Origin of the sequence: Streptomyces sp. NPDC048420 (genome assembly GCF_040651535.1) — a bacterium.
Classification (GTDB): Bacteria; Actinomycetota; Actinomycetes; order Streptomycetales; family Streptomycetaceae; genus Streptomyces.
Genome location: NZ_JBEZKG010000002.1, coordinates 404836 through 462028, shown reverse-complemented (window position 1 = coordinate 462028; position 57193 = coordinate 404836). Strand labels below are relative to the sequence as shown.

48 protein-coding genes, 2 tRNA genes, 1 other RNA gene and 1 pseudogene (1 of these 52 cut by a window edge) are annotated in these 57193 nt (G+C 71.2%); 25 read left to right on the top strand and 27 right to left on the bottom strand.

The genetic code is table 11. From position 1 onward, the window contains the following. From AB0D34_RS04830 to ffs, 4 genes are all read right to left on the bottom strand, one after another. Positions 1-1775, bottom strand: the 5' portion of a protein-coding gene (locus AB0D34_RS04830) for a hypothetical protein (RefSeq protein ID WP_362656440.1). Its footprint begins 592 nt before the window's first position; only the first 1775 of its 2367 coding nucleotides appear in the window; its start codon is at positions 1773-1775; its stop codon lies off the left edge, out of view. A gap of 321 nt (positions 1776-2096) precedes the next feature. Further along, complete coding sequence (gene purD / locus AB0D34_RS04825; protein ID WP_362656437.1) at positions 2097-3350, bottom strand: phosphoribosylamine--glycine ligase; 1254 nt, start codon at positions 3348-3350, stop codon at positions 2097-2099. 112 nt (positions 3351-3462) lie between these two features. Continuing rightward, the gene (locus AB0D34_RS04820) at positions 3463-5883 is read right to left on the bottom strand and encodes a DNA polymerase III subunit gamma and tau (protein ID WP_362656434.1); all 2421 of its coding nucleotides are present in this window, start codon (positions 5881-5883) and stop codon (positions 3463-3465) included. Positions 5884-5954: 71 nt separating this feature from the next. After that, an RNA gene (gene ffs / locus AB0D34_RS04815) (signal recognition particle sRNA small type) lies at positions 5955-6053 on the bottom strand. A gap of 72 nt (positions 6054-6125) precedes the next feature. Between ffs and AB0D34_RS04810 the strand changes: the two genes are divergently transcribed. Next, a tRNA-Ser gene (locus AB0D34_RS04810) sits at positions 6126-6210 on the top strand. Positions 6211-6648: 438 nt separating this feature from the next. Here AB0D34_RS04810 and AB0D34_RS04805 read toward each other — a convergent pair. From AB0D34_RS04805 to AB0D34_RS04795, 3 genes are all read right to left on the bottom strand, one after another. Next, positions 6649-7050, bottom strand: a complete 402-nt coding sequence (locus AB0D34_RS04805) for a PIN domain-containing protein (RefSeq protein WP_362656431.1) — start codon at positions 7048-7050, stop codon at positions 6649-6651. After that, on the bottom strand, positions 7047-7295 hold the full coding sequence (locus AB0D34_RS04800; protein WP_058850160.1) for a hypothetical protein: 249 nt from the start codon (positions 7293-7295) through the stop codon (positions 7047-7049). Before AB0D34_RS04800 ends, AB0D34_RS04805 begins: the two co-directional genes overlap by 4 nt. Before the next feature lie 128 nt (positions 7296-7423). Continuing rightward, positions 7424-7735, bottom strand: a complete 312-nt coding sequence (locus AB0D34_RS04795) for a hypothetical protein (protein WP_362656428.1) — start codon at positions 7733-7735, stop codon at positions 7424-7426. Between the two features lie 266 nt (positions 7736-8001). Here AB0D34_RS04795 and AB0D34_RS04790 point away from each other — a divergent pair, with 266 nt between their 5' ends. Both AB0D34_RS04790 and AB0D34_RS04785 read left to right on the top strand, forming a co-directional pair. After that, on the top strand, positions 8002-10809 hold the full coding sequence (locus AB0D34_RS04790; RefSeq protein WP_362656425.1) for a DEAD/DEAH box helicase: 2808 nt from the start codon (positions 8002-8004) through the stop codon (positions 10807-10809). After that, positions 10806-12041, top strand: coding sequence for an SWIM zinc finger family protein (locus AB0D34_RS04785; RefSeq protein WP_362656422.1), 1236 nt, complete (start codon positions 10806-10808; stop codon positions 12039-12041). Before AB0D34_RS04790 ends, AB0D34_RS04785 begins: the two co-directional genes overlap by 4 nt. 389 nt (positions 12042-12430) lie before the next feature. On the opposite strand, the gene AB0D34_RS04780 is transcribed toward AB0D34_RS04785, so the two are convergent. Continuing rightward, a complete protein-coding gene (locus AB0D34_RS04780) occupies positions 12431-12637 on the bottom strand; it encodes a hypothetical protein (protein ID WP_362656419.1) in 207 nt (68 codons plus the stop codon). Positions 12638-13388: 751 nt separating this feature from the next. On the opposite strand from AB0D34_RS04780, the gene AB0D34_RS04775 reads away from it, so the two are divergent. Continuing rightward, the gene (locus tag AB0D34_RS04775) at positions 13389-15659 is read left to right on the top strand and encodes a hypothetical protein (RefSeq protein WP_362656417.1); all 2271 of its coding nucleotides are present in this window, start codon (positions 13389-13391) and stop codon (positions 15657-15659) included. Positions 15660-15757: 98 nt separating this feature from the next. On the opposite strand, the gene AB0D34_RS04770 is transcribed toward AB0D34_RS04775, so the two are convergent. Then, complete coding sequence (locus AB0D34_RS04770) at positions 15758-19099, bottom strand: S8 family serine peptidase (RefSeq protein ID WP_362656414.1); 3342 nt, start codon at positions 19097-19099, stop codon at positions 15758-15760. 96 nt (positions 19100-19195) lie between these two features. Here AB0D34_RS04770 and AB0D34_RS04765 point away from each other — a divergent pair, with 96 nt between their 5' ends. Beyond that, entirely contained in the window at positions 19196-20158 is a 963-nt protein-coding gene (locus tag AB0D34_RS04765; protein WP_362656412.1) for a LysR family transcriptional regulator, read from the top strand. A gap of 330 nt (positions 20159-20488) precedes the next feature. On the opposite strand, the gene AB0D34_RS04760 is transcribed toward AB0D34_RS04765, so the two are convergent. The 3 genes from AB0D34_RS04760 to AB0D34_RS04750 all read right to left on the bottom strand — a co-directional run bounded on the left by AB0D34_RS04760 (position 20489) and on the right by AB0D34_RS04750 (position 24637). Next, positions 20489-21031 (bottom strand): hypothetical protein, encoded by a 543-nt coding sequence (locus AB0D34_RS04760; RefSeq protein ID WP_362656409.1) that lies wholly within the window; start codon positions 21029-21031, stop codon positions 20489-20491. Positions 21032-21149: 118 nt separating this feature from the next. After that, complete coding sequence (locus AB0D34_RS04755) at positions 21150-22805, bottom strand: VCBS repeat-containing protein (protein ID WP_362656408.1); 1656 nt, start codon at positions 22803-22805, stop codon at positions 21150-21152. Between the two features lie 14 nt (positions 22806-22819). After that, a complete protein-coding gene (locus tag AB0D34_RS04750; protein ID WP_362656405.1) occupies positions 22820-24637 on the bottom strand; it encodes an alkaline phosphatase D family protein in 1818 nt (605 codons plus the stop codon). Between the two features lie 135 nt (positions 24638-24772). On the opposite strand from AB0D34_RS04750, the gene AB0D34_RS04745 reads away from it, so the two are divergent. Then, positions 24773-25498, top strand: coding sequence for a DUF4232 domain-containing protein (locus AB0D34_RS04745; protein WP_362656402.1), 726 nt, complete (start codon positions 24773-24775; stop codon positions 25496-25498). Positions 25499-25552: 54 nt separating this feature from the next. On the opposite strand, the gene AB0D34_RS04740 is transcribed toward AB0D34_RS04745, so the two are convergent. Next, the gene (locus tag AB0D34_RS04740; RefSeq protein ID WP_362656399.1) at positions 25553-26332 is read right to left on the bottom strand and encodes an SDR family oxidoreductase; all 780 of its coding nucleotides are present in this window, start codon (positions 26330-26332) and stop codon (positions 25553-25555) included. A 30-nt stretch (positions 26333-26362) separates the two neighbouring features. Between AB0D34_RS04740 and AB0D34_RS04735 the strand changes: the two genes are divergently transcribed. Further along, complete coding sequence (locus AB0D34_RS04735) at positions 26363-27193, top strand: DUF72 domain-containing protein (RefSeq protein ID WP_362656396.1); 831 nt, start codon at positions 26363-26365, stop codon at positions 27191-27193. Here the strand turns inward: AB0D34_RS04735 and AB0D34_RS04730 are convergent. The 5 genes from AB0D34_RS04730 to AB0D34_RS04710 form a co-directional block, all read right to left on the bottom strand. After that, positions 27159-28922 (bottom strand): copper resistance protein CopC, encoded by a 1764-nt coding sequence (locus AB0D34_RS04730; RefSeq protein ID WP_362656393.1) that lies wholly within the window; start codon positions 28920-28922, stop codon positions 27159-27161. The genes AB0D34_RS04735 and AB0D34_RS04730 overlap by 35 nt on opposite strands. A gap of 123 nt (positions 28923-29045) precedes the next feature. Beyond that, positions 29046-29813, bottom strand: coding sequence for a glucose 1-dehydrogenase (locus tag AB0D34_RS04725; protein ID WP_362656390.1), 768 nt, complete (start codon positions 29811-29813; stop codon positions 29046-29048). After that, positions 29810-30277, bottom strand: a complete 468-nt coding sequence (locus AB0D34_RS04720) for a cupin domain-containing protein (RefSeq protein ID WP_362656387.1) — start codon at positions 30275-30277, stop codon at positions 29810-29812. Before AB0D34_RS04720 ends, AB0D34_RS04725 begins: the two co-directional genes overlap by 4 nt. Next, positions 30274-30879, bottom strand: coding sequence for a GNAT family N-acetyltransferase (locus AB0D34_RS04715; RefSeq protein WP_362656384.1), 606 nt, complete (start codon positions 30877-30879; stop codon positions 30274-30276). The genes AB0D34_RS04720 and AB0D34_RS04715 overlap by 4 nt, the downstream gene beginning before the upstream one ends. Before the next feature lie 8 nt (positions 30880-30887). Further along, positions 30888-33455 (bottom strand): penicillin acylase family protein, encoded by a 2568-nt coding sequence (locus AB0D34_RS04710; RefSeq protein ID WP_362656381.1) that lies wholly within the window; start codon positions 33453-33455, stop codon positions 30888-30890. 79 nt (positions 33456-33534) lie between these two features. On the opposite strand from AB0D34_RS04710, the gene AB0D34_RS04705 reads away from it, so the two are divergent. The 3 genes from AB0D34_RS04705 (at position 33535) to AB0D34_RS04695 (ending at position 35291) form a co-directional block, all read left to right on the top strand. Further along, a complete protein-coding gene (locus tag AB0D34_RS04705) occupies positions 33535-34272 on the top strand; it encodes a siderophore-interacting protein (RefSeq protein ID WP_362656379.1) in 738 nt (245 codons plus the stop codon). A gap of 33 nt (positions 34273-34305) precedes the next feature. Continuing rightward, positions 34306-34893 (top strand): HhH-GPD-type base excision DNA repair protein, encoded by a 588-nt coding sequence (locus tag AB0D34_RS04700; RefSeq protein WP_362656376.1) that lies wholly within the window; start codon positions 34306-34308, stop codon positions 34891-34893. 89 nt (positions 34894-34982) lie between these two features. Further along, the gene (locus tag AB0D34_RS04695; protein WP_362656373.1) at positions 34983-35291 is read left to right on the top strand and encodes a hypothetical protein; all 309 of its coding nucleotides are present in this window, start codon (positions 34983-34985) and stop codon (positions 35289-35291) included. A gap of 217 nt (positions 35292-35508) precedes the next feature. Here the strand turns inward: AB0D34_RS04695 and AB0D34_RS04690 are convergent. Then, positions 35509-35684: pseudogene (locus AB0D34_RS04690) on the bottom strand (ATP-binding protein); the annotation flags it as partial. Positions 35685-35938: 254 nt separating this feature from the next. Between AB0D34_RS04690 and AB0D34_RS04685 the strand changes: the two are divergent. Next, the gene (locus AB0D34_RS04685; protein ID WP_003999914.1) at positions 35939-36235 is read left to right on the top strand and encodes a type II toxin-antitoxin system VapB family antitoxin; all 297 of its coding nucleotides are present in this window, start codon (positions 35939-35941) and stop codon (positions 36233-36235) included. A 99-nt stretch (positions 36236-36334) separates the two neighbouring features. Then, a complete protein-coding gene (locus AB0D34_RS04680; protein ID WP_362656370.1) occupies positions 36335-36973 on the top strand; it encodes a LytR C-terminal domain-containing protein in 639 nt (212 codons plus the stop codon). Between the two features lie 189 nt (positions 36974-37162). On the opposite strand, the gene upp is transcribed toward AB0D34_RS04680, so the two are convergent. Beyond that, positions 37163-37798 carry a uracil phosphoribosyltransferase gene (gene upp, locus AB0D34_RS04675; protein WP_362656367.1) on the bottom strand — a complete coding sequence of 212 codons (636 nt, stop codon included), beginning with the start codon at positions 37796-37798 and terminating at the stop codon, positions 37163-37165. Between the two features lie 96 nt (positions 37799-37894). Here upp and AB0D34_RS04670 point away from each other — a divergent pair, with 96 nt between their 5' ends. The 8 genes from AB0D34_RS04670 to AB0D34_RS04635 all read left to right on the top strand — a co-directional run bounded on the left by AB0D34_RS04670 (position 37895) and on the right by AB0D34_RS04635 (position 42411). Then, complete coding sequence (locus AB0D34_RS04670; RefSeq protein WP_362656364.1) at positions 37895-38122, top strand: hypothetical protein; 228 nt, start codon at positions 37895-37897, stop codon at positions 38120-38122. Positions 38123-38447: 325 nt separating this feature from the next. Next, positions 38448-38987, top strand: coding sequence for a hypothetical protein (locus AB0D34_RS04665; protein WP_362656651.1), 540 nt, complete (start codon positions 38448-38450; stop codon positions 38985-38987). Between the two features lie 68 nt (positions 38988-39055). Then, on the top strand, positions 39056-39481 hold the full coding sequence (tadA, locus tag AB0D34_RS04660; protein WP_362656361.1) for a tRNA adenosine(34) deaminase TadA: 426 nt from the start codon (positions 39056-39058) through the stop codon (positions 39479-39481). Positions 39482-39526: 45 nt separating this feature from the next. After that, positions 39527-39611: transfer RNA gene (locus AB0D34_RS04655), tRNA-Ser, on the top strand. 83 nt (positions 39612-39694) lie between these two features. Then, positions 39695-39871, top strand: coding sequence for a hypothetical protein (locus AB0D34_RS04650; RefSeq protein ID WP_362656358.1), 177 nt, complete (start codon positions 39695-39697; stop codon positions 39869-39871). Positions 39872-39883: 12 nt separating this feature from the next. After that, positions 39884-40177 (top strand): Dabb family protein, encoded by a 294-nt coding sequence (locus AB0D34_RS04645; RefSeq protein WP_362656356.1) that lies wholly within the window; start codon positions 39884-39886, stop codon positions 40175-40177. Positions 40178-40334: 157 nt separating this feature from the next. After that, complete coding sequence (locus AB0D34_RS04640) at positions 40335-41198, top strand: RNA polymerase sigma factor SigF (protein WP_362656353.1); 864 nt, start codon at positions 40335-40337, stop codon at positions 41196-41198. Positions 41199-41526: 328 nt separating this feature from the next. Next, complete coding sequence (locus AB0D34_RS04635; RefSeq protein WP_362656350.1) at positions 41527-42411, top strand: RNA polymerase sigma factor SigF; 885 nt, start codon at positions 41527-41529, stop codon at positions 42409-42411. A gap of 625 nt (positions 42412-43036) precedes the next feature. Here the strand turns inward: AB0D34_RS04635 and AB0D34_RS04630 are convergent. Continuing rightward, positions 43037-43243 (bottom strand): hypothetical protein, encoded by a 207-nt coding sequence (locus tag AB0D34_RS04630; protein ID WP_362656347.1) that lies wholly within the window; start codon positions 43241-43243, stop codon positions 43037-43039. 194 nt (positions 43244-43437) lie between these two features. Between AB0D34_RS04630 and AB0D34_RS04625 the strand changes: the two genes are divergently transcribed. The 5 genes from AB0D34_RS04625 to AB0D34_RS04605 all read left to right on the top strand — a co-directional run bounded on the left by AB0D34_RS04625 (position 43438) and on the right by AB0D34_RS04605 (position 48526). Next, on the top strand, positions 43438-43956 hold the full coding sequence (locus AB0D34_RS04625; RefSeq protein WP_362656344.1) for a MarR family transcriptional regulator: 519 nt from the start codon (positions 43438-43440) through the stop codon (positions 43954-43956). A 13-nt stretch (positions 43957-43969) separates the two neighbouring features. After that, on the top strand, positions 43970-46501 hold the full coding sequence (locus tag AB0D34_RS04620; protein ID WP_362656341.1) for an MFS transporter: 2532 nt from the start codon (positions 43970-43972) through the stop codon (positions 46499-46501). A 90-nt stretch (positions 46502-46591) separates the two neighbouring features. After that, complete coding sequence (locus AB0D34_RS04615) at positions 46592-47413, top strand: YceI family protein (protein WP_362656338.1); 822 nt, start codon at positions 46592-46594, stop codon at positions 47411-47413. A gap of 35 nt (positions 47414-47448) precedes the next feature. Further along, a complete protein-coding gene (locus tag AB0D34_RS04610) occupies positions 47449-48048 on the top strand; it encodes a class I SAM-dependent methyltransferase (protein ID WP_362656335.1) in 600 nt (199 codons plus the stop codon). Between the two features lie 4 nt (positions 48049-48052). Continuing rightward, positions 48053-48526 carry a PPOX class F420-dependent oxidoreductase gene (locus AB0D34_RS04605; RefSeq protein ID WP_362656331.1) on the top strand — a complete coding sequence of 158 codons (474 nt, stop codon included), beginning with the start codon at positions 48053-48055 and terminating at the stop codon, positions 48524-48526. 18 nt (positions 48527-48544) lie between these two features. On the opposite strand, the gene AB0D34_RS04600 is transcribed toward AB0D34_RS04605, so the two are convergent. From AB0D34_RS04600 to AB0D34_RS04575, 6 genes are all read right to left on the bottom strand, one after another. Next, entirely contained in the window at positions 48545-49306 is a 762-nt protein-coding gene (locus tag AB0D34_RS04600; protein ID WP_362656328.1) for a TetR/AcrR family transcriptional regulator C-terminal domain-containing protein, read from the bottom strand. 85 nt (positions 49307-49391) lie between these two features. After that, a complete protein-coding gene (locus AB0D34_RS04595; protein WP_362656325.1) occupies positions 49392-50873 on the bottom strand; it encodes an MFS transporter in 1482 nt (493 codons plus the stop codon). Positions 50874-50989: 116 nt separating this feature from the next. Then, positions 50990-53212, bottom strand: a complete 2223-nt coding sequence (locus AB0D34_RS04590) for a glycosyltransferase family 39 protein (RefSeq protein ID WP_362656323.1) — start codon at positions 53210-53212, stop codon at positions 50990-50992. Further along, entirely contained in the window at positions 53212-54720 is a 1509-nt protein-coding gene (locus AB0D34_RS04585; protein ID WP_362656320.1) for a bifunctional glycosyltransferase family 2/GtrA family protein, read from the bottom strand. The genes AB0D34_RS04590 and AB0D34_RS04585 overlap by 1 nt, the downstream gene beginning before the upstream one ends. 14 nt (positions 54721-54734) lie before the next feature. Further along, complete coding sequence (locus AB0D34_RS04580) at positions 54735-56351, bottom strand: HAMP domain-containing sensor histidine kinase (RefSeq protein ID WP_362656317.1); 1617 nt, start codon at positions 56349-56351, stop codon at positions 54735-54737. Further along, a complete protein-coding gene (locus AB0D34_RS04575; RefSeq protein WP_362656315.1) occupies positions 56351-57088 on the bottom strand; it encodes a response regulator transcription factor in 738 nt (245 codons plus the stop codon). Before AB0D34_RS04575 ends, AB0D34_RS04580 begins: the two co-directional genes overlap by 1 nt. Between the last annotated feature and the right edge of the window lie 105 nt (positions 57089-57193).

The window sequence follows — 57193 nt, the reverse complement described above, 5'->3', positions numbered from 1 at the left end:
TCCCGGCCGTCCACCGAGGCCCGTTCGGGCTTCACGGTCTCCCGGCCGTCCACCGAGGCCCGTTCGGGCTGCGCGGTCTCCGGGCCGTCCACCGAGGCCCGTTCGGGCTTCACGGTCTCCCGGCCGTCCACCGAGGCCCGTTCGGGCTTCACGGTCTCCCGGCCGTCCACCGAGGCCCGTTCGGAGTGCCTTGTCTCTCGGCTGTCCGCCGCGGCCGGGGTGGGCTTCGCGGGAGTGGGACTGGGGGGAGGAGATACGACGTCGTCGGCCGTGGGCTCGTGCGGTGGGGTCGGCTTGTGCTCGGTAAGCAGCCCGTCGTGGGGTGGGGTCGGCTCGTGATCGGTAGGCAGCACCTCGTGCGGCTGGGCCAGTTCGTCCTCAGTAGGCAGCCCCTCGTGCGGCGGGGCCAGTTCGTGCTCAGTAGGCAGCCCCTCGTGCGGTGAAGCCGGTGCGGTGGCGTGGGAGTGCGTGGGTGTCGGGGGCGTGGGCTGGGGGGTCGAGAGGTGGGCCAGGACTCGGGAGAGGGTGGGGCCGTGGGATTCCGGGGGTGTGGAGCCCGGGGTGCGGCTCACGCCCTGGGCGTCGAGGACTCGGTGCAGGCGGGCCGCGTCCAGGCGCCACTTACGGTCCACGACCTCCTCCGGGTACTCCTGCCAGTCCACGGGGGCCCAGTCGGGACCGGTCTCCGCGGGGCCGCCGTGGAAGAGGCGGGCGGCAAGCAGCGAGGCGGCCTCGTCCATCGCGCCCGGCTCTTCGAGCAGGTCACAGGCGGGGCGCTCTCCCAGACGGGAGGCGAAACCCTCGGCCAGCCGGTCGCGGCGGGACAGCTCGGTGAGGGCGGCCACCACACCCGCGTCCAGCCGGGACGGCCAGCGGCCCATCCGCCAGGCGGGCAGCGCGACCCGGGTCAGCAGGCGGTCCCAGCCCGCGTACGCCAGTCCCACCTGTTCCTGGGCGACGATCCTGAGGCCGTAGTCCACAGCCTGTGCACGCTCGGCGGCCGCGGCGGCGACCCCACGCTCCATCTGGGCCGCGTGCTCCCGGCAGCTGCGCAGGAGGAGACGGGCCACCCAGGCGACACCGGTGCAGAGCGGGCGGGTGAGCGGACAGCGGCGGGCAGTGGAGCCGACGGCCACCGCCGCGTCCAGTCCCCGCACGAAACGGCGGGCCGCCGCTATGTCGGGGTGTGCCGACGGTCCCGTACCGGCGACGACCGGGGCGAGGACCGCGCGCAGTTCGCCGACGCGCATCCACCACAGGAACGGTGAGCCGATGACCAGCACCGGTGCTGCGGGGACCCGGCGGTGGGAACCGCGGACGCCCGCGATCTCGTCCTCCCGGCCCTCCTGCGGGGGCGGTCCGTGAGCGGGGTGGGTGCGGTCCTCCAGCCAGCTGTCGCAGTCCGGGGTGAGCGCTATCGCGGAGGGGGCCGGGACGTCCAGGCGGTCGGCGAGGTCGCGCACCATGCGGTACAGGTCGGGCGCGGACTCCTCGGCGATCGCGACCGTCGGGCTGACGGCCGGACGGGCTCGGGCGACGACCAGGGCGACGACCCCGGCGGCGAGCAGCACGAGCGCGCCGAGCACGGTCATGACCAGGCGGGCGGTGTCCCAGAACCCGCCCACGAGATGGCCGGTGGAATCCCCGGCGAGCAGCACCACGGCGACGGCCGCGGGCAGCAGCGCCACGGCCAGCGCGCGGCTGCGGATGCGCAGCACGGCGAGGGCCCGGGAACGCGCTGCCTGCGCGCCTGCCTCCACACCCATACCGGTCACGATCGGACCTCACCCCCTCCCTGCCGTCCGGAACGCCCAGCTCTCCTGGTGTTGCTCACTCCCCCACTGTGGCATCCGCCACTGACATCGCAATGCCGGTGGGCCAAGTGCCGGACCGCTTGCGCCGCACCCTAGTTGGGCCCTGGGCCCCCGTCAGCCGTACGGGGTCCCGGTCACTCGATGGAATGGCTTTGGGGAAAGGTGGATGACGGACAGCAAGGATCAGGCCCCGAATCCTTAGACGGATCCGGGGCCTGCAGGGTTCATACGGTCCTGCGGTTTTCGCCTGGCTCCTCATGCTCGACGCTCAGGCCGTGCTCCTCAGGATTCGGCCGCCGCCTTGGCCGCGATGTCCGACCGGTGCTGGGAACCTTCGAGGCGGATACGGCCCACCGCCCGGTACGCGCGCTCGCGGGCTTCGGTGAGGTCCTTGCCGGACGCGGTGACCGACAGGACCCGGCCGCCGGCGCTGACGACCGCGTCGCCGTCCCGCTTGGTACCGGCGTGCAGGACGTACGCGTGCGGGGCGTCCTCGGCGGCCACCTCGTCGAGGCCGGTGATCGGGTCGCCGGTACGCGGGGCGCCGGGGTAGTTGTGCGAGGCGACGACCACGGTGACGGCGGCGTCCTCACTCCAGCGCAGGGGGGCCAGATCGCCGAGGTTGCTGGTGGCGGCCGCGAGCAGGATGCCGGCCAGCGGGGTCTTGAGGCGGGCCAGGACGACCTGGGTCTCCGGGTCGCCGAAGCGGGCGTTGAACTCGATCACCCGTACGCCCCTGCTGGTGATCGCGAGACCGGCGTACAACAGACCGGAGAACGGGGTGCCGCGGCGGCGCATCTCGTCGACGGTCGGCTGCAGGACCGTCTGGAGGACCTCGTCGACCAGCTTCGGGTCGGCCCAGGGCAGCGGGGAGTACGCGCCCATGCCGCCGGTGTTCGGGCCCTCGTCGCCGTCGAGCGCGCGCTTGAAGTCCTGGGCGGGCTGCAGGGGCAGGACCGTGTCGCCGTCGGTGATGGCGAAGAGGGAGACCTCGGGGCCGTCGAGGAACTCCTCGATGACGACCCGGTCGCAGGCGTTCGCGTGCGCCGCCGCCGCCTCGATGTCGCTGGTGACGACCACACCCTTGCCCGCGGCGAGCCCGTCGTCCTTGACGACGTACGGGGCGCCGAAGGCGTCGAGGGCCTCGGCGACCTCCTCGGGAGTCGTACAGACGTACGAGCGGGCGGTCGGGACCCCGGCCGCGGCCATGACGTCCTTGGCGAAGGCCTTCGAGCCCTCGAGCTGCGCGGCCTCCCCGGACGGGCCGAAGACCGGGATGCCCGCCTCGCGCACGGCGTCGGCGACGCCCGCGACGAGCGGGGCCTCCGGGCCTACGACGACCAGGTCGGCGCCGAGTCGCTGCGCGAGCGCGGTCACCGCGTCGCCGTCGAGGGCGTCGACCGGGTGCAGCTCGGCGACCTCGGCGATGCCGGCGTTGCCGGGAGCGCAGTGCAATGCGCTCACGTCGGGGTCGAGGGACAGGGAGCGGCACAGGGCGTGTTCGCGGGCGCCGTTACCGATGACGAGGACCTTCACGGGGGTCAGCCTAACGGGGTTTTTGTGGGGGGTTCCTAAGGGGTGGGCGGAGCCGCGTCGTAGCTTCCTCCAAGGTGAGGGCTCCTGCGCTCCCTTTCCCTGTTCGTTTCCCCTATTCGTTCGTGAACTCCTCGACCACCGTCGCCCCGAGCTCTTTCACGATCAGTTCGTAGCCCGAGAGGGCCGACTCGTTGAGGTCGGGGTCGTCGTCCTCGGGGATGTCGTCCTCGATGGAGACCGGCGGGGGCTCGGGTGCGGAGGGCTGGGGGGCGGGGGGCGGTGTGGGGGCCGGGGCGGTCTGTGTGGGCGTGGGTGTTGAGCGGGTTGGGGTGGGTGTCGGCTGCGGGGGCTGGGGGGCGGGGGTGCCGTAGCCGCCGGGGGTGCCGGGGGCGGGGGTGCCGTAGCCGCCCGGGGTGGGGGTGCCGGGGGTGCCGCCTCCGCCGTAGCCGCCGTTGTTGAAGCCGCCGGGAGCCGGGGGCGCTCCGCCGCCGCCCGACGGGTCGACTACCGCCTCGAACTTCCACTGGACGTTGAACTGCTCGGTGAGCGCCTGCCGCAGTACCTCCTCGCTGCCGCTGCTCGCGAAGTTGTCACGGGCACCGGCGTTGACGAAGCCGAGCTGGAGCGTGGTGCCGTCGAAGCCGGCCACGTGGGCGTTCTGGCTGAGCAGGATCCAGGTGAAGCGGCGACGGTTCTTGACCGCTTCCAGGATGTTCGGCCAGAGCTGGCGCGGGTCGAGGCCGCCGACCGGGGGAGCGTAGGCGGCCTGGCCGGGTGCGGAGGCCGGGGAGGTGGGCTGGGCCGGGGCCGAGGTGGCCGGAGGTCGGTGGGCCGCGGGCGCCTGGGGCTGACCGCCGCCTGCGGGCGCCGCGGTGGGCCAGCCGCCGGGGCGTCGGCCGCCGCCGACGGGAGCGGCGGTGGGCCAGCCACCGGGGGCCTGGCCGGACGACGGTTGAGGGGGCTGGTCGGAGGGGGTGGCCGGAGAAGCAGCGGGCGGGCTTTCAGAGGCACCGCGCGCAGGACCGGCAGGTGCCGGGCCCTGGGGTGGGGTGGGGGCCAGGTTCGGGTCGACGGGCGTGGCCGGACCGGCGGGCGGCGCCGAGTCGGCCGTAGCACCGGGGTATCCGCCCGGGGCACCTGCGCCGCCGGGAGAACCACCCGGAATACCGCCGCCGTGCCCTCCTCCACTGGGCGTGCCCGTGCCCGCTGCCCGGACCGCCGCCCGGGCAGCGGCCGGACCGCCGCCGGGCGGGACCGGAGCGACGGGGGCCGGTGGTGGGACGGAGCCCAGCGGGGCACCCGGGGCCGCACCCCCGTGGGCCTCCGGACCGGGGACGTACCCCATCGCGGGGGCGCCGCCGCCGGCCGAGAAGTTGACGCCACGCTCGATGCGGTCGAGGCGGGCCATCACCGAGCGTTCGTCCCCGTAGGCCGCGGGAAGCAGCACGCGCGCGCAGATGAGTTCCAGCTGGAGGCGGGGCGAGGTGGCGCCGCGCATCTCGGTCAGGCCCTCGTTGACGAGGTCGGCGGCGCGGCTGAGCTCGGCGGCGCCGAAGGTGCCGGCCTGGGCCTGCATACGCTCGATGACGTCGGCGGGGGCGTCGATGAGCCCCTTCTCGGCGGCGTCGGGAACGGCGGCGAGGATGACCAGGTCCCGCAGCCGCTCCAGCAGGTCGGCGACGAACCGCCGCGGGTCGTTGCCGCCCTCGATGATCCGGTCGACGACCTCGAAGGCGGCAGCCCCGTCACCCGTCGCGAAGGCCTCGACGACGGAGTCGAGGAGGGAGCCGTCGGTGTACCCGAGGAGGGAGGTGGCCATGGCATACGTCACTCCCTCCTCGCGCGCTCCGGCGAGCAGCTGGTCCATGACGGACATGGAGTCACGGACCGACCCCTGACCGGCCCGCACGACGAGCGGAAGCACCCCGTCCTCGACGGGGATGTTCTCCTTGCCGCACACCTCGCCGAGGTACTCCCGCAGCGTGCCCGGCGGCACCAGCCGGAACGGATAGTGATGGGTCCGCGACCGGATCGTCCCGATGACCTTCTCGGGCTCGGTGGTGGCGAAGATGAACTTGAGGTGCTCCGGGGGCTCCTCGACGACTTTCAGCAGCGCGTTGAAACCGGCCGACGTGACCATGTGGGCCTCGTCGATGATGTAGATCTTGTAGCGGCTGCCGGCGGGCCCGAAGAAGGCCTTCTCGCGCAGGTCACGGGCGTCGTCCACACCACCGTGGGAGGCGGCGTCGATCTCGATGACGTCGATGGAACCCGGCCCGTTGCGGGCGAGGTCCTGGCAGGACTGGCACTCGCCGCAGGGGGTCGGTGTGGGCCCCTGCGCGCAGTTCAGACACCGGGCGAGGATGCGCGCGCTGGTCGTCTTGCCACACCCGCGCGGACCGCTGAACAGGTACGCGTGATTGACCCGGTTGTTCCGCAGCGCCTGCTGCAGCGGGTCGGTGACATGCTCCTGCCCGATGACCTCGGCGAACGACTCCGGGCGATAGCGGCGGTACAGCGCGAGAGACGACACGCATACGAGGTTATAGGCGCCCACTGACAACGCGGCCCGCGCATGCGCTCCGCCAAGGCACTCCGTCCGGGAACGCGAACGCCCCCCACGCACCCGCCAGAGCCAACCTACCCTTGCTGCCTTCCGGCCCTGGGGGAGTTCAGTCAGATAGCGCCGCGTGAGGGGCTGCCCAAACAGTACCCGATGGCGAGGGGTGGGAACGAGTTCGCGAGCACTCCTCAACGTCTTGTATTGTTTGCGGCGGAGGATTCGCCTAGAGGCCTAGGGCGCACGCTTGGAAAGCGTGTTGGGGGCAACCCCTCACGAGTTCGAATCTCGTATCCTCCGCAGCCGCCTGACCAGGCGAAACGAAGAGCTGGACCGTTCATTACGGTCCGGCTCTTCGGCATGCCTTGGTTGCAGTTCCGGTTGCATTTATAGGCGACATTTAGGACATTGTCTCAAGCGGGAAAGGCGCACGCTCACGTCCTAGGGGGCGACCGGCGCAGACCGCGGGGAGCCACACCATCCGACGGGATACGTCACGACGGTTACCGGCCGCCAGGACCCACACGATGAGTTGGCCGTCCTCTACGGCGTAGACAAAGAGGCATTCGCCGCCCTGCGCCGCGAGCAGGTGTTGCGCCCTGAGGAGCTTCGGCATCGACCGCAGTCATGCCCCAGCATCCGTCGATGCCTGATTCACCCATCACGGGTTGGCCTGCGGCGACTCTGGTCTCGGCGGATCCACGCGGATCTGTCCATGGTCCCGGGACGATGTCGCGGTCATAGCCCGATCATCCGGACCTTGCTGCCGCACAGCCGGGTCATGTCATCGACATCCGACGTGAGGATGGCGACCGGGCCAGGCTGACGCAAGGCCGCTTCTGCGACGGTGGCGTCGATCGCGTACTTGTGTCCGTGCAGACCGACGCCCTTGAGCAGTTGGGCCGCCGCCTTGACCGCTGCCTCCGTGATCGGCTCCACCTTGACCCGGGAGAGCGCCCATTGCAGTCGGGACAGGTTCACCCTGGCGTGGCTCACCTCCACGATGGTGTTGGCGCTGACGACAAGGTCCGCTCCCATGTCGTGGAACACCTGGAACATCGCCAGAACCTTCCGGTCCTGCGCCACCCAGGCCGACAGCCCCTCGCTGTCCAGGACGACGGTCTCAATGTGCCCGCTCACGCGGCGCTCGCGCCGCCGGCGGCCGACGTCGTACCGAAGATCCGCGCCCGCGCCTCGGCCAGCTCTTCCTCACTGAAGGCCCCGTGCTCGTCTGTGTGGCTGCGCAGGTCGGCCCCCAGGAGCTGGTGCCGGATCTGCCTGGCGACCGCTTCGGCCACGTAGCCGGAGATGTTGTCCGTGATCTTCTTCAGCTCCGCCACCTGCTCGGTGGGGAGTGTCACCGTGATGCGTGTGGTGTCAGCCATGGCCGCAAGCATACTGCGGTATGCGCACTGCGTGCTCTCTGTTCCCCGCAGTCGGTCCGGCCAGCGACAGTCGGGACGACTGTCCGTTCGAGCTGGAGCTCAGCCGGGCAGTTGTGCGACGCGCCAGTTCAGCGAGCCCAGTAGCGGTATGCCTCGATCCATTGCGAGCCCTCGGGGACTGGTTCCGGCAGCGGCAGGTCCAGAATTCCGATGTCCTGTCGGACCGACCCCCGCGCGCAGCGTGCGACCACGCGTCCGTCCTCTGCCAGATCGACACCGACCACGCTCACCTCGACGCCGAGAACAGTCGTGTTGAACGGCACGGCAAGACTCTCCTCGATCATCGTGAAGAAGGCGGTGAGCTGTTCATCCTGGCCGTAGGCGCCGACGGTGGCCTCTTCGATCAACGCCTCCAGCGCGACTGGGTCCCAGGTGCTCATGGCCTCACCGTAGCGCCGCACCGTACGGTTGAGGACCGGTGTGTTCAGCAGCGGCATATCCGCCGTGGCGCCATCGCCAGCAGTCAAGTCAAGGCCCGCGGTTGCCAGCGTGTGACGTTGCCTGGTGGGGTTCGGTAGTGAGCGCGGCCCAGGGGAGGGTCCGGCAAGCGACAGGGCGGAAAAGAGTGGCACGAGTCGTCGTACGAGAGCCGAGTACGGGCGCGAGGGGCGCGCCGCCGCTGGCCCGGCAGGAAACATCCGCCTTCGTGAGGGAGCTGCTCGGCGTGGGCTGGGCGGCGGTGTTCCTGCCCGGTGAGCCCGCCCGCCTTGGGCGGCTGCTGCTGTGGAAGCCGACCGGGGCAGCAGCCGGAGACAGTATGGCGCCCACCGGCCTTGAGACCGAGGTGGTGGAGCTGGTCCTGCCGCACGGCCGCTCGGTCAGGCGGCGCAAGGTCGAGGGTTACGCGCTGCCTGTCGCCGTCGCTGTCTCCGCCCTGGCCAATGCGGAGCCGACGCATCCCTCCGGCGCCGCCTGGCAGGCCGCCACTCGCTTCGCGCTGCGGCTGCTCGCCGACGGCCGCCTCCACCCGGCGCTCAGCCCCGCCGGTTACGACACCTGGCAGGTGGGTCCCTTTACCGCCGCCCAGCGCCAGACGCTGGACGCCCTGGCCGCCGCCTTCCCGCCACACGCCCACTGCCTGCCCGAGCCTGGCCCTGCTCCGGTACGGATCGCCGAACCGGCTGCGCTGGTACGCCAGTTCTGCGACGCGGTCGCCGATGATCTGGTCCGTACGCCGGCCGCGCCGCTCGCCATGGGAGCGCTGCCGTACGCCTGGCGCGAGGCCCGCGCCGTGCCGACGTTGCGTGAATGGGCCGAGGAAACCCAGGCGGCGCTCACCGCCGAGGTCAGTGTCTCCCTGCGCGTCGACGTACCCGAAGGACGCCGACGGCAGTTCCGGGCCGTCCTGCAACTGCACACCGCGGCGGACCCGGCGCTCGTCATCGAGGCCGCACGACTCTGGAGCGAGCCGACCGAAGTGGAGCGGCTGCTCGGCCCACGCGCCGAGACCGAGACCCTTCTCGCCCTGCGCCGAGGCGCCCGCGCCTGGTCCCCGCTGCGGAGGCTGCTCAACGATGCCGCTCCCGATCAGCTCCGGTTGACCGACGACGAAGCCTTCGATCTCCTTGGGGACGCCACGGACGCGCTGCGCGCGGCCGGTGTCCACGTGCACTGGCCGCGCGAACTGGTCAAGGCGCTCACCGCGACCGCGGAGATCGGGCAGCGCACCGCCCCCGGTTCCACCGCAGGCGGACTGCTGGACACCGAGGCGCTCCTCGACTTCCGCTGGCAGGTCTCCCTTGGCGGCGAGCCGCTCACCGAGGCCGAGATGGATGCTCTCGCAGAGTCACGCCGTCCCCTCGTCCGGCTTCGCGACCAGTGGGTGGTCGCCGACCCGAAGCTGGTGGCCCGCGCCAGGCGCCGCCGGATGGAACCACTCACCCCCATGGAGGCGTTGAGCGCCGCGCTGACCGGCGAGACCGAGCGGGACGGTGACCGGGTCCCCTGTGCGGCGGTCGGTGCGCTCGGCGACTTGGTCGCTCGTATCCGCGACCCTGAGTCCCGCACCCCCGTGCCCCAGCCCGCCGCTCTCAAGGCCACGTTGCGCGAGTACCAGAAGCGGGGCCTGGCCTGGCTGGCCGAGATGTGCGCACTCGGCCTCGGCGGCTGTCTCGCCGACGACATGGGCCTGGGCAAGACCATCACGTTGCTCGCTCTGCACCTGCACCGCCAGAGCGACCCCACCACCGCGGGCCCCACCCTTGTCGTCTGCCCGGCCTCCCTGCTCGGCAACTGGCAGCGCGAGGCCGCCAGGTTCGCACCGTCCACCCCCGTACGCCGTTACCACGGCGGTGACCGCCACCTGGGGGACCTGGCCGGCGACGAGATCGTCCTGGTCACCTACGGGGTGCTGCGCCGCGACCGCGAAGTACTTGCCGAGACAGCCTGGTCGCTGGTGGCCGCCGACGAGGCCCAGCACGTCAAGAACCCCTACGCCGTCACCGCCCGCGAACTGCGTGCCCTGCCCGCCCGCGCCCGCGTCGCTCTCACCGGCACCCCCGTGGAGAACAACCTCTCCGAGCTGTGGGCACTGCTCGACTGGACCACCCCCGGGCTCCTCGGCACACTCACCGCCTTCCGTGACCGGCATGCCCGCGCCATCGAGGCGGGCGAGGATCCCGAGGCAGCCGAGCGCCTGTCCCGTCTCGTACGTCCCTTCCTGTTGCGCCGCAAGAAGTCCGACCCCGGCATCGCGCCCGAACTGCCGCCCAAGACCGAGACCGACCACGTCGTCCCGTTGACGGCCGAGCAGACGAGCCTGTACGAGGCACAGGTCCGCGAGACCATGGCGAAGATCGCGGATTCGGAGGGCATCGCCCGGCGCGGTCTGGTACTCAAGCTGCTCACCGCGCTGAAGCAGATCTGCAACCACCCCGCCCAGTATTTGAGAGAGCACAGCCTGCGCCAGTCCACTTCCCTGCGGGGCCGCTCGGGCAAGCTCGACCTGCTCGACGAACTTCTCGACACCATCACCGCCGAAGGCGAATCCGTGCTGGTCTTCACGCAGTACAAACAGATGGCGGCTCTGCTGCAGAAGCATCTGGCCGAGCGCGGCGTCCCCGCTCTCTTCCTGCACGGCGGCACCCCCGTCGCGCGGCGCGAGGAGATGGTGGACCGCTTCCAGCGCGGTGACGTGCCGGTGTTCCTGCTGTCGTTGAAGGCGGCGGGCACCGGACTCAACCTCACCCGCGCCACTCACGTCGTGCACTACGACCGCTGGTGGAACCCGGCCGTCGAGGACCAGGCCACCGACCGCGCCTACCGCATCGGCCAGGACAAACCCGTCCAGGTACACAAGCTCCTCGCGGAGGGAACCGTGGAGGACAAGGTGGCGAAGCTGCTCGAAGCCAAGCGCGCCCTCGCCGACGCCGTGGTCAGCTCCGGCGAGGCAGCCCTGACCGAACTGTCCGACGCCGACCTCGCCGAACTCGTCGCCCTGGGAAGGCAGTCATGAGCCCCGTTGTCCCCGGCCAGCGCCGTGCGCCCGCCCGCGGCAAGCGAGCCTTCGCCGCGACCTGGTGGGGCCAGGCATGGGTGGCCGCCCTGGAGGACTCCACCCTGGACGCAGGACGGCTCTCGCGCGGACGCACCTACGCCCGCAAAGGCATGGTCGGCCCGGTCACCGTCGCTCCGGGAAAGGTCAATGCCGCTGTCCGGGGCAGCCGTCCACGCCCGTACCGCTCCTCGGTCCACCTGCCCGTCCTCACCGACGCTCAGTGGGACACCCTGCTCGACACGATCGCGGCCCGCGCCGGACATCTCGCAGCACTTCTCGACGACGAGATGCCCGCCGAACTCGTGGACGACGCCCGGCACGCAGGCGTCCCACTGCTCCCCCTGCCCACCGAGCTCGATCCGGAGTGCTCCTGCCCCGACTGGGGATACCCCTGCAAGCACGCCGCCGCACTCTGCTACGCCATCGCCGCCACCATCGATGCCGACCCGTTCGTGCTCTTCGCGCTGCGCGGCCGTGGTCGCGAGGAGGTCTTCGCCCAGCTGCGTGCTCGCCGTACGGCAGCCCAGGAGACCACCGCCCCGCCGGCACCGGCGGGGATCCCGGCCGCCGCCGCGTACGCCCACTGGGCCGAAGAGCCGCCCGAACTGCCCGAACTCCCGGAACCCGCTGCCCACACCACAGCACTGCCCGTCGCCCCGCCACCCGGCACCGGCCTGGCCGCCGCGGACCTGGAACGCCTCATGGCCGACGCCACCGCGCGCGCCGCCCGGCTCCTCGAGGGCGACACCGCCGACCTGCACCTGACCCAGCACCAGGACGCCGTCCGCATCGCCGCAAGCAACCCCGGACCCGAGTGGTTCCACCACCTGATCCAGAACACCGGCACCAACCCCACTGTCTTCGCACGCCTCACCCGCGCCTGGCGCCACGGCGGCCCCACGGGCATCACCGTCGCCGAACAGCCCTACGCCCCCGACCCGACGGTGATGAAGGCCGCCCGCACCGCCCTGGACGCGGCCCTCGCCGAGATGACCGACTCCCCCACACACCTCAGAACCTGGCGCAACCGCCTCACCCTCATCCACCACGGCATCCAGTTGCGTCTGGGCCCCGACGCCCGCTGGTACCCCTACCTCCAGGACGACGACGGCGAATGGTGGCCCGTCGCACCAGCCGACAGTGACCCGGTCACCGCGCTCACCGCGGCCTGGTCGCAGAACGGGGAGTAAGGAGGCGATTCCCCGCTGACCAAGAACCACGAGCAGCAGCTGGACACTCTCACGCTGCTCCACATCCGTGGTTGCAGTTCTGGTTGCATTCACCGGCGTACAGCACCGTTCAGAACCCCCGACCGGACCAGCTGCACCGCAGGTCAGGACGTTGCCGTACGCCCCAGAACCCCCGGACGAACATTTGGAAAGCGTGTTGGGGGCAACCCCTCACGAGTTCGAATCTCGTATCCTCCGCCAGTGCCTCACCGGGCACGATGTCGAAGGGCCCCACCGTGAGGTGGGGCCCTTCGACGTTGTCTTCGGACCTCGTTGTCCTGGTTTTTATCCACAGCGGATGCGCGCGGCCCGCTCTCCGATGTCGCACTCGGCCCGGCGACGGCCAGTCCTCAGTCCCATCTCCTCGCGAACTCGGCTCCGGCCTGCAGGTCGGCGATCCGCACGATCGGGTCATCGAGCCCCATGGCCACCAACACATCGGCGGGAAGGACTACGTACTTCCCCTTCCCCTTCTCCTTCGTGACACGGCAGGGGAAGCGGCCCGCCCTCACCAGTCCGCACGCCTTCGCGGCGTCGACCCCGAGGAGATCTGCCACCTTGCGGAGGGGCATTGGCTCGCCCAGCCACTGCGACAGTCGCCTTGCGCTCGGGTTCACTCGGCTTCCTTCTGCAATCCGTCGAGTTCGTCGGACTCGCCCCCGGGCACCTGCCCCGAACCCGAGGCGGTGCAAGGTAGCGCCCAGGCGTTCGCCGCTGATGTGCTCCCCCAGCAAAGAGTCCACCTCACCGACGGCCTGGATGTCCGACTCCTTGCGGATGGGCGAGTAGTCGTCGTCGGCGAGTAGTCGTCGTCAAGGAGGCTTGCGCGGTCGACAAGACTGCGCGGATCCGTCGTGCGCTCGGCCGGATCAGATCGCTCCACCGCCCAGCCGGCGGCATTGGCAGCCCGGATGACCTCATCACGGACCTCGTCGGCTTCAACGGCCGGCGCCGGCCCGTACAACGACCCGACGAGCATGGCTGACCTCACCTCTGCGACATCGACGCAGAGCCTCTCATTCGTTGCTGTCCTGCGCCGTCCACCATCCGTCCGATGGCCTGCTCCACCCCAGGTCAGAACGCCCCCGTCCCGCCCCGAACCTCCAGACGAACATTTACAGGCGAGACGAAGAGCCGGGCCGCAACAGCGGCAGACGTCGCGGCGTTGCCGACGGCCAGGACCCACACGATCAGCTGACCGTCCCGCTGCGCGCGGCGTGTCGCGTCTGCCTCAGAGCCGGGCCTTGGTCGTGCTGCCGCAGTAAGCACAGCCGATCGTTGTCGGTTCCAGGTGGCATGATCCGCGGCATGGATCTCCTCCCCGTGTTCGCCGGTCTCGACCATGTGGACTGGTCAAGACTTCGCCATGCCTACGGCTCCGCAGAGGCCCTCCCCGCGCTGCTTCGGGACCTCGCGTCCCCGGTGGAGGAGACTGCTGCGGAGGCGGAGCAGGAGTTGTGGGACAGCATCGTGCACCAGGGCACGGTCTATACGGCGACAGCGCCCGCGGTGCCGTTCCTGGTGCGGCTCGTCACCGAGGGCGTGCGCCGGAGCGCCCTGGTGGGCATGCTCGGCGTGATCGCCGGGAGCGTCGACGAGCATGATCTGCCGGTGCCCGGCGCGGCCCGCGACGCCGTCGCAGCACAGCTGGGGCTGCTCCTGCCGCTGCTCGCGGACGACGATCCCGAGGTGCGACGGACCACGGCGTGGACGGTGGCCCAGTGCCGGTCGGCGGCCGGCCTCGATGCGCGTGCGGCGCTGCGGGCCCGCTGGGCGGCGGAGAGCGATCCGACGGTGCGCGCGGACGTGCTGACGGCCTGTGTGCTCCTGAATCCCGATGCGGCCGAGGAACTCTGCTCAGCGGTGCTCGCCGGAAACGAGCCTGCGCCGGTTCAGGTTGCGGCTCTGTCGGCCACCGTCGACTGCGGTCTGCCGTGGAACACGGACGCGACCGCTCGCGTCACCGCATTGGTGCCGTTGGAGCGGCACGGATTCGGTGCCCTGTGGGAGCGGGAGCCGCTGCAGGCGCTCACCAGAGCTCTGCACGCGCGCGGCGAGGTCGACAACGCCATCGACGTGGTCGGCTCCGCGCTTGGGCGGGCCACGGCGCTGCGGCTTCAGGGGAGCGAGCATGCGCAGGCCGCCATCACCGAGGCGCGGTGGGCCGCCCAGTCCCTCGCCCTCCGCTCACGGACCGCCCCGGCGCGGCTGCTCCCCGAACTGCTCCCACTGCTCGACAATCCGACCACCGCTGCCGACGTGATCCCGCTGCTGCGAACCTGGTGTCAGCCGGCCCCAGAGGCGGTACCGGCGCTGCTTGCCATCACGCAGGACAACGGTGAGTTGGCCGACGAGGCCCTCGCCGCGCTGGTGTGCCTGGGAGCCCCAGAGGCGTCCGGGCTGCTCGCCCGCCACCTGCCCGAGCGGCCCCGGGCGCTGGGGGCCGCGTACCGCCTCACAACCGGTGAGATCCGGACGCCGAGTCATACCCACACGCCCGGCGAGGACCGGACGCCGCTGCCCTACGATCCCGAACTGCTTGACGCGATACGCGTCCGGCTTGCCGCCGAACCATCCCCCGGGCGCAGATCAGTCTTCGACGGCGGACTGGCCGCGACCAACGAACCGGTTTACCTGAGCGGGCTGCTGGCCGCCTGGGGTGGGCCGGCCAGGGCCGCCTTGCCGGAGCTGCTCGCCGCGCTGCCACGTCATCCGCTCCCGGTCAGCCGTGTCCTGGCCGCCGTGGCCGATCCCCAGACCGACGTCCACGTGATCGAGGCGCTGCGAGCCCAGGCCGGACAGGGACTGTTGGCAACGCGTCAGGCAGCAGCGAGCGCACTCCACTCCCTGACCGGCGACGCCGACGCCCTGATATCGGTACTCTCCGAGCTGCTGGCCAAGCGAGGCAACAGCTTGGACCACGCCGTCACCGCGGCCGCCGCGCTCGGGGAGGTCGCTCGTCCCTTGCTGCCGCTACTGCACGCACTGTTGGCGGAACCGGCGCAGTCGCGCGAGACCGTGCCGGCGATCAGGGCGGCGCTTGGGGCCGCAGCGCTGGTCTGGGAGATGACCGGGGATGAGCAGGCGGTGCTCCCGGTGATCCAGGAGGGCCTCGCCTGGGCCTCCCAAGGATGGGGCCAGGCGACGGTGAAGCGCGCCGCCGAAGTCGCCGGCCTACTCGGTCCCGCAGCCGAGCCGCTCGTCCCCGACCTCCTGACGCTGCTGGACGATCCGGAACTCTCCCCCGCCCTCGTGCTCGCCCTGACCAGCGTTTGTCCCGAGGCCGACATCCTCGGCGGGCTCGCCCGGACCGCCCTGGCCGACAGTGTCCTGGCAGCGGCCCGACCGGGCTTGTACGCGCCCTCCGCCTCGGCCCTGCTGGAAGCCTTCGTCGCGCTCGGCCCGAAAGCCTTCACCGCCGCACAGCTCGACCTGATCCGCGACCTTGCGGACGGCGACCGGCGCATCGTGGGCGCCGGCCTCCAGGACCGGATCATCCTCGACGACGAACGCTTCCGCGCCGAGGCCCGGGAGGTCCTGCGGACACTGACCGCCGGAGTCCCGCTGAGCGGTTCCTAGAAGACCCGCTCGACCTCGAAGCCGGGCACGGTGTCGAAGGGCCCCACCGCAAGGTGGGGCCCTTCGACGTTGTCCTCAGACCTCGTTGCGTCGGCCCCTCACCCCAGCCGGTACCCCCGGATCACCCGGTACTCCACGGCTCCCCCGTCCGCGAACCCGGCCTTCGCCCGCAGCGACACATACCCGCCGGACACGGGCCGTCCGGGCAGGGGCACCGCCCACGCGTCGCGCCCGGTCTTCACCGAGCGCGCCTTCCGCCAGCTGTCCCCGTCGTCGTACGACACCTCCACCGACACCGACCGCACCGCCGAAGCAGCCGCCCCCGGCTGCCGGACCAGCCGCATCGGGACGACCGGCAGTCGGCCCGTGTTGTTCTGGTCGACGACCGGCGCGAAGTCGAACGCTGACAGGCCCAGCGGCGTATGCCCGCTCACCTCGCCCGAGCGGAAGGTCCAGGAGCCGCTGATGCTCGTACCGAGTTCGAAGCCCCCGCCTGTCGCGCTGCGTTCGGCGGAGTACTCCAGGCGGTAGGTCGCCTCGGCCGCCGGGACCGTGCCCGCGGCGTCCGTCCACGGGTAGTCCAGCTCCACGAGTTTCTGGTCGCCGTGGTAGAAGGCGACCCTGCTCGTGTCGTACGCCGAGTAGCCGGTGTGGCCGGCCTGGTCGGCTGCCATCGGGACGTTGAAGGACAGGGTGTTGCCGTCCCGGGCGACGGTCGTCGTGCGACCGAAGCGCGGGCCGGGTACCGCCTTCTGCCACTCCGTGGTGTAGCGCTTGCCGGGCTTGTAGGTCTCGTAGTTCGTCAGGAACTGTGTCTGGAAGGTGCCGTCGGCCGCGTACTGGTTGTAGCGCGTCTCCCACATCGTGTCGGCGGCCTTGTAGTAGACGGTCCGGGGGCGGCCGGGATTGTCGAACCAGATGGCACCCGCGGCCAGCGCGCTGCCGCCCTCCGGGGGAAAGCCGAAGGTGTGCGTGAACGCCCTCGACCCTTGCGAGGTCACCGAGTAGTACTGCTGCTTCACCGTCGCCAGTTCGCTCTGCCGCACCACCCGGCTGAAGTTCGTCGGCAGGTGACCCCGCTCGAACCACACCAGCACGTACTCGTACGGCGAGTCGTCGTACGTGCCCTCCGCGTTCTTCTTGGCCCAGAAGCCGCGTACGTCCGCCACCAGCGTGCCCTCGCCCGGGCCCACGTCGTCCCCCAGCGCGACCGTGAACAACTTGTCGTAGGAGTCCGCGATGGCCCGCATGCCGAAGCCCAGCCCGTTGGTGAGTTCGCGGCGGAAGCCGACCGCCGCCAGGCGCAGGCTCGCGTCCTTGCGCGGGAGGGTCGCCGAGACCGGTGTGCCCTTACGTGCGTCGAGGACGATCTCGCCGTCGCCGGTCACCGTGAGGGTGGGGCGGACCAGCAGGGTCGTACTGCCGTCCGACGGGGTGACGACCGACGCGTTCACCGTGTAGCGGCCTGCCGGGAGGGCCACCGTGCCCGGGCCCGAGGGGTACACGAAGCGGTGGACCGAGCCGTCCAGGCTCGTGATGTCGGTCCAGAAGTCCGTGGCCGGGTTGCCCGCGCGGTCGATGACCTTGACCTTCAGGTTGTGGGTGGGCGTGGCCTTGGTGATGGTCAGGGGTACGCGGACCGAGGTTCCGGTGGTCGTGTCCGTGCCCACCAGCGCGCCCCCGAACACTCCCGTACCGCTCTGTACGCGCGTGTCGGCCGTCACCGTCACCTCGACCGATCCGCCCGCGGGGACGGTCGCCCGCTCCGGGCTGACCGCGAACATGCCCGCCGGGGCGGGCGAGTTGTCCGGTCCGTTCACCCGCGCCGCCAGGTCCAGGTTCACCGGCTCCGTGCCGTCGTTGCGGTACGTCACCGTCCTGACGACCGGTATGTCGTCGTCCGCCGGGGCGGCCTGTGTGCCCAGGGAAAGGGCCGTCGGCGTGGCGAGGACCGACTGGTGGACGGCTCTGGCCACATCCACCCGGCCCGCGCCCTGCGCGTTGACGTTCGCGCCGCCGGTCGCCGTCGCCGATGCCATCAGGGCCGCCTTCAGCTCGGCCGCCCGCCAGTCCGGGTGCTGTCCGGCGAGCAGTGCCGCCGCTCCGGCGACGTGCGGGGTGGCCATGGAGGTGCCGTCGACGGTGGTGTAGCCGGGCTCGACCTCGATGTACTCGCTGCCCGCGTGCACTGCACGGGCGGCGACGATGTCCACGCCGGGTGCGGTGATCTCCGGCTTGATCGCGCCGTCCTCGCGCGGGCCACGGCTGGAGAAGGACGCCATGACGTCCCGCTTGTCGACGGCGCCCACGGAGAGCGCGGCGTCCGCCGTGGACGGGGAGTCGACGGAGCCGTCCGCGCCGCCGTCGTTGCCCGCGGCCACCACGAAGAGGGCGCCGGTCTTCGCCGTCAGCGTGTTCACGGCCTCCTCCAGCACGTCCACGCCCGGGGTGTCGTCACCGGCGAGGCTCATGTTGATCACTCTGGCGCGAGGGGCGGCCCACTCCATTCCGGCCAGGATCGACGACTCGGCGCAGTCGCGGTCGCTGCACACCTTCCCGACGATCAGCTCGGCCCCGGGCGCGACCCCCTTGTACTTCGCACCGACGCCCGCAACGGTCGACGCCACGTGCGTGCCGTGGCCGACGTTGTCGTCGGCGTCGGGCGCGTCGGTGAAGTTCACGGCCTCCGTGACCTGTGCGGCCAGGTCGGGGTGCGTCGCGTCGATCCCGGTGTCGAGGACCGCGACGGTCACGCCGTGCCCGTCGTATCCCGCCTGCCAGGCCGTCGGTGCGCCGATCTGGGGCACACTCTTGTCCAGGGTGACCTGCCGTTTCCCGTCCAGCCAGAGCTTCGCGACACCGCTCGCGGCGCGCAGTCCGGTCGTACGGCTGCCCACGGTCACTCCTTCCCAGAAGGCGCCCGCCGTCTCCTTGCCGACGGCCACCGCGGCGCCGTCGACCGCGGGCAGGGCACGGGTCACCCGGGCTCCGTCCGCGGCGCGCAGGCTGCGGTTGCCGAGCGTCGGGTCGGTGTACGTCACGATCACGGGCAGTTCGGCCGTACTGGCGTCGTCGTACCCGGCCGCGACCAGTCCCGTCACGTCGAACAGCCGCTCGTCCACCTGACCGTCGGCCACCAGGCGCAGTGCGTCGTTCGGTACGACGTACTGGTGGCCGTCACGCTCGAACTGCTGGAAGCCCGTCGCCTCGCGGCCCGGTCCGGGCTCGATGGCCACCCCGGCACCCGACAGGTCCACGCGGTCGCCGGTGACGAGGGTGACGCGATGGGTGGTGGCAGTGGTGGCATCCTGCGGTCCGGTTCCGCGGGTCCAGGCGGGGACGGTTTCCGGTGCGGCGGAGGCCGGCGTGGTCGCCGCAACTCCCTGGACCAGTAAGGCGGTTATCAGTGTGCCGACCAGTTTTCGAGACATGCGGGACATACGACCTCCCCTGTGCCGGTGGTGACTCCGGTTGCGGTCGACTGTCCCCTCGGAGGCGATCTTCCGGATACTCCCAACGGCTCATAACATCGCGCTATGGATCTGGAGGTCCGCCACTTACGCGTCCTGAACGCGATCGCCGACACCGGCTCCATCACGCGTGCCGCAGCGGCGCTCGGCTTCACCCAGCCCGCCCTGACCGCTCAACTCCAGCGCATCGAGCGCATGTTGGGCGGTCCGCTGTTCGTACGGAACGGCGGCGGCTCCCGGCCCACGGCGTTCGGCGCGATGGTGCTGGCGCACGCGCACGGCATCCTCACGGCCCACGAGGACCTCATGCGTGACGTACGGCAGCGGGGCCCCGAGGACTCCGACCTGACCGCCCTGCGGCTCGGCTCGCTCCCCGGCCCCCTCACCGCCGTCCTGGTGACCACCGCGCAACACCTGCTCCCCCGGGCCGAGATCACCCTGCACACCTGCGACACGGAGGAGGAGCAGCTCGAACTGCTCGCCTCCGGGCGGCTCGACTTCGGCCTGGTCGTGGACTACCCGGGGTACCAGCTGGCGTTGCGCCCCGGGCTCAGCGACGCCCTCCTCGCCGAGGAACCCGTCTTCGTGCTGATCTCGGAACGGCACCCGCTCGCCGCCGGCACCGACATCCCTCTCTCGGCCCTCTCCGGTGAGGCCTGGCTCGTCGGCGAGCACAAGGACGTACGGATGCGGGCGCAGTTCCGGGACGCCTGCCGACGCGCCGGGTTCGTCCCGCGCCGGGTGCAGCGGCTGAGCGCGAGCGTGGTGTTCCCGCTGGTCGGGCAGGGGCACGGGGTCGCTCTCGCGCACCCGCTGGTGACCGAGCGCGAGGGTGTCGTCGCACGGCCGCTGGCCGGGGACCCGATGGGGGTACGGCAACGGCTGGTGTGGGCGGCCGGCAGCCCCCTCGCCGAGCACGCGCCGGTGCTGCACGACGCGCTCACGAAGGCGTACTGGGCGGAGGTGCGGCGGGCGGGGGTCTACCGGGAGTGGCTGGACGGGAGGGGTCTGCTGCCACCGGCCCGCTGACCTCCGGCACGGTGTCGAGGTGCGTGCCGTGTCCCGCACACGGTGCGCGCACGCCCAGGCCCGCGAGCTCCTCAGCGGCCTCGCGGACGCCGGTGCCCATGTGCGCACCTGCAACGCGCCATCGCAGAACCTGCTGGTCCTCGACCGCGGCATCGCCTTCGCGTTCACCGCCGGCCATTCCGACGTGACCGTGCTCTACGAGGCCGCGGCGGTGGGTGTCCTGGGCGGGCGGGCTGCACGCCTACGCCTGGGCGTCCGCCATGGGCTGGTCCGCCCAGCTGCTCAGCCCCGGCGCCCGGAGCCGTTTCCAGGCCGGCGGCGCCGCCGCACTCACCCCGTCGACCGGCAGTCGTCCCACAGCGCCGCGAGGCTCGCCGGGATCCGGGTGATGGCGGCGCAGCCCTGCGGGGAGGCCGGGAAGCCGTCACTGGCCACGTAGGTCCAGCCCGTGCCGGGGCGGTCGACGAAGTACTTCATCGCCGCTCCGTCGTCCTGGAGCGCCACCTGTTCTGCCGCCGTGCTGCCGGGAGTCGGCTGGAAGCGGGTCGCGGCGTAGAAGGTTCCGTCGCAACTGCCGTAGTAGAACGTGCCCTTGACCGGGGCGATGTGGGTGAGGCGGGGCTGGGCCTGGTCGCCGTAGGCCCTTGTGACGCTCGCCTTGACGGTGGCCGGCACCGTCAGTGACCTGCAACCGCCGCTCTTGGGCGGCGAGCCCGCGGTGGTGTGCCCGGCCGAGGCGCTCACCGCGGGCGAGGGCGCCGCGATCGGAGGGGTGCTGTGGGCGGTGGCCGTGCAGCCCGTCAGCAGGGCCAGCGCCGCGGCGGCCAGGCCCACGGTGGCGGCGCGGGACAGGGAACGGTTCCGGTGTGCCATTTCCCACCATTCTCTCTGGTACGTCCAGACAGGCCGGAGATGACGTAACTCGGATACGTTCTCCCGGTCTTGCACATCAGGACGCCGCACCAGCCACCGCGGTTTCACCATCGACGGCTCAGAGCAGGTCCGCCCAACTGCTCCAGCCGCTGGTGGCCTTGGAGACCCGGCCCTTGAAGCCGCCCGTGCCGGTGCCGGCGTAGAAGTACAGGGCGCCGGCGGAGTTCGTGACCATGAGGTCGGCCTTGCCGTCGCCGTTGGCGTCGCCGGGCGAGAACAGCTTCTTGTACTGCTGCCAGCCGGTGCCGACCTTCACGCGGCCGCCGAACGGCTTGGACGCCGAGCCGGTGCCCGCGTACCGCCACAGGGTGCCGGAGGTGTCGCGGGCCAGCAGGTCGGGGCGGCCGTCGCCGGTGAGGTCACCCGGCCCGACCAGGGCGTTGTACTGCTGCCAGCCGGTGCCGATCTGGACCCGCCCGGCCACCGACATACCGCTGCCGGTGCCCGCGTAGAGGTAGAGCGTGCCGGTGCCGGTGACGGCCAGCAGGTCGCCCTTGCCGTCGCCGGTGATGTCGCCGGGGCCGACGATGCGGTTGTACGTCGTGGAGCCGGCGGCGATCAGCGGGTCGGAGAGGGCGTAGAACGCCGGGTTGGTCAGCTTGCCGCTGCTGACGGAGTGGACGACCAGGTCCGCGAGGCCGCCGTCGCGCAGCGAGGTGGCGTAGGCGAGGCGGGTGGTGGAGGAGGGCCAGGCGCCGCCGACGAGGAGCTTGTTGGTCAGGGTGCCGGTGCCGGTGACCTCGTAGCTGTAGACGCTGCCGGCCGAGGTGCGGGCCATGATGCCGTACTTGCCGAAGTGCGGGTTGTTGCCCGCGCCCGCGAACTGGGTGGCCTTGCCCCAGCCCTTGCTGCGGGCCTGACGGGTGCCGAAGGTGCCGTTGCCGTTGCCCGGGTAGAGCCAGAGGTTGCCGGAGAAGTCCCTGGCCAGCAGGTCGGTCTTGCCGTTGCCGTCCCAGTCGCCGCCGCCGATGATCTGGTTGTACGAGCCCCACTCGGTCCGGGAGTCCTTGGCCTTGGCGTTGAAGGTGCCGCCCTTCTTGCCGGTGTAGCGGTAGAGGGTCCCGGAGAAGGTGCGGGCCAGCAGGTCGCCGATGCCGTCGCCGTTGAGGTCGCCGGCGCCGATCAGCTCGTCGTACTGCTGCCAGCCGGTGCCGATCTTGACGCGGCTGCCGAAGGAGCCGTCGCCCTTGCCCGGGTAGTAGTAGAGGGTGCCGGTCGGGGTGCGGGCCAGCAGGTCGGGCTTGCCGTCGGCGTTCATGTCGCCCGGGGCGGCGATCTTGTTGTACGCCTGCCAGCCGGTGGCGGCCGTACGGCGCGAACCCAGCCCGCCGGGCACGCGCGCGTATATGCCGGGGTGGAAGGAGAGCACCCCGCTGGAACTGAGGGTCAGCACGTCCTGGACGCCGTCGCCGTCGAGGTCGCCCGGGGTGAGGACGTCCTTGACCTTGGCGACGTCCGCGTCCAGCGCCATCGTCTCGGAGGAGCCGAGGTTGACGTACAACTGGCCCGCGACATTGCGGTATACCAGGTCGGAGGTGCCGTCGCCGTCGAAGTCGGCGCGGGCCGGCGCGGTCGCGTCCGCGTCGCCGGGCAGCACGGTGAGGGCGCCCGCGACGAGCACCGCGGCCGTACCGGCCAGCGCGGACACCTTCACGGCGAGCGGGCGCCGGTGTCTGTGGCCGCCCTCGGTCCGCCGGGATCGGGTGGTGAACACGGTCTCTCCCGGGATCAGAGGGTGGGGGATACGTCGGTGGCGGGCACGTCGGCCACGGACTCGGTGGGCGACGGCGAGGTGGAGTCCGTCGGCGTGGCCGGGTCGGTGGGGGTGATCGTGTCCGTCGGGGACGGCGAGTCCCCTGCGTCCGCGGACGGGCTCGCCGACTCCTCGGCGCTCTCACCGGGCGATGCCGACGACGCCTCGGTCTCGGCGCCCACCCGCTGCACGCCCGGCACTCCGTCGGTCACCCGGAAGGTCGCGGCCGTGCTCGTCGTGCCGTTCTTCGTCACGACCGTGGAGATGGTCCGCAGCGTGGCCTCGATGCCGTCCGCGGAGATGTCGAAGAGCAGGTAGCCGCGCCGGGCGTCGATCATCTTCCAGTGCGGGTTGTCCGGCAGCTTGGGCGCCCACTCGGCGGCGAAGGCCTCCAGGTCCTCGTCGCCGTTGCTGGATATGGAGGTGCCGACGAACTCCGCGCCGACGACCGCCGAGTCCGGGTCGGCGAAGTCCAGCTTGAGGTCGCTGACGATGGTGCGGTGCCGGTCCCCGGTGAGCACCACCGGGTTGCGCAGGTCCTGGAAGTCGGCCAGCAGGGCGTTGCGTTCGGCCTGGTAGCCGTCCCAGGCGTCGTACTCCCACAGCTTGCCCACACCGGCCAGCAGGTCGGTCTCGGCCATCATCACCGGGGAGGCGATGAGGTTCCACTTCCGGCCCGCGGTGCTCATGCTGTTCAGCAGCCAATTGCGCTGGGCGGTGCCCACGATGACCCGGCCGGCCTCCTTGGCGACCTCCTGCGTGGTCGCCTGGTCGTCCCGGTACTGGCGGGTGTCCAGGACGTGCAGCCGGGCCAGGGTGCCGAAGTCGAGCGAGCGGTACATCTGGACGTCCGGGCCGCTGGGCTTCTGCTTGAGGCGGATCGGCATGTGCTCGTAGTAGGCCTGGAAGGCGGCCGCCCGTCGCTCCAGGAACTTGGCCGGGGGCCAGGCCACCGGGTCGTTCGCCTTGTCGCCCGCCCAGTCCTGCTCCACCTCGTGGTCGTCGAAGACGACGACGAACGGGGTGGAGGCGCGCATCGCCTGGAGGTCCGGGTCGGTGTTGTACTGCTCGTGCCGGGCCCGGTACTGGGCGAGCGTCACCGGCGCGCTCGAACCCTCGTGACGGCGCACGCGGTAGGAGTACGCGGAGCTCTCGTAGATGTAGTCGCCGACGAACAGCACCAGGTCGGGGTCCTGGGCCCGCATGTCCTGGTACACGGTGAAGTAGCCGTGCGCCCAGTTCTGGCAGGAGGCCAGGGCGATGCGCACGTTCTGCGGGTTGCTGCCGGCGGCCGGCGCGGTGCGGGTGCGGCCGGTGCGGGAGGTGCGGCCCAGCGCCTTGAACCGGTACCAGTAGTCGGTGGCCGCGCTCAGGCCTGTCACGTCCACGTGGACGCTGTAGCCGAGCGTGCTGGTCGCGTTGACCGTGCCGCTCTTGAGGATCTTGGTGAAGCCGCTGTCGGCGGCGAGCTCCCAGCTCACCGCGACGGTGGGCGGCAGGATGCCGGAGCTGCCCGGGTTCGCGGGCACCACCCGGGTCCAGATCACGACCGCGGTGGGCAGCGGGTCCCCGGAGGCCACGCCCAGTTTGAAGACCGAGCCGCTCACCGACGTACCGGCACCGGCCGTCGTGGTCGAACCGCCCACCGAGGCGGCGGCGCCGCCCGCCGCCAGCTGGGTCGCGGCCGCGACTCCGGCGGCCCCCAGTGTGACGGCTCCCGCCCCCAGGAACCGCCTGCGCCGTATGGACTTGGCGTCGGTTCTGTTGTCGTTGCTGTTGTCGCTCCCGCGCACGCGGCCGACCCTTCCCCCCCAGGCGGTGCTCCGCAGCGCCGTTGAACGATGAATGTGATCGGCGTGGATTCTATGCAATACCCTCACAGGTACGGGACCGAGTCCGTCAATTCGTTCGAGCAACCGGCAGGAGCCATGCGCCGACCACTGATCTCCGTCGTCACGGTCCTGCTGCTCGCCGGGGCGGCGGGGTGTTCCTCCTCGTCCTCCGACGCCGAGGACGCTTCGGGCGCCGGTTCCGGTTCTGGCTCGTCGAGCGCGGTGGACAAGGCGGACGAGAGCGGGTCGCAGGCCGACGAGAGCCAGGGCGGAGGCTCCGGTTCCGGTGGCTCTGGGTCCGGTGGGACATCGGGCGGCGGCACCGGCGGGACCCTCGGAAAGAACAGCGGCGACGGCGGTACCTCCTCCCCCTCCGGGACCGGTGGGGTGCTCCTCGGCGCCGACTCGCTTCCCTCGCCGGCCGCCGATCACTGCCGTACGAAGAACCTGAAGGCCACCGCGGTCAGCACCGGCAAGGGCCGCGCCTCCGTCGTGATCACCAACAAGGGGTCCGGCTCCTGTTCGGTGAGCGGCTTTCCCTCCCTGCTCTTCATCGGTGGATCGGGGCCGGTCGAACTGCCCGTGGACTGGGACGGGTCGGCCGCCGACGCGGACAAGTTCAGCCTCGCGTCCGGTGGTTCCGCTTCCGCGACGCTCACCTTCACCTCTCTCGACGAGTGCGACGAGATCACCGGGGTCAACGTCGTTCCGCCCGGCGAGGCCCGGCCGCTGACGCCCGCCTTCACCTCCGGCGGGAAGAAGCAGGCGGTGCGCATCTGCGACACCGGGGTGCGGGTGACGGCGTTCGCGCCCTCGCATTGACTACGGCGGACACGACCAAGGAGCCGTACCAGCGGCCGAGGCTGTGAACCGGCATCAGTGCACCGACAGCCCCCCGTCCACGAAGATCGACTGCCCCGTGACATACGCCGACGCCCCGCTCGCCAGGAAGACCGCCGCTCCCGCGAAGTCCTCCGCAATGCCGTTGCGGCCGGTCATCGTGCGGGCGGCCAGGGACGCGACCTGCTCCGGGTCGTCGGCGAGGCGGGCGTTGAGCGGGGTCAGCACGAAGCCCGGCACGAGGGTGTTGCAGGTGACGCCGTACGGGGACCAGGCCTCGGCCTGCGAGCGGGCCAGCGACTCCAGGCCGCCCTTGGAGACGCCGTACGCGCCGCTCTGGACGAAGGCGCGGTGGGCCTGCTGGGAGCTGATGTGGATGATCCTGCCGAAGCCGCGCCCGGCCATGCCGGGGCCGAAGCGCCGGCCGAGGAGGTAGGGGGCCTCCAGGTTGACGGCCATGGTGGTGTCCCACACCTCGTCGGTCAGCTCGCTCATCGGCGGACGCAGGTTGATCCCCGCGGAGTTGACCACGATGTCCGGCTCGCCGAACACGGAGACCACGTCCTCGGCCGCCGTACGCACGCTCTCCCTCGTGCCCAAGTCGCCGCTCACCCAGGCCGCCTGGCATCCGTCGGCCCGCAACTCGTCGACCACGGCCGTCAGTTCCGACTCCCCGCGGGCCACGACCACCACCCTCGCCCCGGCCCGCGCCAACGCCCCCGCGATCGCCCTGCCGATGCCCGAACTCCCGCCGGTCACCAGGGCCACGCGGCCGTCCAGCGAGAACAGTTGCGAGAGATACGCCTGCGAAGTCATGCCAGGACCTTAAGTCGGTACCCGAGGTCCATGACCAACATCCTCGTCGGCAGCTGCTCCTGGACCGATCCCGCGCTCGTCCGCAGTGGCTGGTACCCGCGCGGTCGGCGGGACGCCGAGGGGCGGTTGCGGTACTACGCCGAGCGGTTCCCCGTGGTGGAGGTGGACGGCACCTTCTACGCGCTGCCCAGCGAGCGCAACAGCCTGCTGTGGGTGGAGCGGACGCCACCGGGGTTCACCTTCGACGTGAAGGCGTACGCCTCGCTCACCGGCCATCCGGTGAACCAGCCTGCCGCTCCGGACGAGGTGTGGGCCCGGTTCGCCGCCGGGATCGGGCCGTTGCGGGCGGCGGGGCGGCTCGGCGGGGTGCTGTTCCAGTTCCCGCCGTGGTTCCGGCCGGGGGTGCGGGCGGAGAGGTTCCTGGAGGAGACCGCGGAGCGGACCGCCGGGTGGCCCGTCCATGTGGAGTTCCGGCATCCGGACTGGTGGGAGGAGCGGCAGCGCGACCTCACCTGCGCGCTGCTGGGCAAGTACGGCTTCGCCGCCGTCGGTGTCGACATGGTCCAGGGGCTGCCCGCCACCCTGCCGCCGCTCACCCCCGTCACCACGCCACGGCAATCCGTCGTGCGGTTCCACGGGCGCAGCACCTCCTGGGGCCGCGGCAGCAAGGAGGAGCGTTTCAGGTACGACTACCGGCGCGCCGAACTCGCCGAGTGGGTACCGCGGTTGCGCGAACTGGCCGAGCGGGTCGACCGGCTCCACGTCCTGTTCAACAACTGCTGCGGAGCGGCCGCCGTCCAGGCCGCCGAGACCATGGCCGACCTGCTCAGCCCACGATCCGCACCGTCTTCGTCACGCTGATCTGGTCGACGTCCGAGACCCTGATCGTCGCCTTCATCCGCCAGTCTCCGGCGAGGGGAAGGGTGAGGTCGTTGGTGCCCCAGTAGCCGCCCTTGTCCTTCACCTCGGCGTCGATCGGGCCGATCTCCTTGGCCGGGAGGGTGAAGGACAGCCTCAGTTCGGGGATCGTGGCGAGGCCTCCGTCAGCGGCGAAGACGATGGCCTGGACCGAGTTCAGGCCGGTGCGGCCCGGGTCGAGGGTGATCTGCACCTTGCCCGAGGCACCGCCCACGGCGAAGGGGACGTTGGTCACGGACGCGGCCGGCAGTCCGCCCGAGGCCGGAGCCGACTCGGCCGCCTCCGCCTGCGCCCGCCCCGGCAGCGTCCCGCTCAGCACGGTGCTCAGCACCAGCACCACGACCCCGACCGCCACTTCGGCGAGGACGGACCGGCGCAGGCCGTTCCGGTACGCCGGCGAGCGGACCCCGGGGGCGGCGGGCTCCGGCTCCGACGCGGCCGGCGGTCCCCCCACCGGCTCCGGCACCCGCTCCCGTACGACCGTCTCCGACTCCACCTCCGAGTGGACCGCCGCCAGCCGTCCCGTCCACCTCCGCGAAAGGCGCGCCGCCGTCAGCAGCAGCGCGACCGCGATCAGCTTGAAGACGAGGAGATGGCCGTAGGTCGTGCCGGTGATGGCGTCCCAGGAGCCGAGGCCGCGCCAGGACTGGTAGACGCCGGTGGCGACGAGGACGGTCACGGAGGCGAAGGCCAGCCGCGAGAAACGGGAGACGACGGTGGCCGGGATGTCCGACGCGGGCCGGTACAGCGTGCTGAGCAGGGCCGCGAGGCCGCCCAGCCAGACCGCCATGGCCAGCACGTGCAGCACCGCGGACGTCATCGCCACCGGCACCTGGATCCCGGCGGACGCGTGCTCGGCGGCGGCCCAGGTCAGCGCGAGACCCACGGCCAGCACACCGCCCGCCGCCTGCCACGCACGGGACAGCGCCGACTCCCCGAGCCGCAGCAGTCGTACGACGAAGAAGTACGCCACGAGCAGCAGCGCGACGCGGACCAGGAGCGCCTCGCCGGGGCGGGTGGTCAGGGTGCGCTGGAAGCCCTGTGCCGAGAAGGCGTCACCGGGGCCCGTCCCCGCCTCGTACGGTGCCCGCAGCACCAGCAGGAACAGCGACGAGCCGAGCAGGGTGCCCCAGCCCGCCCACAGCAGCCGGCGCAGCCGGGCCGGCTCCGGGGGGCGGCAGACCGTGAGGAAGACGGCGGTGCCGATGAGCAGGGCCGCGGCGAGGTAGGCCAGATAGCGGCCCATGTTGTAGAGGCTCTCGGTGGCCGGGTCCTCGGTCGGGCCGGTGTCCAGGGCCACCGGGGCCGGGGACGGCTTGCCGACCGAGAAGGTGAACGCGCCGGAGACCGGGTGGCTGTCGGCGGAGACCACGCGCCAGGCCACCGTGTAGGTGCCCTGGGAGAGCTTCGCGGGCAGGGAGACCCGGGCCGTGTCCGAGCCGCCCGGCCCGTGTCCGGCGTCGCTGACCTTCAGGCGCTTGCCGTCGGGGTCCAGGACCCGGAAGGAGTCGTCGAGCAGGCCGACGGACTCGGTGAAGGTCAGGGTGATGTCACGGGGGGCGGACTTGAGGACGGTTCCGTCCTCGGGGTCGGTGGCCCGGAGGGCGGCATGGGCCGACGCCGCTCCCGCGCCGCCGAAGAGGAGCAGGACCAGCACGGTGCCCAGCAGCACCAGCCCTTGAAGTCCTCGCCTTCGCCGGCCTGTGCCGCTGCCTGCACGCTCACACCTCACGTCACTACTCCGTACCTGGGCTCAAGGGCTCCCCGATACGTACGGACGCGAACCCGGGAACACTCACCAGGTCGGCCGCGCGGACACCCCGCCGTCCACCACCAGGTCGTGCCCGGTGATCCAGGACGCGAGCGGCGAGGCCAGGAACACACACGCGTCGGCCACGTCCTCCGGCCGCCCGAGACGTGCCAGGGGCGCCGTCCGCGTCCACCGCTCCACCCCCTCCGGCCAGTCCCGCGCGAGCCCCTCCCGGTCGATCAGGCCCGGCGAGACCGTGTTGACGCGGATGCCGTGCGGGCCGTACTCCAGGGCGGCCGCCCGTGCGTGCATGACGACGGCGGCCTTGGAGGCGGAGTAGTGGGCGTGTTCGGGCGCGGGGTGACTCGCCTCGATGGACGCGATGTGCGTCACGGACCCGCCCGGCCCCATGACCTCGGCCGCCGCCTGCGTGCACGCGAAGACGCTGCTGAGGTTGGTGTCCACGACCTCCTGCCACTCCGCCGCCGTCATCCCGGGCAGCGGCCGCGTGGGCTGCACCCCCGCGTTGTTGACCAGCGCGGTCAAGCGCCCGGGGGAAAGCCCGCCACCCCACTCGGCGGCCGCACGGACCAGCCGGTGACACCCCTCCTCGTCCCGCAGATCCGCTTCCAGTACGACGGCCCGGGCGCCCATGTCCTCGATCCGGGAGGCAACTTCACGGGCCGCCGCCACGGCCGTACGGCAATGGACCGCGACCGAGGCGCCCTGCTCGGCGAACCGCAGCGCGATCCCGCGTCCGATGCCGCCGCTCGCGCCCGTGACCAGGGCGACCTGTCCTTCCAGGAGTCTCATGGACGGCACAGTGCCGCGATCCGGGCGGCCTCGGACGGGTAACGCGCCGTCAGTTCCGCCGCGTTGCCGTGCTCGTAGTCCTCGTAGGTGAAGCCGGGCGCCATGGTGCAGCCGAAGAAACTCCACGCGCCCCGGGTCCTGGCGCCCATCCAGGTGCCCGCGGGCACGGTCAGCTGGGGGTGCTGACCGGCGCGGATGTCCGGCCCGAGGACGGCGGCCGTGGCGGTGCCGTCCGGGGCGAGGAGCAGGAGGTCCAGCGGGTCGCCGAGGTAGTGGTGCCAGATCTCGTCGCTGGGCAGGCGGTGCAGGGCGGAGTAGTCGTCCGCGGTCAGCAGTACGACGATGGCGGAGCCCGCGGGGCGGCCGTCCGGGCGCTCGGATCCCGCCCAGGTACGGCGGAACAGGCCGCCCTCGCGGGGGATCGGCTCCAGTGCGTAGTGCGCGATGAGCTCATCCGGGGTCACCCGGGGAAGGCTACCTCCCTGGTGAGGAAGGCCAGTTGGGCGTGCTTCTCGGGCAGGTGGACGTCCGGGATGTCGATCTCCGGCAGGACGACCCGGGGCCCGGCCACGAAGCCCTGCTTCAGGAAGCGGTCGATGGCCTTCTCGTTGCGCACGTCGGGGTCGACCACCACCCGCCGCCGGTCCAGGCCCACCAGGACGTACTCGGCCACGGCGGACAGCAACGCCGACGACCAGCCGTGACGCGTGCCGTCCGGGCCGGGGGGCGGCAGCAGCAGATGGATGCCGATGTCACCGGGCTCGACGGGGTAGCACTCGCTGACCCGGTCGGCCTCCGGCTCGTAGGTCTGCAGGAGCCCGGCCGGTTCGCCGTCCTTCTCGAGGAGGTAGGCGTGGTGGGTGTCGAGGGTGTCCAAGTGGGCGTAGATCTCCTCCACTTGGTCCTGGGTGAGGCCGTTCATGCCCCAGAACACGGCCCGTTCCTCACGCACCCAGGCGTGCACGGTGGCGGCGTCGGCGTGCGGGTCGAGAGGCAGGACGCGTACGGTGCCGAAGCCGTCGACGGTCCGGGTGTGTACCGCGTCTCGGGTGGGGGTGTCGGACATCGGCTTCCTCAGTCTTCCTTGGTCAGTTGCTGCCAGTCGGTGACGACCGGGACGAGATCTCCCTTGAGCCACAAGGGGAGTTGGTCACGGTGATGAGGTGACCCCGGGACTCCGGAGGCGCCCAGCGGGACCGCCCAGAGGCTGTCCTCGCGGCGGGCCAGGTCCCAGACGTAACGGGCGGCCGGGCCGCGGGCGGCGAGATCGGTGAGCCCGGGCACCGCGGAGGTGCACAGGACGCAGTCGTGGTCGCCGGAGAGGCCGGGGGCCGTCGGTTCGTCCGCCGGGAGGGCGCTCCAGGGGGCGAGGCGGTGGGTGTCGCCCCAGGTGCCTTGCGGCGGCTGCGCGGCCACATCTTCCACGGCCCCGCGCACAGCCTCGGACCGGTCGATGCCGTACAACTCCTCGGCGCGCAGGAGGTGTTCGAGTGCGAAGGCGATACGGGGGACAAGGCCGAGCCAGGGGAGGAGGACCTCGGGGTAGGCGGGCGGGGCGGTGAGCGCCGCGAAGGCGGGGTGGGCGGCGAGCCGTCGTACGACCGCGCTGCGGACGGCGGCGTAGAGGGCGGCCTCCCGGTTGCCCGCGTCCATCCGGCGATCCCATCGAAGGATCGTCTCCCTCAAGGCCGCGGCCTCGGGGCTCGGGTCGTCCAGGGCCGCGAGGTGGTCCAACAGGGGCTGTGCCGAGGCGAGATGGGTGTCCGTGTGGATCAGCGGCATGTCGGCGGACGACCAGCGCTCCTTCTGCGCCAGCAGCGCGGTGATGCGGTCAGCGCGGTGGGGTGCGGCGAACTCGACGCCGAGCGGGGTGGCGGGGCCGCGCTGGTTGGCCATCACGGCGATGCCGTCGGTGAGACCGGCGCGGGGGGTGTCGTGCCAGTCCTGCCACTCGTGCCCGGACTCCCAGGCGGGGACGGGGCGGAGCCGGTTGGCCTCCGCACGCACGGGGACCCGGCCGGCGACCCGGTGCAGCAGTCCGCCCTCGGTGTCCGCGGCCTGCACGACGTTCACCGGCTCGGCCCACAGATCGAAGGCCCGGTCCACGTCGGCGATGCGGCGGGCCCGGAGAAGGGGGAGCAGGGCGCTGAAGCCGAGGTCCTCGGTGACTCGGGGCGGGTAGCGGAGGGAGAGGGCTACGGGGGTGGGGGCTGGGTCGGGGGTGACGTGGGCGAGGGGGGTGCGGGGGCCAGGGTCGGGGGTGACGTGGGCGAGGGGGGTGCGGGAGGCGTGGTCGTGGGGGACATGGGCGAGGGAGGTGCGGGAGGCGTGGTCGTGGGGGACATGGGCGAGGGAGGTGCGGGAGGCGTGGTCGTGGGGGACATGGGCGAGGGGGGTGCGGGAGGCGTGGTCGGGAGCGTCCGGTGTCGCCGGGGAGCCGTGACCGGCGGGGGTGTGCGGGGCGCCGTCGGGAGCCTGCGGGGCCTGGGAGCCGCCGCCACCCAGGCCGTCCGCGACGCCGTCAAAAGCACCGACGGCCTGGGAACCGTCGCCACCGAGGCCATGCGGGACACCGCCCGGAGCCTCCGGGGCCGGGGAAGCGTAGCCACCAAGGCCCTGCGGAGCGGTGGTGTCCGGGGCCCGCCCGCGCCGGCCGCCGGAGGTGCCCGTGCCCGGTTCCGCCGTGACCGCCGATGTCTCCTCGTCCAGGACTCCCCCGTCCAGCCCTTCCGGTCCCCCGGCGATCACCGGTCCCCGTGCCGTCTCGATCACCTCGATCTCGGCGGGGGGCTCGCCCGCCACCTCGATGGTCTCCGTGTGGCGGCTTGCCCGGTGCCAGGTGCCGTCGGGGCCGAGGGCCTCCACCCCGGCGCCCGTGCGCCGCAGCCGCTCCCTGTAGAGGTCCTGGTAGTCGGCCATGGCGTTGGTGATGGACCAGGCGACCGTGCCGGTGTGGCCGAAGTGGGCGATGCCGGGGACGCCGGGCACGGCGAGGCCGACGACGTCGAACTCGGGGCAGGACAGGCGGATCTGCTGGTAGACGCCGGGGTCCTCGATGAAGCGGTGCGGGTCGCCCGCGAGGACGGCGTGACCGGTGGTGGTGCGGGCACCGGCGACCAGCCAGCCGTTGCTGCCGGAGGTGCCCGGGCCGTCGGTGGCGAAGAGACCGACCGCGTCCGGCCCGAGGTGCCGTATCGCCTCGTCCCGCCAGAGCTTGGCCGGGAAGCCGGCGAACAGGATGTGGGTGGCGAGCCAGATGCCGAGCGGGGTCCAGGGCTCCCAGCGCCCGGGGGCGAGACCGACGCGGGCGAACTCGTGGGCCGCGGTGGACGGCAGCTCCTCGTTCACGCCGTCGACGTACGCCCGTACCCAGTCCGCCGTCTCCGGGTCCCGTCTCTCCAGCGCCCCGAAACAGCGTCTCGCCGTGTCCGCCAGGCGGGCCTGTCTCGCGAGGGTGTCCCAGGACAGCGCCCCGGCGCCGAGGAAGGCGGCCGAGGTGCCCTGCGCGCGATGCCGTTCGACCTCCAGCTGCCAGGCACGGTCGCGGGCGGTGACCCGGCCCTGGGCGCGGGCGAGTTCACGCGCGCTGCCCGCGCGGAGATGGGGTATCCCCCAGGCGTCGCGGTAGATCTCGATACTCACCCTCGGACCCGCTTCCCTTTAAGTTAGGCTTACCTAAGTTTGCTTGGTGCGGGAATCGTACGCGAAGGGTGCAGAGACCATGGGCCAGGGGCACGGCTGGGAGGGAGCGGTCCTCCGACTGCTGCGCGCGAAGGACTTCGAGTTCACCGTGACCGGCGCCGAGGACGTCACCGGCGAGTACCGGCGGGTGCACCTCACCGACGGCGGCATGCTGGCGACCACCGGCGTCCACCCGACGATGTGGGTACGCCTGTGGTTCCCCGCCGCGGGCAAACCGCACCAGCGCGCGTACACCCTGGTCGACCCGGACCCCGGGGCCGGCACCTTCACCCTGGAGTTCGCCCTGCACGACGGCGTCGCCAGCGACTGGGCGCGGACGGCGAAGCCCGGCGACACCATCGAGGCCACGGTCCACGGCACCGGCTTCGACCACCCCGACCCCGAGCCCACCCACGTCTTCGCCGTCGGCGACCCCGCCTCCCTGCCCGCCCTCAACTCCCTCCTCGGCGCCCTGGACACCTCCCCCGCGACCGTCTGGTTCGAGGGCGGCGAGGACGACCTCCCCTTCCGCACCGACCCGTCCCGCCACGAGGTCCGCCGGGTCCTCCGCCTCGACTCTGGCGCCCATCTGGTCGCCCAGGTGAAGGCGGACCTGCCCGGCCTGCTGAAGACCCACCCGGACGCGTACGTCTGGATCGCCTGCGACACGGCGACGACCAGGGCCCTGTCGTCGTACGTCCGCAAGGAGCTGGGCGTCCCCAAGCAGCGGGTGCACGCGCTCGGCTACTGGCGGGACCAGCCCGTCGGCTCCCGGTAGAGGCGCGCCGCCGGCGGGGGCATGATCGGGGTCATGGACGTCACCCTTCACCTCGCCCAGGACCCCGAGGCCGACGAACTCCTCGGCCGCTCCCCGCTCGCCGCGCTGGTCGGGATGCTGCTGGACCAGCAGGTTCCGATGGAGTGGGCGTTCAAGGGCCCCCGCACCATCGCGGACCGCCTCGGCGCGGGCGACCTCGACGCGCACGAGATCGCCGCGCAGGACCCGGAGGCCTTCGCCGCGCTGCTCTCCGAGAAGCCGGCCGTGCATCGCTATCCGGGTTCCATGGCCAAGCGGATCCAGCAGCTGTGCCAGTACCTCGTCGAGCACTACGACGGGCGGGCCGAGCTGGTGTGGAAGGGGGTCGCGGACGGGCGTGAGCTGTTGCGCCGGTTGCAGGAGCTGCCCGGCTTCGGTCAGCAGAAGGCGCAGATCTTTCTGGCGCTGCTGGGGAAGCAGTTGGGGGTGACGCCGTCGGGGTGGCGGGAGGCCGCCGGGGCGTACGGGGAGGCGGGATCGTTCCGGTCCGTCGCGGACATCACCGGGCCTGAGTCGCTGGGCAAGGTACGGGCTCACAAGCAGGAGATGAAGGCCGCGGCGAAGGCGGCCAAGAAGAAGTAGTTCGCCGCACCCCTCTCGGCGCTGGTGTGAACGGGTGATTTTCAGGGCCGTTGTGATGATGCGGGCGCGTCGGGTGGCAGATGACCTGGGTGAGCCCCGCACGACGCCTTCCGCCCAGCCGCACCTGGCTGCGCACGCTCGTGCTGTTGCTCGCCCTGCTCGTGCCGGTCGCCCCCGTGCACGCGGCCGAGGCGCATGTCGTGGCCGCCGGGGAGATCATCGAGTACGACCTCCTCGACACCGCCCTGCGGCCGCCGGCCCGTGTCGTCCACCAGCCGGCCGTATCCCTGCGACCCGCCCCCCGGCAGGAGACGTGTCCCCGGGCCCATCGCCCCCCGAGGCCCTCGCGGCCGCCGTACGCCCCGCCCGCCCCGCGTTCCGTGGTCCTGCGCTGCTGACAGAGCCCGTTCCCCCAGGCCCGCTCAGTACTCACGACTCACGACTCACGCGAGGACATCGTCATGCCCACTGACCCGTACGCGATCCTGCGCGCACTGTTGCGCGCGGAGGCAGTCCGCAGTGCACCGAAACCGCCGGCGGCCGAGCGGAAGAGGCCGCCGGAGAGGGAGCAGAAACGCGGCTGATCCACCGGAGGGGGTGGTCCCTGCGGGGTTGCCGCCTCCTCCGTGCCGTACCGAGGAGCGAGCGGGTGATCTCGCGCCCGACCTGGGTCCTCCTTCGGCTTCCGGGCCCTTGGCACCCCGCGAGCTCAACTTCTCGTAGGCCGATTCCCCGTCCACAGCCTGTGCGTAACGCCCGTGGAGGGAGGAGGCCCTGACCGCCACTTCGAGGACGAGGTCGTAGAGGTGCCGGTTGGGCATCGGCAGCGGGGCCTCCTGCGGCAGGGCGGCGGAGGTGGGTTTTGCCTCCGGCATGGAACGGTCGGCAGTTCCCGCAGGGGCTCCCGTCACACCCCCGCGCGCGGTCTTTCGCTCGCTCATACCAGGCCCTGTTCCCGATTTGCCCCCCTTTGTTGTTCTTTTTTCAGCGCCGCACTCGGTCGCCATGGCTGCGCCCGGAAGGTCTTGACCGGTAGGCTTTCCGTGTGATCTTCAAGCGCATCGGAAACGGCCGGCCGTACCCCGACCACGGCCGGGAAAGCACCCGGCAGTGGGCGGACGTCGCACCGCGCCCGGTCCGCCTCGATCAACTCGTGACGACCAAGGGCCAACTCGACCTGGAGACCCTGCTCGCCGAGGACTCCACGTTCTACGGCGACCTGTTCGCGCACGTGGTGAAGTGGCAGGGCGACCTGTACCTGGAGGACGGCCTGCACCGCGCGGTGCGGGCGGCGCTCCAGCAGCGACAGGTCCTGCACGCGCGTGTGCTCGAGCTGGACTGAGTGACCACGCTGTAAAGGTTTGGCCCTTTCGGGTTCTCCTGCACGCGGGTCAATGATCATCTAGTAGGCATCGCCGCCCGGGCGCACTACGCTGCGCCCATGAGCATGCTGACTCCCCCCGGCATGGGCGGTAAGTACCGGATCACGGGAGACAAGTACCCCCGGATGCGCCGGCCTCGGCGACGCGGCAGGCTCGTGCTCGGCGTGGTGGCCTCCGTCGCCGCGCTGAGTCTGGCCGGATGGGGCACGCTCCAGCTCATCGACGTCTTCACGGGCGGCGACGAAGCCTCGGCGGCCGGTCCCAAGGCGGGCTGCGCGACGAAGGCGAGTCCCTCGCCGTCGGTCCCCACGGCCGCGCTGCCCAGGCCGGGCCAGATCACCGTCAACGTCCTGAACGCCACCGCTCGCGGCGGGCTCGCCAAGAAGACGGCGGACGAGCTGAAGAAGCGGGGCTTCAGGATCGGCGACGTGGGCAACGCGACGGCGACGTACGACAAGAAGGTCAAGGGCGTCGGGATACTGCTCGGCCCGTCCTCCGCGCTGAAGACGTCGCTGCCGGTGCTGGGTACGCAGCTCGCGTCCGCGGAGACGCGCACGGACACGCGCAAGGGGGCCGAGGTCGACCTGATCATCGGGACGGCGTTCAAGAACCTCACGGCGAAGGCGGCAGCCGACAAGGCGCTGGCCGCGCTGGTGTCGCCTGCGCCGGCGGCCGCGACTTCGAAGCAGGGTTGCTGAGCTCTTCGCCCAAGGGGGTGCCGGGTTCGGTTGTGGGGCGAGTGCGGGCCGGTGGGGTCGGTGTACACGGCTGACGGCCCGTCGTGGTGCGGGTGACGGCAACTACCCAGGGGCGCGGGGAACTGCGCGCCCAGCCCCCGCCGGCCCGCAGACATACGACAACCCCGCCCCCCACCGAACCCGCAGCGACTACTCCGCCGCGCCGTACAGCCGGTCGCCCGCGTCGCCGAGGCCCGGGACGATGTAGCCGTGTTCGTTGAGGTGGTCGTCGACCGCTGCCGTGACCACCGTCACCGGGGTTCCCGCCAGCTCGCGCTCCATGATCTCCACACCCTCGGGCGCGGCCAGCAGCACCACCGCGGTCACGTCGTCCGCGCCGCGCTTGATGAGCTCCCGGATCGCCGCGACCAGGGTGCCGCCCGTGGCCAGCATCGGGTCGAGGACGTACACCTGGCGCCCCGACAGGTCCTCCGGCATACGCGCGGCGTAGGTGGTGGCCTGCAGCGTCTCCTCGTCGCGGATCATACCGAGGAAACCCACCTCGGCGGTCGGCAGCAGCCGGACCATGCCGTCCAGCATGCCGAGGCCGGCCCGCAGGATCGGCACCACCAGCGGCCGCGGGTGGGACAGCTTGACGCCGGTCGTGGCGGCCACCGGCGTCCGGATGTCGACCGCCTCGGTGCGCACGTCACGCGTGGCCTCGTAGGCGAGAAGGGTGACCAGCTCGTCGGCGAGACGACGGAAGGTCGCGGAGTCGGTGCGCTGGTCGCGCAGCGTGGTGAGCTTGTGGGCGACCAGGGGGTGGTCGACGACGTGGAGACGCATGTCCACAACAGTAGCCGGGTCCACCGCACGGCTCGCGCTGGCGTCAAACCGCCCGCCCGGGGGAAGGTGGGAGGGACGGACTGGGGTGGTGAACCGATGCCTGACCTGCCAGAGCGCAATCCCGAGCAGGACCCGTCACCGAGGGAGCCCTCGGCACGAGACGCGCGGGACCCGAGCGAGACCGAAGCCGAGCGCCGCCGCCGTCGCGCCCAGTTCCTGCGCGACCTGGCGGAGGCCCGAGAACTGCGCGACCGGGTCCAGCCGCGCCGTGCGAAGGCGGCCCGGTTGCGCCATGCGATGCGCATGCGGACCTTCCGTTGGTAGGCAGGATCACGCGTCCCGGTCCGCCCTCGGCGGCGGTGGACGACGCCCCGGCGGTGCGCTGAACAGGTGGCCGTGCGAAGGCCCTTGGGAAAGCCGCGTACGATCCCGCTCGTGGCGGCAACGAGTGCGCTGGTGAGTCCTTCACCGGCGTGCCGACGCACGTGCGATCAAAACCACCGGACACAGGGTGCCGAAGACGTCCCCTGAACGCCTTGTTTCTGCCACGATTCCGAGTGGGTGGGGCTTGGAGCCGAGCTCTCCCCGCCCGCAACCTCCGCCGGGGGGACCGCCAACCGGCACGCCTATGACCAGTGGGAGAGTCACGGTGTACTTCGCCGCACTGCTCGCGCGCACCGAAGACGGGTGGGAAGCGAGCGACACAGAGCTCCTCGACAACGTGGAGACGCTGTCGGATCTGGCCGACCTCGCCCGGGAAGCCTCGGCCGAGGACGACACGGTGCTCGTACTGATCGAGCAGGAGGACGCCTGGTTCGGCGTCGTCCGCATCGACGGCGAGGAAGACCCTCGCATCTATGTCTCCGACGCCGCAGCCGCTTCCCGCAGCTCGTACGGCGAGATCCTGCTCACCGACGAACTGCTCGGAAGGGAGCCCGGCGACGACGAAGCCGACCTGGAGTCCCTGGACCTCGACGGCACCGAGGACGGTGAGGACGGGGAGGAGGACGACGACGCCGAGAGCGGCGGCGGCTCCGCCGAGGCCGTGCCGCACGGTCCGGTCGGCGACCCCGCGGTCCTCGACGACCTGGGCGTCAGCGAGAAAGAGCTGAAGGCCCTGTCGGAGGACGCCCTCACCGAGATCGCCGAGGCCCTGGGCGCCTCGGAGGTCCTGGAGACCGTCCGCTGACCGCACCGACCCCGCAAACCCCGGAAGGAAGCACCCCCGACCCGGTACGCGACCGCTGGCGGGCCGCGATGCGGCTCGCCCTGGAGCAGGCCGGCGAGGCCGGCGCGGACGTGCCCGTGGGCGCCGTCGTCCTGTCCCCGGACGGTACGACCGTGCTCGCGGCCGGTCACAACGAACGCGAGGCCACCGGCGATCCGACGGCCCACGCGGAGGTCCTCGCGATCCGCCGGGCCGCCGCGGAGGTCGGCGAGTGGCGGCTGGCCGGCTGCACGCTCGTCGTCACCCTCGAACCCTGCACGATGTGCGCGGGCGCGATCGTCCAGTCCCGGGTGGACCGGGTCGTCTACGGCGCCCGGGACGAGAAGGCGGGCGCGGCCGGCTCCCTGTGGGACGTCGTCCGCGACCGGCGGCTCAACCACCGGCCCGAAGTGATCGAGGGAGTCCTCGCGGACGAGTGCGCCAGGCTCCTCACGGAGTTCTTCCGGGACCGCTGAATACCGATTTCAAAGCACGCCCCACCTTGCTGTAAGGTCTCCCTCGGTAGCGTGTCCGAGCGGCCGAAGGAGCTCGCCTCGAAAGCGAGTGTGGCGCAAGTCACCGAGGGTTCAAATCCCTCCGCTACCGCTTCAGAAGGGCCCCGTCGTCAGGCGGGGCCCTTCGTGCGATCATGTGCGGTCGTTGGGGCAAAAGAGACTCGGGAGGCCGCAGTGGCGGTGAACGGTAAGAGGATCGCCGTCTATGTGCTCGTGGTCTTCATCCTGTACGTGATCATCACGGACCCGGAAAAGGCCGCCGAGTACGTGGAGATAGGGTTCCAGGGCATATCGGACGCCGCCAAGGCCGTGGGCGACTTCTTCACATGGCTCGCCGACGGGGCGCACTAGCTGGGAGCGCAGATGATCCGCCACCTCGTCCTCTTCAAACTCAACGAGGGTGTCGAGCGCGACGACCCACGGGTCGTGGAGGGCGTCGAGGCCTTCCGCGCGCTGGAGGGCAAGATCCCCGAGATCCGCTTCTGGGAGCTGGGCTGGAACCTCAGCGACCGCCCCATCGCCTACGACTTCGCCATCAACTCCGGGTTCGAGGACGCGGCCGCGCTGCGGACGTACGTCGAGCACCCCGAGCACCAGGCGGGCGTGGGGATGTGGAAGGAGTTCTCGACCTGGGTGATCGCGGACTACGCGTACTGACTACGCGTACCGAGCTCGGTCACTGCGAAGCCTCCCGCCGGGAACAGTGGGAGGCTTTTCCGCGCCCTACGCCCCGACTTGCCCCTCAACACGGCGTAACCCAACGTTATGCGGTGCTTGCACACAGTGCACATGTCTTGTGATGCTATGACCGCTTTTGACGGATGAGTTGACCAACGAAGAGGTGGCGTTGACCTTGTCGGCCAGTACTGCGCCTCCCCAGGAAGCCACCGAACCGGCGACAGCCGCGCCCCGCAGCCGCGGCGCCGACACTCGGGCGCTCACCCAGGTGCTCTTCGGCCAGCTGAAGGGGCTCCAGCCGGGCACGCCGGAGCACAACCGGGTGCGGGCGGCGCTCATCGAGGCCAACCTCCCGCTCGTGCGCTACGCGGCCGCCCGCTTCCGCTCCCGCAACGAGCCGATGGAGGACGTGATCCAGGTCGGCACCATCGGACTCATCAACGCCATCGACCGCTTCGACCCGGACCGCGGCGTGCAGTTCCCGACCTTCGCGATGCCGACCGTCGTCGGCGAGATCAAGCGGTACTTCCGCGACAACGTCCGCACGGTCCACGTCCCGCGCCGGCTGCACGAGCTGTGGGTGCAGGTCAACGGCGCCACCGAGGATCTGACGACCGCCTTCGGACGCACCCCGACGACCGCCGAGATCGCCGAGCGGCTGCGCATCACCGAGGACGAGGTGCTGTCCTGCATCGAGGCCGGACGGTCGTACCACGCCACCTCGCTGGAGGCGGCGCAGGAGGGCGACGGACTGCCCGGCCTGCTGGACCGGCTCGGCTACGAGGACCCCGCCCTGGACGGCGTGGAGCACCGGGATCTGGTCCGCCACCTTCTGGTCCAACTCCCCGAGCGGGAGCAGAGAATCCTTCTCCTGCGCTACTACAGCAACCTCACCCAGTCGCAAATCAGCGCGGAACTCGGTGTCTCACAGATGCACGTTTCGAGGCTACTCGCGCGTAGCTTCCAGCGGCTGCGCTCCGCCAATCGGATCGACGCATAGGCGGCGTCGGATAGCCGATGCATAAGGGGCGCACGGTCGCACGCTCCGGAACACCGCAGTTCGCAAGCAGTATCGAGATGTAACCGGCGCGAGCGAATCGCTCACCAGCGCCGTTCCCGACACTTCTGTGCCGAAAAACCGTCAGACCCCCTTTATCCAGGGCGGATTCGAGTCTCACATGTCGACATGTCACTACAGCGTGTTGCCGACATGTGACATTCTGCGGGAAGCGCGTTTGCCGTGGCTTCGGCTCCGGTATTCAGGTGAAGGCGAACGTTCCATCCGCGGAACGTTCGCCGCGACCGTCCCGCGACCCAAAGGGGGTGGCATGTCCGCAGACCAGGGCAGCTCGAAGGTGCTCACGCTCACGAAGAGCGAGGCTGCGCCCGCGCTCGACGACGTCCCGGCTGTCGAGGCCGCGCCGGCCCCGGCCCCCCCGGCCGTATCCGGAGCCATCGACACCCGCACCCTGTCCCGCTCCCTCTTCCTGCGGCTCGCCGCACTCGACGAGAACAGCCCCGAGCGCGCGTATGTTCGGGACACCCTCATCGAGCTCAACCTCCCGCTGGTGCGGTACGCGGCGGCCCGGTTCCGCTCGCGCAACGAGCCGATGGAGGACATCGTCCAGGTCGGCACCATCGGGCTGATCAAGGCGATCGACCGCTTCGACTGCGAACGGGGCGTGGAGTTCCCGACGTTCGCGATGCCGACGGTGGTCGGCGAGATCAAGCGGTTCTTCCGCGACACCTCGTGGTCGGTGCGTGTCCCGCGCCGCCTGCAGGAGCTGCGTCTCGCCCTCACCAAGGCCAGCGACGAGCTCTCCCAGAAGCTGGACCGCTCTCCGACGGTCGCCGAACTCGCCTCCGTGCTGGGCGTGTCCGAGGAGGACGTCGTCGACGGCCTCGCGGTCGGCAACGCGTACACCGCGTCCTCGCTGGACTCCCCGGCTCCGGAGGACGACGGCGGCGAGGGGTCCCTGGCGGACCGCCTCGGCTACGAGGACACGGCGCTGGAGGGTGTGGAGTACCGGGAGTCGCTGAAGCCGCTGCTGGCCAAACTCCCGCCCCGTGAGCGGCAGATCATCATGCTGCGCTTCTTCGCCAACATGACCCAGTCGCAGATCGGCGAGGAGGTCGGCATCTCCCAGATGCACGTCTCGCGCCTGCTGACGCGGACGCTGGCCCAGCTGCGGGAAGGGCTCATCTCGGACTGAGGGCGCGGCCTTCTTGCCGGGTCAGGTCGTAGGGCGGCTGCGGGCCAGTACGGACTGGTCACGCAGTTCCCCGACCGGGCGCCTATTGAGCTACCTCGCTGTGGCGACTGGCGGGTGCGGGTCCGTTGTGGCTGGTCACGCGGGCAGCGTGCGCTGGGCTCGGGCCGAGCGCCTATCGAGGTGCCTCGCTGCGACGGCTGGCGGGTGCGGGTCCGTTGTGGCTGGTCGCGCAGTTCCCCGCGGGCAGCGTGCGCTGGGCCCGGGCCGAGCGCCTATCGAGGTGCCTCCCTGCGACGGCTGGCGAGTGCGGGTCCGTAGTGGCTGGTCGCGCAGTTCCCCGCGCCCCTGGGGAGTTGCAGGCGGCCTGCGCCACGACGGGACCGCCAACCGCCTCGCGCATCACCACGAGCGGTTTACCGCCTCGCGCATCACCACGGGCCGGTCTACCGCCTCGCGCATCACCACGAGCCGGTCTACCGCCTCGCGTGCCGCCCCTGGTCGTTCGCCGCGTACAGCGAGAAGGGGACGGGGTATCCGCCCGCAGCGGCCGATCTCCGCCACCCAGCAAATACCCCATCGACAGCAGCCGTCGGATCGAGGGCGGGCAGCCCCTGCCCCGGCCCCGTTACTTCAGCGCCAGCCACGCCACCGCCGCGACGATCGCCACCGCGACCACCACGCCGATGATCAGGCCGATGCGCGGGCCGCCGGAGGTGGCGGCCGGGGCGGTCGGCTGCTGGCGGCCCTGGGGGCCCTCGTCGACGAACGCGCGGAACATCTGGGTGCTGCCGGCGGGGTCGTAGTTGCCCTGGGGGCCCTGGTTGTCAGCCATGCCCAGAGACCCTAGCGAACTAGGGCGTGAGGCCCAAGTGCGGGGCTCACAGGGGTAACACCGGGCTCCACATGCAGGTTTACGTTCGCAATACTTGCCTTTGCCAAGTTTTTGTGCCGCACCCACCCGAGTTTATTTGCCTGCAGCAACCAACGGATCTATGGTTGCCCTAAGCAACAAATGCGGGAGGTGTGATGGCCGAGCAGGCGCGATACGAAGAGCTGATACGCCAGTTCAGCGCCTTCGGAGCCGTGAAGCGGGAGGTCGGGCGGATGATGCCGTCCGGGTGCCCCGCCGGTTCCGCCGCCGTGCTCACCCTGATCGAGCGCCACGGAGACATGCGCATGAGCAAGCTCTCGGAGCTGCTCGCCGTCGACATGTCCGTCACCAGCCGCCATGTCGCGCACGCCGCCGAGCGCGGCTGGATCGAGCGCTCCCCCGACCCCGCGGACAAACGCTCACGCATCCTGCGCCTGACACCGGCCGGCCGGGCCCTGCTCGACCAGCTCTCCCGCCGCACCTCCCGGATGCTCGCCGAACGGCTGAGCGACTGGAGCGACGAGGAGGTCGCCCAGCTGACCGCGCTGATGGCCCGGCTCAGGGCGAGCTTCGACGACATCCGCGCCCACGGCCCCGAACCCCGGCCACCGGTACCGGGCCCCGCACCCCCCGTAAGCGAACAGACCACCCGTACACCCGCGACCACCACGTAAGAGAAGGAAGCCCATGGCAACGACCACACCAGCCGGTGTGCGGGCTCACGCCAAGCACGGGGGAGGCTCCACCGAGTACGCCCCGATGACGCACCGGCAGATCATGGAGGCCATCTCCGGCCTGCTGCTCGGCATGTTCGTGGCGATCCTGTCGTCCACGATCGTCACCAACGCGCTCCCGCACATCATCAGCGACCTCGGCGGCGGCCAGTCCGCCTACACCTGGGTCGTCACCGCCGCCCTGCTGTCGATGACCGCGGCCACTCCCTTGTGGGGCAAGCTCGCCGACCTGTACAGCAAGAAGGCGCTCGTCCAGATAGCCCTCGTCATTTATGTGCTGGGTTCGGCGGCCGCCGGGCTCTCGCAGAACGCCGGCATGCTCATCGCCTGCCGTGTCGTCCAGGGCATCGGCGTCGGCGGTCTGTCGGCCCTCGCCCAGATCGTCATGGCGGCGATGATCTCCCCGCGTGAGCGTGGCCGTTACTCCGGCTACCTCGGCGCGACCTTCGCCGTCGCCACCGTCGGCGGCCCGCTGCTCGGCGGTGTCATCACCGACACGAGCTGGCTGGGCTGGCGCTGGTGCTTCTACGTCGGCGTGCCCTTCGCCGTCATCGCGCTGATCGTGCTGCAGAAGACCCTGCACCTGCCGGTCGTGAAGCGGGACGTCAAGGTCGACTGGTCCGGCGCGTTCTTCATCGCCGCCGCCGTCTCGCTGCTGCTGGTCTGGGTCACCTTCGCCGGTGACAAGTACGAGTGGATCTCCTGGCAGACGTACGCGATGGTCGGTGGTTCGATCGTCCTCGGTCTGCTCTTCGTGCTGATCGAGTCGAAGGCCAGTGAGCCGATCATCCCGCTGCGGCTGTTCCGCAACCGCACCATCACGCTCGCGTCGCTGGCCTCGCTGTTCGTCGGTGTCGCGATGTTCACCGGCACGGTCTTCTTCAGCCAGTACTTCCAGCTGGCCCGTGACAAGTCCCCGACCATGTCCGGGGTCATGACGATCCCGATGATCGGTGGGCTCTTCATCTCCTCCACCGTCTCCGGGCAGTTCATCACCCGCACCGGGCGCTGGAAGGCGTGGCTGGTCAGCGGTGGCGTGCTGGTCACGGCCGGGCTCGGACTGCTCGGCACCATCCGGTACGACACGGACTACTGGAAGATGTCGATCTTCATGGCCCTGCTGGGTCTCGGCATCGGCATGATGATGCAGAACCTGGTGCTGTGCACGCAGAACCAGGTCGACCCGAGCGACCTCGGCTCGGCCAGCTCCACGGTCACCTTCTTCCGGTCCCTGGGCGGTGCGGTCGGCGTCTCCGCGCTCGGCGCGGTCATGTCCCACCGGATCACGCACTACGTGTCGGACGGCATCGCCGCGCTCGACCCCAAGTACCAGGCCGCCCTGGCCGGTTCCGGCTCCTCCACCGACACCATCCCGGACCTGGGCAAGCTGCCCGCCCCGGTGCGCACGCTCATGGAGAGCGCCTACGGCCACGGCATCGCCGACGTCTTCCTGATCGCCGGCGCCCTCGCGGCCGTCGCGTTCCTGATCACCCTGTTCATCAAGGAGGTCCCGCTGAAGACCAAGGGCGCGCTGGCACAGGCGGCTGCCGAGGAGGCTCCCGCTTCCGCCGAGGCTCCGGTGGAGACCGCGGCCGCCGCGCACACTCCGAGCTGGGCGGCCACCGAGACCGTCTCCTCCGACACCGGGACGGCCCCCGACGGCACCCAGCGGCTGTCCGCCGTCGCCACCCTGACCCGCCCCGAGGAGACCCCGGCCGGCTCCGGCGGCATCCCGGTCCGCGGGTTCGTCCGCGGCAACGAGAGCGCGCCGGTCCCGCAGGCCGCGGTCACGCTGATCTCGCTCGCGGGACGGCAGCTGGGCCGGTCGGTCACCCAGGCCGACGGTTCCTACGCGGTCGAGGCGCCGAGCGTCGGGTCGTACGTCCTGATCGCCTCCGCGGACGGGTTCCAGCCGCAGGCGTCCACCGTCCTCGTGAGCGGTGAGCCGGTGGCGTACGACGTCCTCCTCAGCGGCACCAGCGGGCTCAACGGGCTCGTGCGGGCCGCGGTGAGCGGGGAGCCGGTCAAGGACGCCATGGTGATCGTCACCGATGTGCGGGGTGATCTGCTGGCCACCGGGACCACCGGTGAGCAGGGCGAGTTCGCCTTCGGCGAGCTGGTGCCGGGCACCGTGACCGTCGCGGTGAACGCCGCCGGGTTCCGGCCGCGCGCCCTGCCCGTCGAGGTCGGCGGCACCGGCGTCACCCGGATCGAGGTGGACCTCGACTCGGGCGCCCGCCTCCAGGGTGTCGTACGGGCGCCGCACGGTCCGCTGGCGGATGCGCGGGTCACTCTCGTGGACGCGGCCGGCAACGTGGTCGGTACCGCCACCACCGGGACGGACGGGGCGTACGCCTTCACCGACCTGGACGGCGGCGAGTACACGGTCATCGCCACGGGTTACCCGCCGCAGGCCACGGCCCTGACGGTCAGCGGCCCCGCGGTCGACGGCCACGACATCGAACTCGCCCACCCCGGCGAGTAGTTCACCCACTCCGGCCCGTGGCAGGGAGCGCGCTCCGAGCGGAGGTGCGCGCCTGCCACGGGCCGGTCTTCTTTTGAGGAGTTACGTGAAATGGGACTGAGCGCGAGGATTCGGACCCGGGACGGATGGGCCGTGTCGCACGGGGTCGTCACGGTGACCGACATGACCGGGACGCAGGTGCTGCGCGCGGAGGCGGACGCGGAGGGGGCCGTACGGGACGGGACTCCGCTGGAGCCGGGGCCGTACACCGTCATCGTCACGGCCGTCGGGTACGCGCCCGCCGCGTCGAGCGCGATCGTCACGGCGAGCGGGCGGGCCGAGGTCGGCACGGTCACGCTGGCCCGCATCGGCGGGGCGGAACTCCCGCCGCCCGGGCCGTGGACAGTGGACCCGGCCCACTCCAGCGTGGGCGCGGTCGCGCAGCACCTGGGGATCTCCAGCGTGCACGGCCGGTTCACGGACTTCACCGCGGCGATCGAGGTCGCACCGGACGACGTGACCAAGTCCCGGGTGGAGGCGGTGATCCGGGCCGCGTCCATCGACACGGGGAACGCGATGCGGGACGAGCACCTGAGGTCGGCGGACTTCCTGGACGTCGAGCGGTATCCGGAGATCACCTACCGGTCGACGGGCCTCACGGCGGCCGGTACGGACCGGTGGACCATGCGGGGCGAGCTGGCTATGCGCGGTGTCGTACGGCCGGTCGATCTGGACCTCGCCTACCTCGGCACCGGCGCCGACCCCTGGGGCGGGACGCGGGCCGCCTTCAGCGCGACCACCCAGCTGCGGCGGGAGGACTTCGCCATGAACTACAACCAGGTGGTGCAGGCGGGGATCGCGGCGATCGGGACGACACTCAAGGTCGAACTCGGTGTACAGGCGGTACAGGGGGAGTCGTTGCCGCAGGTCTGAGGCCGTTGTCAGTGGTGGGTCGTACGGTTTGGGGCATGGAGCCGATCACGGGGGTGCAGGGCTACTACGCCGAGTCGGCGGAGCGGCTGGGGAGGGTGTACGAGAGCGTCTCGTTCGAGGTGGTGCACGAGGCGCTGCTGGACCTGTTGCCTGACCCGCCCGCGCGGGTGCTGGACGTCGGCGCGGGGACGGGCCGGGACGCGGCCGCGCTGGCCGGGCGGGGGTTCCGGGTCGACGCGGTGGAGCCGGTGGCGGAGCTTCGGCGGGTGGCCGAGCGGCTGCATCCCGGCAGCGGGGTGAGGTGGCGGGCGGGGGCGCTTCCGGAGATACCCGGCGTGCAGGGGACGTACGACGTCGTCCTGCTGTCCGCGGTGTGGATGCATCTGCTTCCGGAGGAGCGGCGTGTCGCCATGCGGCGGCTTGCCGGGCTGCTCGCGCCGGGCGGCATCCTGCTGATCACACTGCGGCGCGGTGAGCCTCCGGCGGATCGGCGGATGTTCGACATCCCTCCGGAGGAGGTCGCGGGGCACGGGGTGGAGGCAGGGCTGAAGCTGCTGCGGATCGTGGACGAGGGTGCGGACCGGCTCGGGCGGGACGCCGTTCGGTGGAACTCCATCGCGCTCCAACTAGGCTGATTCCATGGCACCGAACATCGCGAGCAATACGTCCGTCTCTCTCGACGAGCTGCTGGACTTCGTACGGCCCCGGCACCGGGCGATCCTGTTGACGCGGCGGGGGGACGGGTCGCCGCAGGCCTCTCCGCTCACCTGTGGGGTGGACGACTCGGGGCGGATCGTCGTGTCGACGTATCCCGAGCGGGCGAAGACGCGGAACGCGAAGCGGGACGCTCAGGTGAGTCTCGTTGTGCTGAGCGATGACTGGAACGGGCCGTGGGTGCAGGTCGACGGGACCGCGGAGGTCATCGACTCGCCGGAGTCCGTGGAGCCGTTGGTGGAGTACTTCCGGAACATCTCCGGGGAGCACCCTGACTGGGACGAGTACCGGGCGGCGATGGTGAAGCAGGGGAAGTCGATCATTCGGGTCACTCCGGAGCGGTGGGGACCTGTGGCTACCGGTGGGTTTCCCGCGCGGTTGGCTTCGCCGGACGCCTAGGGGGGTGGGGGCCTCTCCCTAAGGGCGCTCCACCATCGCCTCGATTCCTTTGACCAGTAGCTCCAGCGCGAAGTTGAAGTCCCTGTCTCTCATTTCCTCCACCGTGTCGCCGCCCCTCGCCGTCATGATCTCCTCGTTCTCCTTGAGGATCTCGGCGGCGCCGGGGGACTGGGTCGCTGCCGACATGGCGTGGCGGAAGTAGGACTCCTGGGTCATGCCGGCCTGGGTGGCGCGGGCGATGAAGTGGCCCTCGATGGTGCCGAAGCCGTAGACGAACTGGAAGACGGCGGAGATCGCGCCGGTGATGCCGTGCGCGGGCAGACCGGTTTTACGGATGACCCGGTGCACGATCCGGGACAGCGCCAGGGAGTTGGGGCCGATGTTGAGGAAGGTGCCCGCAAGCGGGGAGATCCAGGGGTGCCGGACCAGCAGGCCCCGGTACTCCCTGGCCACCGTGCGCAACTGGTCCCGCCAGTCCTCGTCGGCCTCCGGGTCGGGCAGCTCCAGTTCGCCGAAGGCGGCGTCCAGGGCGAGTTCGAGGAGGTCGTCCTTGGTGTCGACGTACCAGTAGACGGACATCGCGGTCACGTTCAGCTCTGCGGCCAGCCGCCGCATGGAGAACTTGGCCAGCCCATCGGCGTCCAGGAGACGGACGGCGACGTGGGTGATGCGTTCACGGTCCAGCCCGGAGGGCTGTCCACCACCCCGGCCGCCCCGGCGCACCTTGCCCTCCAGCCAGACACTGGTCCGACCCGAGGCCTTCTGGCCTGCGTTAGCCATGGCGCACCTTTCGAGAACATCCGTTGACTAGCAAAGATGCTAGGCGCCTACCGACCTGAAGGGGCGCGGGGAACTGCGCGAGCTCCTAGGCGGCTTCCCCCCGCTCAGCCCGCCGCAACAGCACCCCCGCCACCACCCCGCCCAGCAACACAGCCACCGCCCCCACCAACTGACTGCTCTCCAGGCCGGAGGCGAACGCGTCGGTGATCCGCGCCCTCTCCGCCCCCGACCCCGCCTCCGCCAACGCCCCCGGCAGGGACACCGCGGCCACCGAAATCCCCGCCGCGAACCGTGCGTTCAGCACCGCGCCCAGGACCGCGACGCCGAGCCCCTGCCCGAACTCCGCCACCGTGCCGTTGATCCCCGCCCCGACCCCGGCCTTCTCCGGCGGGATCGCGCTCATGATCGCGTGGGCCATCGCGGGGCTCGCGACCGCGGCTCCCGCGCCGATGAGCACCAGCCCGAGGAGCGTGCCCGGATACCCGTGGTCGGTGAGCGTGGCGATGGAGAGGAGGCCCGCGGCCATCACCGCCATGCCCAGCCCGATGGACAGCGGTGTCCCGAGCCGCGTCGACCACTTCGCCGACAGGCCCGTGAAGTTCAGGGCCACGATCATCAGCGCGAGCGGTGCCGTCCGCAGCCCCGCCTCCAGGGGGCCGTATCCGAGGACGAACTGCATGTGCTGGGTGAGCAGGAAGAGCGAGCCGCCCATCCCGAAGGTGATCAGGACCGCCCCGGCGACCGCTCCCGTGAACCGGCGGTCGCGGAAGAAGTGCATGTCGAGCATGGGATACGGGATCCGGCTCTCCCAGTACGCGAAGCCGGCCAGCACCACGGCCGCGACGGCCGCCGGGACCAGGACCCGGCCCGAGGTCCAGCCGTGTTCGGGGCCGGAGATGATCGCGAACACCAGGGAAGCCATGCCGATGGTGGAGAGCAGGGCGCCGAGCAGGTCGGGGCGGTCGCCGCGCGGGTTCTTCGACTCGGGGACCAGGATCAGGACCGCGACCAGGGCGAGGGCGGCTACCGGCAGGTTGATCAGGAAGATCGCGCCCCACCAGAAGTGGTTCAGCATGAAGCCGCCGATGAGGGGTCCGGTCGCGAAGCCCAGGGAGTTCACCGCCGCCCAGATGCCGATCGCCCTCGGCTGCTCGGCGGGCGAGAAGATCTGCATCGCCACGGCGAGCGTGGTCGTCATCAGCAGCGCTCCGCCGATGCCCATCCCGGCCCGCGCCGCGATCAGTTGGGCGGTGGAGTCGGCGAGGCCGGCGACCAGTGAGCCCACTCCGAACAGCACCAGTCCGGCGGCCAGCATCTTCTTGCGGCCGTAGCGGTCGGCCGCGCTGCCCGCGGTCAGCAGCAGCCCAGACTGCACCAGCGAGTACGCGTTGATCATCCACTGGATGTCGGAGGTGGCCGCGCCCAGTTCACTGGTGAGCGAGGGGATCGCCACGTTCAGGATCGTGTTGTCCAGCAGCACGGTCAGCTGGGCGAGGCAGATGACGCCGAGTATCAGCCAGCGCTGAGGGTGGCCCTGGGAGACGGTGGCGGGGGCGGGAGCGGTCATGCCATACACCGTAGAACAGTTCCCATACGCTGTACAACGCGGGTTCTCGCCGTAGCGGGCCGTGGACATGCGAGAAGGGCGGCGACCGATGTCACCGCCCTTCTCCTGGAGAACCGTCAGCTGCTCGCCTTCTGGGTCAGGTCGTAGAAGGTGGCCGAACCGACCGTCACCTTCTTGAAGTTGGCCTCGACCCAGGAGGTGATCTGCGAGGACGTACCACTGCTGCTGCGGCCCATGCCGCCGCCGGTGCCGCTGGAGATGAAGTAGTGGATCCTGCCGTCCGCCACGTACTTCTTGAACTGGGCCAGCGTCGGGGACGGGTCGGTGCCGTTGAAGCCGCCGATCGCCATCACGGACTCGTCCGTGGCGAGCTGGTAGCTCGCGGCGTTCTGGGCGCCGATCGCGGCCGCCGCCCAGGTGTAGTCGTCGGCGTCGGCCGCCAGCAGCTTCTTGGCCTCGGAGGAGACGCTGGCACCGTTGAGCAGGCCGCCGATACCGCCGCCACCGCCCATGCCGCCGCGTTCACCCGTGCCGCCGGGCACACCTCCCTGCTGGTTCCGGGTGGTGCCGTTGCCCTGGGAGTTGCCGTTCTGGCCGGGCATGCCGCCGCCGAAGCCACCGGTTCCGCCGGTACCGCCGCCCGGGAAGCCCTGGCCCTGCCGGCCCTGGCCCTGGCCCTGCTGGCCCTGGGTGTTGCCGTTGCCGTTCTGCTGGGTCTGGCCGCCGGGGCCGCCGCCGAAGCCGCCCCGGCCACCGCCACCGAAGCCCATCTGGCTCGCGCCCGCCGGACCTGCCGTCGGGATGGAGCCGGTGTGCGCGGAGTTCACCGTGCTCAGCGTGTACGCCGTCGGACCGGCCAGCGCCGCCATGATGCCCAGGGCCGCCGCGCCGAGCGCGAGCTGCCGGCCGAGCCTGGCCACGAAGACCAGACCGAGCGCCGCGACCAGGCCGCCGATGAGCACCAGCCACTTCAGCCAGGGCAGGTAGTCCGGGGTGCGGTTGAGGAGGACGTAGCCCCAGGCCGAGCCCGCCACGACCGCGGCCGCGAGGGTGAGCGAGGCCCACGTCTCGGCGCGCTTGTCCCAGAGGATGCCCGCGCCCATGCCGACTACGGCCGCGATGTAGGGGGCGAGGGCGATCGTGTAGTACTGGTGGAAGATGCCCGCCATGAAGCTGAAGACCACCAGGGTGATCAGCAGCGAGCCGCCCCACACCAGGAACGACGCCCGGGTCACCGAGGTCCGCTTGAGCTTCCGGGTCGCCACCAGGCCCGCGACCAGCAGGATCAGCGCGGCCGGCAGCAGCCAGGAGATCTGGCTGCCGATCTCGGAGTTGAACATCCGGTTCCAGCCGGTCTCACCCCAGTTGCCGCCGGTGCCGCCGCCACCGCCGACCGAGCCGGTCTCCTCGCCGTTCAAACGGCCGAGTCCGTTGTAGCCGAAGGTCAGCTCCAGGAAGGAGTTGTTCTGCGAGCCGCCGACGTAGGGACGGGAGGAGGCGGGCCACAGCTCGACGATCGCGACCCACCAGCCGCCGGAGACGACCAGCGCGAGGGTGGCGGCGACCAGTTGACCGAAGCGCTTCTTCAGGGAGACCGGCGCGACGACCGCGTACACGATCGCCAGCGACGGCAGGATCAGGAAGGCCTGGAGGGTCTTGGCGAGAAAGGCGAAGCCGATCGCCACGCCCGCCCACACCAGCCACTTCGTCCTGCCGTCCTCGACCGCGCGGACGACGAAGTAGCAGGCCAGCGCCATCAGCAGGGCCAGCATCGCGTCCGGGTTGTTGAACCGGAACATCAGCGCCGCGACGGGGGTGAGCGCGAGCACGGCGCCCGCGATCAGACCGGCCGCGGGGCTGAACCGGCGGCGCACGGAGGCGTACACGACCGCGACGGTGCCGACGCCCATGAGGACCTCGGGACCGAGGATCGTCCACGAGTTCAGGCCGAGGATCCGGGCCGCGATCTCCATCGGCCACATGAAGGCCGAGGGCTTGTCGACGGTGATGGCGTTGCCCGCGTCGAGCGAGCCGAAGAACATCGCCTTCCAGCTCTTGGTGCCGGCCTGGACGGCCGCCGAGTAGAAGGAGTTGGCGTAGCCGGAGGCGCTCAGGTTGTAGAAGTAGAGCGCGGCGGTGGCGAGCAGCAGGCCCCAGAAGGCCGGGCGCGCCCAGCGGGGGTCCTCGGGGCGGCCGCGCCACAGTCTGCGTACGAAGGGCTGCTGGGGTTCACCGGACTCGGGGGCCGGGGGAGCGACGGGTTCCTGCGGGTCCGTCACGGTCACCGCCGGACCCCACCCGGAACCCTGCTGGGTCGGCTGGTCGGTCTGCGTGGTCATCAGGAGTTCCTCGGGTCGGTGTCGGTCGGGCGCACCGGGTCGAGCCGCATGGTGACGTCCTTCCAGGAGCGCTGCTCCGCGGCTTCACCGGCGCGGAACTCGGTCGTGTCGTACGGGGACTGCGGGCCGCGCGGCGCCGTGGCGAACTGGTTCGCCGTCGGGCGCTGGGGCAGCGCGGGGTAGGTCTGTGCCGTGGGGAGCTGCTGGGGGGCGTAGGCCGGCGACGCCGGGTTGTGGCCGGCGACCACCGTGGACCCGGGCTGGTCCTCGTCGCGGTCGGGGAACACCCAGGCCCTGAAGAGCAGGAAGCGCAGCACGGTCGCCGCGAGGTTGGCGGCGATCAGGACCGCCAGTTCGGTGGAGTGCGACGGGTTGCTGCTGGCCGCGTCGAGAGCGGCGAGGGAGCCGCTGGTCAGCGCGAGGCCGATACCGAAGACGACCAGACCCTGCGCCTGGTGTCGGACGGCGCCGCCCCGCCCGCGCACCCCGAAGGTCAGCCGTCGGTTGGCGGCGGTGTTGGCGACCGCCGAGACCAGCAGGGCCAGCGCGTTGGCGATCTGCGAGCCGCCGAACTGGCGGAAGACGCTGTAGAGCACCAGGTAGAAGAGGGTCGACAGACCGCCGACGACACAGAACCCGACGAGCTGGCGGGCCAGCCCCTTCGGCACGTCCTGCACATCCCGGTCGCGCGGGTCGTCGCCGAACGGGCGGGCGATCCGGTCCAACGGCAGCGCGCCGGTGGCGAGGGCCTTGCCCACGCGCCACACCCCCTTCAGGTCGTCGGTCGCCGTCTTGACGATGTGGACGGTGGAGTTCGGGTCGTCGACCCAGTCGACGGGCACTTCGTGGATACGGAGTCCCGCGCGCTCGGCGATGACCAGCAGCTCGGTGTCGAAGAACCAGCCGGTGTCCTCGACGAGCGGCAGCAGGACCTGCGCCACGTCACGCCGGATGGCCTTGAAGCCGCACTGCGCGTCGGAGAAGCGGGCCTGGAGCGAGCCGCGCAGGATGAGGTTGTAGGCGCGGCTGATGAACTCGCGCTTGGTGCCGCGCACCACCCGCGAGCTGCGGGCGAGCCGGGAGCCGATCGCCAGGTCGGAGTGGCCCGAGATGAGCGGGGCCACCAGCGGGAGCAGGGCGTTGAGGTCGGTGGACAGGTCCACGTCCATGTAGGCGAGGATCGGGGCGTCCGAGGCGGACCAGACGGTCCTGAGGGCCCGGCCGCGGCCCTTCTGCTCCAGCCGGAAGGCCCTGACCTCCGGGATCTCCGCCTCCAGCCGCTGCGACACCAGGGGGGTGGTGTCCGTCGACGCGTTGTCCGCGATGGTGATGCGGAACGCGTACGGGAACGTGTGCTTGAGGTGCTCGTGCAGTCTCAGCACACACGGCTGGAGGTCCTTCTCCTCGTTGTAGACGGGGATCACTACGTCCAGGACAGGCGTACCGGCGTCGCCGGCCGGGAGGTGCTCCCGCGCCGGCAGGGTGCCGGGAGAAGAGTCGGTTCGCATGCCAACGACTCTGGTCAGGCCCCCTGTTGCGCCCATATGGCGGCGCTGTGCTGTGCCTGTGAGTGCGATTGCCAGTTCGTTTCGGGCGCCGGGTGCGGGGTCACGGGACCGACGGCGGGCAGGTGCATGGTGAACACGGTTCGGCCGGGAACGCTGTCCACCGTCACGGCACCGCCGTGCGCGGTCGCTACGGCCTGCACGATGGCGAGGCCGAGGCCGGTCGAACCGGAGGCACGGGAGCGTGAGGAGTCGCCGCGCGCGAACCGTTCGAAGACGTGCGGGAGCAGCTCGGACGGGATGCCCTGGCCGTTGTCCTCGACGTCCACGCACATCCAGGGGCCGCGCCGCTGCACGCGTGCGGTGACGGTCGTCCCCTCCGGAGTGTGTTTGCGGGCGTTGCCGAGCAGGTTGATGAGCACCTGCTGGAGACGGGCCGCGTCACCGGAGACGAGGGCGGGTTCGTCGGGCAGGTCCAGGCGCCAGTTGTGGTCCATGCCGGCCGCGCGGGCGTCGCTGATGGTGTCCACGACGAGCGGGATCAGGTCGGTCTGCTCGAACTGGAGCGGCCTCCCGGCGTCCAGGCGCGCGAGCAGCAGCAGGTCCTCCACGAGCAACGTCATACGGCCCGCCTCGGACTCGATACGGCCGAGAGCGTGCCGGGTGTCGGGGCCGACCTCTTCCCTGCCGCGCCTGGTCAGCTCGGCGTACCCGCGGATCGAGGCGAGCGGTGTCCGCAGTTCGTGACTCGCGTCGGCCACGAACTGACGCACCCGCATCTCGCTCTGCTGGCGTGCGTGCAGGGCTCCGTGGACGTGGTTCAGCATCCTGTTGAGCGCGGAGCCGACCTGGCCGACCTCGGTGTGCGGATCGCACTGCGACTCGGGCACCCGCTCGCTGAGATTCACCTCGCCGGTGTGGAGCGGCAGTTCGGAGACCCGGGTGGCGGTGTTGGCGACCCGGCGCAGGGGGCGGGTGGCGACGCCGACGAGCACATAGCCGGCGATGACGGCTGCGCCGAGGCCGGCTGCGGTGACGCTGATCTCCACGAGGATCAGGGTGTCGATGGTGGCGTCGACGTCCTTGGTGGGGAGGGCAACGTAATAGGCGGAGGTGTCGTTGCTGGAGTACCGGACGAGGTAGTCACCGATGCCGGGCAGCTCGACCTTGTGCTGCTTGCCGTCCTTGGGGACGGCGTTCAGCGCCTTGATCTGGGCGGCCGTGAGGCTCTCGGCGTTCATCGCGAAGTTCTGGTCGGAGTCGGACTTCACTCCGCGCTTGGCGTCAGTGATCTTGCCCTTCTCCACCTTGGCCGCGATCGTGCCGTCAGGCCCCGGGCCGGTGGCCAACTTGGCGGGGGTGTTCGGCTGAATGCCCTGCCCGCCGAACTCGCCGTTCTTGCCGCTGCCGGGCTTCCCGAGCGGGAAGTCGCGCGGCGCGGCACGCGACGAGGTCTCGTTCAGCTTGCCGCTCAGCTGTTCGTACAGATGGGACCGCAACGCCAGTGTGGTCACCGTGCCGATCACCGAGCAGACCACGGCGATCAGCACCACGGACGCGACGACGAGCCGCGTCCGCAGGGTACGCGGCTTACCCGCACGCTTCTGCTTGCGCGGCCGTCGTCGCCCGCTCATCAGGCGGCGGGCTTGATGAGGTAACCGGCGCCACGCCGGGTGTGGATCATCGGCTCACGTCCCGCGTCGATCTTGCGGCGCAGGTAGGAGATGTAGAGCTCGACGACGTTGGCCTGGCCGCCGAAGTCGTACGACCACACCCGGTCGAGGATCTGCGCCTTGCTGAGGACCCGCCGGGGATTCCGCATGAGGAAGCGCAGGAGTTCGAACTCCGTCGCGGTGAGGTGGATGTTCTCCCCGGCCCGCGAGACCTCGTGGCTGTCCTCGTCGAGGGTGAGGTCACCGACGACCAGCACGGACTCGCTGCGGCGGTCGGCCGCACCGGAGCGGCGGATGAGCCCGCGCAGCCGCGCCACGACCTCTTCGAGGCTGAACGGCTTGGTGACGTAGTCGTCGCCACCGGCGGTGAGCCCGGCGATACGGTCCTCGACCGCGTCCTTCGCGGTCAGGAACAGCACCGGCACATCGGGCAGCTCGCGGCGGAGGCGCCCGAGGACGGTCAGGCCGTCCATGTCGGGCAGCATCATGTCGAGAACGACGGCGTCGGGCCGGAACTCCCGCGCGGTCTGCACGGCACCCGTGCCGTCTCCCGCACTCCGGATCTGCCAGCCCTCATAGCGCAGGGCCATGGACAGCAGTTCGGTGATCGACAACTCGTCGTCCACCACAAGCACTCGGACGGGGCTCCCGTCCGGCCTCAGCAGTTCGGTGCGCCCCTGGGGCGAGGTCGTGGTCATGGTGAACACCCTGTCGGGGGCCCCTGAGAACACCCTTTCGGGAATCTGTGATTTTCCTGAGAAACACACAGGCAGCTCTCAGGGAACGCCTGGGGAATCCCTTGT

Coding starts and splice junctions, on each gene's coding strand:
- AB0D34_RS04800 (WP_058850160.1), bottom strand. CDS start 7,295: ATGGCTGACACCACACGCATCACGGTGACACTCCCCACCGAGCAGGTG.
- AB0D34_RS04795 (WP_362656428.1), bottom strand. CDS start 7,735: ATGAGCACCTGGGACCCAGTCGCGCTGGAGGCGTTGATCGAAGAGGCC.
- AB0D34_RS04785 (WP_362656422.1), top strand. CDS start 10,806: ATGAGCCCCGTTGTCCCCGGCCAGCGCCGTGCGCCCGCCCGCGGCAAG.
- AB0D34_RS04775 (WP_362656417.1), top strand. CDS start 13,389: ATGGATCTCCTCCCCGTGTTCGCCGGTCTCGACCATGTGGACTGGTCA.
- AB0D34_RS04770 (WP_362656414.1), bottom strand. CDS start 19,099: ATGTCCCGCATGTCTCGAAAACTGGTCGGCACACTGATAACCGCCTTA.
- AB0D34_RS04765 (WP_362656412.1), top strand. CDS start 19,196: ATGGATCTGGAGGTCCGCCACTTACGCGTCCTGAACGCGATCGCCGAC.
- AB0D34_RS04760 (WP_362656409.1), bottom strand. CDS start 21,031: ATGGCACACCGGAACCGTTCCCTGTCCCGCGCCGCCACCGTGGGCCTG.
- AB0D34_RS04745 (WP_362656402.1), top strand. CDS start 24,773: ATGCGCCGACCACTGATCTCCGTCGTCACGGTCCTGCTGCTCGCCGGG.
- AB0D34_RS04740 (WP_362656399.1), bottom strand. CDS start 26,332: ATGACTTCGCAGGCGTATCTCTCGCAACTGTTCTCGCTGGACGGCCGC.
- AB0D34_RS04735 (WP_362656396.1), top strand. CDS start 26,363: ATGACCAACATCCTCGTCGGCAGCTGCTCCTGGACCGATCCCGCGCTC.
- AB0D34_RS04725 (WP_362656390.1), bottom strand. CDS start 29,813: ATGAGACTCCTGGAAGGACAGGTCGCCCTGGTCACGGGCGCGAGCGGC.
- AB0D34_RS04715 (WP_362656384.1), bottom strand. CDS start 30,879: ATGTCCGACACCCCCACCCGAGACGCGGTACACACCCGGACCGTCGAC.
- AB0D34_RS04705 (WP_362656379.1), top strand. CDS start 33,535: ATGGGCCAGGGGCACGGCTGGGAGGGAGCGGTCCTCCGACTGCTGCGC.
- AB0D34_RS04700 (WP_362656376.1), top strand. CDS start 34,306: ATGGACGTCACCCTTCACCTCGCCCAGGACCCCGAGGCCGACGAACTC.
- AB0D34_RS04680 (WP_362656370.1), top strand. CDS start 36,335: ATGAGCATGCTGACTCCCCCCGGCATGGGCGGTAAGTACCGGATCACG.
- upp (WP_362656367.1), bottom strand. CDS start 37,798: ATGCGTCTCCACGTCGTCGACCACCCCCTGGTCGCCCACAAGCTCACC.
- AB0D34_RS04670 (WP_362656364.1), top strand. CDS start 37,895: ATGCCTGACCTGCCAGAGCGCAATCCCGAGCAGGACCCGTCACCGAGG.
- tadA (WP_362656361.1), top strand. CDS start 39,056: ATGCGGCTCGCCCTGGAGCAGGCCGGCGAGGCCGGCGCGGACGTGCCC.
- AB0D34_RS04645 (WP_362656356.1), top strand. CDS start 39,884: ATGATCCGCCACCTCGTCCTCTTCAAACTCAACGAGGGTGTCGAGCGC.
- AB0D34_RS04635 (WP_362656350.1), top strand. CDS start 41,527: ATGTCCGCAGACCAGGGCAGCTCGAAGGTGCTCACGCTCACGAAGAGC.
- AB0D34_RS04630 (WP_362656347.1), bottom strand. CDS start 43,243: ATGGCTGACAACCAGGGCCCCCAGGGCAACTACGACCCCGCCGGCAGC.
- AB0D34_RS04625 (WP_362656344.1), top strand. CDS start 43,438: ATGGCCGAGCAGGCGCGATACGAAGAGCTGATACGCCAGTTCAGCGCC.
- AB0D34_RS04620 (WP_362656341.1), top strand. CDS start 43,970: ATGGCAACGACCACACCAGCCGGTGTGCGGGCTCACGCCAAGCACGGG.
- AB0D34_RS04615 (WP_362656338.1), top strand. CDS start 46,592: ATGGGACTGAGCGCGAGGATTCGGACCCGGGACGGATGGGCCGTGTCG.
- AB0D34_RS04610 (WP_362656335.1), top strand. CDS start 47,449: ATGGAGCCGATCACGGGGGTGCAGGGCTACTACGCCGAGTCGGCGGAG.
- AB0D34_RS04605 (WP_362656331.1), top strand. CDS start 48,053: ATGGCACCGAACATCGCGAGCAATACGTCCGTCTCTCTCGACGAGCTG.
- AB0D34_RS04600 (WP_362656328.1), bottom strand. CDS start 49,306: ATGGCTAACGCAGGCCAGAAGGCCTCGGGTCGGACCAGTGTCTGGCTG.
- AB0D34_RS04595 (WP_362656325.1), bottom strand. CDS start 50,873: ATGACCGCTCCCGCCCCCGCCACCGTCTCCCAGGGCCACCCTCAGCGC.
- AB0D34_RS04590 (WP_362656323.1), bottom strand. CDS start 53,212: ATGACCACGCAGACCGACCAGCCGACCCAGCAGGGTTCCGGGTGGGGT.
- AB0D34_RS04585 (WP_362656320.1), bottom strand. CDS start 54,720: ATGCGAACCGACTCTTCTCCCGGCACCCTGCCGGCGCGGGAGCACCTC.
- AB0D34_RS04580 (WP_362656317.1), bottom strand. CDS start 56,351: ATGAGCGGGCGACGACGGCCGCGCAAGCAGAAGCGTGCGGGTAAGCCG.
- AB0D34_RS04575 (WP_362656315.1), bottom strand. CDS start 57,088: ATGACCACGACCTCGCCCCAGGGGCGCACCGAACTGCTGAGGCCGGAC.